This window comes from Streptomyces sp. NPDC059832 (genome assembly GCF_042731715.1).
GTDB lineage: Bacteria > Actinomycetota > Actinomycetes > Streptomycetales > Streptomycetaceae > Streptomyces.
Window position 1 is genome coordinate 1 of sequence record NZ_JBHWIY010000038.1, and the last position, 56,902, is coordinate 56,902.

The following is a 56,902-nucleotide window of genomic DNA, read 5'->3' on the forward strand; positions in this document are numbered from 1 at the left end:
CTAAGGGCTGTCCCGTAATCCCTGGCGGGCGTGCGACGACAGCTACGGCACCTCGCCGCGTTGTCGGAACGCCCGAATACATCCAGTATTCGGGCATCCCTCCGCCTTGCGATGCACCGCATCTGACGCCGCACGCTGATCCACCAGGGATTACGGGACAGCCCTTAGCCCTGCCGTTCCAGCCATTCCGAAATCACCTGGTTGGTTTCTTCTGGCATTTCCTCCTGGATCCAGTGACCGCAGTCCAGGCCGACCACTTCCACGTTGGGCACGAACTCTGCCAGTCTTTCGAACCTCGGGATCGCGAAGTCCTGGTCGCCGTAGATCATGAGGGCGGGCTGCTTGATGATCGGGTCCGCGTCCGCCAGCTGGTGCCAGTTGTGGTCGAGGTTCCTGTACCAGTTGATGCCGCCCGTGAATCCCGACGTCTCGAACGCGGAGACGTAGACGGCCAGGTCGCTGTCGCTCATGATGGGCTCACCGAGTGGTGTTTCCGCCTTGGCGAGGTTGATAAATGCCATGCCCGGCTCAGGGGGTGCGGGGGGCACGTTCTTCCGGTAGAGGTTGCGGAGGAACTGGGAGGTGTTGGCATCAAATGCGGCGTCCGCGACGCCCGGCTGCCGGTTGAAGTGGACGAAGTAGAAGTCGCCGCCGAGGAAGGTTTCCATGACCTCGATCCACGGCGTTTCTCCGCGTTCCTGGTAAGGCAGGCTCAGGTTGATCAGCTTGTTCACCCGGTCGGGGTGCAACAGGGTCAGTCCCCAGACGACGAACGCACCCCAGTCATGGCCGACGAAGGTGGCGTCCTCGTAGCCATAGTGGTCCAGGAGCGCGACGAGGTCACCCGTCAGGTGTTCGATGTCGTAGTCCGTCACCTCGGTCGGGCGGGATGAGTTGCCATAACCCCGCTGGTTCGGTGCGATGACGTGGTAGCCAGCCGCTGCGAGGACGGGCATCAGGTGACGCCAGGAGAAGGCGTGCTCCGGCCAGCCGTGGCAGAGCACGATGGGCTTGCCCTTGTTTTCTCGGCCTGCCTCGAAGACTTCGAGCTCCACACCGTTGACCTGGATGAGGGTGGGCTCGGGAAATTCTGCTTGATTGAACACTGCATTTCCTCTCTGGGGGCGTTCGCTGGCGGTCGACCTCCTCGATGAGGTCATGTCGCCATCTTGGTCACCAAACCGGTCACCCCATGACCGGTTTTTATGAGAGTTTTGTCAGTATGCGATCCGATCGGCTGGTGGCCATACTCCTCTTGCTCCAACGGCGCGAGCAGGTGACAGCCGCGGAGGTCTCCCGAGAGCTGGACGTCTCCGAGCGCACCGCCCGCCGTGACCTCGACGCCCTGGCCATGGCCGGGGTGCCCGTGTACTCCGTACAGGGCCGAGGTGGCGGCTGGCGCCTGGTGGGCGGTGCTCGTACCGACCTGTCCGGGTTGACCGCCAGTGAGGCACGCGCCCTGTTCCTGGCTGTCGGTCCGGCCTCGGATGCGACGCCGGCGATGAAGGCAGCTCTGCGCAAGCTCGTCCATGCTCTACCGAAGCCCTTCCAGGTGCAGGCCGAGGCAGCGGCGGCGTCGCTGGTCGTAGACCCGCAGCGATGGGGGGCGAGCCGGATCGAGCACCGGCCGCCTCGCTTCCTCGACGAACTCCAGGACGCGGTGATCAGCGGCGTCCAGGTGTCGCTCGGCTACGTCGACAGCAAAGGCGTCGAAACCCGGAGAACCGTCCACCCGCTGGGCATCGTCGCCAAAGGTCCTGTGTGGTACCTCGTCTCCAACACCGAGACCGGCCGACGGGTCTTCCGGATCGACCGCGTGTCGTCCGCCGACCCGACCGGCGACCCTGTGCACCGGCCCGGGGACTTCGACCTTGCCGAGAGCTGGAATGAGATCGCCAAAGAGGTCGATCGCAAACGAACGCCGCTGGAGGTCCAGGCGGTATGCACACCTGACGGGATAGGCATACTCCGGATGGCGCTCGGCGACCGGCTCGACGTGGGAGGTTCCACGACCGATGGCCGCATCGAGGTCGTGATCCGCGGCCCCAATGAGTACATCCTCGCCGGCGAGCTCTCCGGGCTGGTCGAATGGGTCGAGGTGACCGGCCCTCCGGGGGTCCGAGACCACCTGGCCTCGATCGGCAACGCCCTCGTCGAACGATACGGCCGGCCGCGCACCAGCGGAGACCTTCACCCGTCTTGAAGCGGACGAGGCAGGGCTTCGAGAACAGTTCCGCTCAATAGGGTGGGTTTGTCCGTTCCGGCAGTCGCCTGGTCACGAGTCGGCGGGTCTGCCGGCCTGGCTCGCTGAGGGTGGACCGTCTCGTGCCGGGCCAGCATCGCCACGCACTCGGCGCGCTTCCGGGGTCGAGGTCGCGACGGGCGGTGCAGGTTGTGGCGGCGGCTGGCGCCTCGTAGGCGGCGCTGTCGATCACGGGCTGTGGGCCATGGGCGGCTAAGGCCAGCCCGAGGGTTCCCGGAGCGGCAGGTCCCGCGCTGGACGGCCGAGCTGGAGGACTACGCGATCACGCTCGGCCTGTTGCAGCGGGCCCTCAGGTTCCAGGTCGCCGGAACGGCTTGAGCCGCACCCCCTCCAGGCTGTCGGCGATCAGCTGGTCCAACCGCCGCTCCCGAGTCTCGTCCCGCTTGGCACTGATCACATGGTGGATGGCCGACTTGCGGTAGGACGGCGCCTGCCCGCTGAACCACTCCCACGCCCGCGGTTCCGCTTGGAAGCGAGCCAGCTGCGCCGCCTCGAACTCCCAGAACGGCTTCTCCTCGCGGTCCCGGTCACGGGCTTCGAACACCGCGATGCCGGCCGGCCGCATGAGCCCTTGCGCGGTCAGCTCCTCGATCTTGCGGAGGTTGACCTGGCTCCAGTTGCTGCGCGGCCTGCGCGGGGTGAACCGGATCGTCCAGGAGAAGTCGTCGATCGGGCTCTGCCGGCCGTCGATCCAGCCGTAGCACAGGGCCTGGTCGACCGCCTCCGACCAGCTCAGGGTGGGCTTGCCCGTTCCCTTCTTCCACATGCCCACCCGGCATTCGGAGGCAGTCGCGTGGTGCTCCTCCAGCCAGTCCCGGAACTCCTCAGGACTTGAGAAGAAGGTTGACTCCATGCGCGGTGCTCCCGTCGGTCGTCTCGTCGGTTCCATTGAACCTGTCGGGTACGACAATCCGAGAGTTTCACCGCGCCGCCCGGGATCTGCGCCGGGGTGTCATCACCATGACGGGCAGGCAGCCACAGGAGCCGAGCGGGGACGGATCGGCCGCAGGCCCCTCGTTCGAGGGAGCGGAAGAGACGCGGGCCTCGCCAACGCGAGTGGACAGCTCAGCTCAAAGTGCGCTGACGATATCTTCCTCGTCCTCCGGGATCGGCGCGTTCGGATCGCGAGACGGGCTGTTGATCAACTTAGCCGAATTGTTCTTCGACGCCGCCTCGACACGCCTCGTCTCCTAGGCCAGAGCCCTGGCCGCTGGAGCGGACCTGGTACCGCTCACGCACCCACGACCGCTACTGCTCGACCGTCCGACCCGACGCGTGCGCCGACATCACGCCCCCCGGCAGCTCCACCGCCGCCATCGCCCTGGTTCTCGTCAGCTGTCGGATCTGGGCCGGCCAGGCAGCCGTGTGACCTGCTGGGCTGCGGCGAGTTCCTCGCGCGCCTGCTCCAGTTCTAGCGACAGCTCTGCAGCGGCTCGTATCAGGGCACGGACTCGTTCCCTCTCCGTGGCGAGGTCCGTCTTGGTCTTCGCCAAGGCTTCTCGGAGCCCGGCATTGTCCTCGGCCATGTTCTGCACGACCTGCGGAGTGAAATTCCGGGCCCGGGCCCGCGCTCGGAAGTCATCTACGAGGTCCTTGTGATCTCCATAGACGACGTCTCGCCGCAGCCCGCACTCGGCAATCAGCTCGGTTCCCGTGAGCGTGCCGACCCTGGAGCGCAGTGGTGTGCCGGCCAAAAGGCGCTCCGCAGCGGCTCGGATCTCCTCGCGCTCGGTATCCCTGTCTCTGTTCCTTCGTGTCATGCGAGTGGGCCGCCTTCGTCGAGCGCACGGGGTCGGGATGCTTCATGTCGTCCGATCACCGCTCGTATCCGCTCTGCCTGGGCGGCGGCTCGGTCACGGCGCGGGCCTGGAGTCATCGGATCGGATGCTTCTCGTTCCAGGACAGACAGCCGCGAGCGGTGTCCAGTGATGTCCCGGTCCGTGTAGGCGAGGTTGGCGCAGGTACTCCGGCAGAAGGCTTCGTCTGGTCCGTCGTCGGCGGGCAGTTCGAGCAGTAGCTTCTCGGTGCGGCACGCCGCCGTCTCGGCGCGGTGGACGCAGGTCATGGCGTCTCCGTGGTGGATGTCGGTGTCGGTTTGGGCGATGAGACGCCGGACGCTGGCCTGGGCTCGGACGGTGCGCCCGAGGAACGCGGCCGCACTGGCGGTGCGGCGTCGGTACTCGGTGGCAGCGGGCCCGCTGACGTGTTCGTTGGCCTCTTCCAGGCGAGTCCAGTCGTCCTCGTACTGCTCGAGGAGCATCTCCAGCCGCTCCACGGCGACGTCGTCCAGCCAGGAATCGTCGCCATGGGCTGATGGTGGAGTCGGGTATTGGAACTCTCCGAATGCCTGCTGGATGAGGTCGGCGTTGCTCGCGGCGGGGGTGCCGTCCGCTTTCGGAGCTCACTGAGGTCAACAGCGTTGGCCGCGAGGGTCCTTGGTATGTGGCGTGCCGCTTTGCCGATCAACGGCGGCCGATAGAGGCGGCGCGAAGATCCGAGCCACGGTCCACCTCCTTGAACAGTGCCGCAGCTCGCACTGCGGTGCCCAAGGCCCAGCCCCCGGTGCTGAACAGTCCCAAGACCACAATGCCCAGGCCCAACCCGACCACCATCCACCACACTCCGCGCTCCGTGCTGCTGAACGTTGTCCCACCGCGAGGCAAGGCCGACCCCACGATCGTTCCGGAGATCGCGACGCCCAGGGTGGTGCCGGTCTGCCGGCCAGCGGAGGCCAACGAGGTAGCCACTCCGGCCATCGAGCGGGGCATTCCGGAAACCGCTGTGTTGGTGATCGGCGGGTTGACGGTGCCCAGGAAGATGCCGAACAGTAGGTAGATCGAGAGCACGGTCGGCAGAGGGGTGGCCGGTCCGAGCCAGACCGACGCGCCGCCGCCCAGCGCCAGCGCACCCCCGGCGAGCACCAGCGGCAGCCTGGGACCGTGTGTGACGACCAGCCGTCCTGTGAACGGGGAGAGCACAATGACCAGCGCCCCGACGGGGAGCAGGCATAGCCCGGTCGTCAGCGCCGACATGCCGCGCACGTCCTGCAGGTACTGGGTGGTCACGAACAGAAACGCGCCGAACCCACACAGTGCGAAGAGCGCCATCAGGATCGCCGAGCTGAACGGCACGCTGCGAAACAGGCGTAGCTCCAGCAGCGGGTCGACGCGGCGTGGTTCGTAGCCCAGGACGCCGAGCACGCCGAGCACAGCCACAGCGAGCAGGCCCAGGATGACTGGTGAGGACCAGCCCAACTCCTTGGATTCGGTGATCGCAAAGATGACGCTGCCGAGGACCAGGACCGTCAAGATCTGGCCCACCGGGTCGAATCGGCGCGCCCGGGGGGCGCGGGACTCGGGTACGAACAGTGTGGTGAACACGATCGCGGCGGCCACGATCGGTACGTTGATCCAGAAGACGGAGTGCCAGCCGAGGCCATCGACCAGGGCACCGCCGATGATCGGACCGAGCGCCAGAGACAGGCCGGTCATCGACCCGAACACGCCGATCGCCCGGGCCCGTTCAGCCGGGTCGGCAAACGTGTTGGCGACGATCGCCATCGCCACCGGGTTGAGCATCGTGCCACCGACGGCTTGCAGCGTACGCGCCACGATCAGCCAACTGATGCTCGGCGCCAGGCCGCACAGCAACGAGCCGAGCCCGAAGGCGGCTAGGCCGATCTGGAACACGCGCCGACGGCCGACGCGGTCCGCGGTGGACCCGGCCAGCACCAGGAAGCTGGCCAGCGCCAGGGTGTAGGCGTCGACCGTCCACTGCAGGCCGGACACTGAGGCGTGCAGATCACGACGAATCGACGGTAGCGCGACGTTGACGATGGAGATGTCCATCACCACGACGATCACGCTGGCGCAGCAGATCGCGAGCACCAGGAGTCGACGGCGAGGACTGAGTACAGGTATGGGTTCGGGCATGTCCGGGACGCTAAGTTTTAGAGCGTGGTCGAAGTCAACCAACAACTTCCCGAGCCCGTGCCCGAGACGGGGCTGAGTATCGCCGAGGCTGCTCGCCGTACCGGAGTGAGCACGCACACCCTGCGCTACTACGAACGCGCCGGCCTGGTCGTCACCCCCGTCGACCGCACCCACGGCGGCCGGCGCCGCTACCGCGAGTTCGACCTGGAGTGGATCACCATCTGCACCAGGCTCCGGGCGACCGGCATGCCCATCAAGGGCATCCGCCGCTACGCCGAACTCGTCGCGGCGGGCCGAGGCAACGAAGACGAGCGATTGGACTTGCTTGAATCGCATCATGACCAGGTGCTCGCCAAGATTGCCGAACTCCAGGAGAACCTGAAACTCATCGCTCGCAAGGTCGACGTCTACCGAGGCCGACTCGCCGCCGGCGACGCCGACCAGCTATGGGCGCCCAACCGCACACCGACTGCCCGCTGAGTAGCCCCTCCGAGCGGGCCCGAAATCACCGGTCATCGCCTGGTTCCGCGGAAGCACGCCTTGGCGTGCCGCCGCCGTCAACAACGTGCTGTCCCGTGGTACCTAGATCTGACAAGCAGAGGTCCCGTCGTAGATAATCGCAGATAGCTATTCCGTTTCCGTGACGCCGTTGCGACGGCTGACGTCGGCGGCGTAGGCGGCCCAGTCCCCGCCTGATGCCTGTTGCCACTGGACGGCGACTTTGATGTGGACCCCGAGCATCCGGGCGAGGATCGCGGCGGGCACTTCGGTGGCGAGGGTGAACAGCGCGGTAGAGCGGTCCTGCTTGGGCCGGATCCCGATCTTGTGGAGGCGCTGGCCGATCCGGTCGTCGCCGAGGGGGCGGCCCGGCTGGCCTCCGGGGAAGAGCCAGGGAGCGTCCTCCGGGGTGCCGATCTTGGCCTTGCCGCGGCGGGTCGCGACGAGTTCGCGGACCAGGCTGGCCAGCGGTGCGGGGAGGACGACCGGCGAGGTGCCAAACGTGATGGAGACGGTGTCGCCGTCGAAGTCGACGTCATCGACGGTGAGTTGGCTGATGGTGGCGATCTTCTGTGCGTAGAGGATCAGCAGCGGTCCCGCGACGCGGTCCGGGGTCGGCAGCGTGTCGTCGTTGAGGAGGCGCCGGGCGTCTGCTCATCGTTTCTCGCTGTCGATGGTACTGAGCGGGCCTGTCCAGCGGACGGTGCCGTAGGTCAGGTCGCGGGCGTGCCGGTGCTGTACCGACCAGCGGACGAAGTGGCCGGTCTCGTCGGGGTAGCTGACCGTGGGGTCGGCCATCCAGCGTTCCAGGTCCGTCTGAGTGCAGGTCTTCAGTGTGAGCCCTTCGTCGCCGAGCCAGTCGAGGAAGTTGTTTGCCGCGGTGACGTGGCAGCGCACGTTCAGGTCCTGGAGCCGGGTGGTGTGGTCTTCACCGAGGCGGCGCCGGAGCCGGCGCATGTGGTGCCAGACCGCGTAGCCGTGCAGGATTCGCCGTTCGGCGAGATCGGTGCGGGCCTGGACCGTCGCGGTGATCCATTTCTCCAGGGCGACCAGCCGTTCGTCGCGGGGCGGCAGGGCGCCGGTCGCGACCAGGACACTGCGCAGGTGGGCCAGCACCTTGCCCGGGGGCAGTTCGTCGAGGACCTCGTGTGTAACGGGCCGCTCGTCGCGGCCTATGCGTTCCAGGGGGTCACGGGCCTTGGAGCGGGAGACCCAGGCGAAGGCGACGTCGGGGCGCTCGGCGCTCGTCAACGCCTCGTGGAACGGGGCGAACGTCGGCCAGTACAGCATGATCGGCTCGATGTGCTGGCCGGGGTGGGCCTCGGTCAGGGACCAGGCGGGGTCCGCGAACCGCGACAGCGCCGCAGGATCGATCCCCTGTCGCAGAGGCCGGGCATGGAGCACGATCCTGCTAGCGAGATCTTCGGGTGCGGCCGGAGCGGTGGTTGACGTGGTCATCGCAGTTCCATCCGTCCGCCTATCAGGTCATTGATCATTTGTGCCTGCCGGTCGGTGAGGTTCTGCCGTGCCTGCGCCTGTTCTGACTGGTGGTAGTGGTTCACCAGATCCGCCAGTCGCTCGTGATGCACCGAGTGGAGGACTTTCCAGGACGCCGGATCGGTGTGCGCCCGCAGGATGGTCAGCTGGTCCAGAGCAGCGATCTGCAGAGGAAGCTGGTGGGGCAGGGCACGTGCGTTCTCGCACCCCAGGCAGGCCAGGAATGATTCCGCGCAGGGCTCGCCCGGGGTGGTGCTCGGGCTGTTGAGGTGGTCAGTGCACCCGGCGAGCACGGTGTCCTGTGCACCGGAGAGAAGGCGTTGAAGAACCGCGGGCTCTACGTCTGCTTCGTGGGCGGCGCCCTCCAGATCGGTCTGTCAATCGATTTACGGTCCCCATCAGCGCGGCGGAATCATCCAACAGTCCTCCAGCAGGGGAGCGGGGAGGCGAGGAGGCCCCACTCAAGCACGGACTGGACCCGGTCTGCCCGAGAGCCATGTCCGTAAAAGAGCTGTCCGTTCAGGGCTGAGTGAAAGGGAGTGGCCCGGCACCGCAGGGTGCCGGGCCGGGGATCTGCCGTTGGGGGCCCTGGTTCCTGCACCACACAGGAGCGGGAGTTTCACAGGTCACCCGGTGTGCTGGAGGCGGGTTACCACTGGCAGTGGACGTGGGTGTCGTGGTTCTTGTCACCCGGCCCGAGGACCAGCTTGGCGCCGAGCTTCCGGCAGGCATTCATGAGCCCGCGGTGATCGGCCCTCTTGCCCACGTGGCGGCCGTTGATCCAGGTCACGTCGACCGCGCGGCCCGCGTAGTGCTTGGAGGTACGGCTGTGCCTTCCGCCGACGAACTCGGAGATCTCGAACTTGTAGTGGTACTGGGTGCCGAGCTTCAGGACACCGTTGAGCATCCGTGTGTCGAGCGCGACCCGCGCACCCTTCTTGTGGCCCCACGGGCTGGTCTTGGCCAGGCGCCCGTTGGAGACGTCGACCAGATTTTGCTGCGGGAGAGACACCTTGTCGGTACCGCTCACGTGCGCCTTGGCGTAGGTGATGCCCTTCGCGTTCAGGACGGAACGGGCCAGCCGGGCCGACTCGCTTGTCGGCTTCGCGGGTGCGTGATGCCGGGCTGCTTGCCCGTGCCGCCCGGGAGAGGGATCCGCCGTCGCGGCCTGCCCAGCAGAAAGAGCGATGGCTGAGACCGCCACAGCGGCGCAGACAGCGAGACGATTCATGGATGGGTCCTCATTCCTCTGTGGGCGGTAGAACTGATCAAGAGGAAAGCAGGCGACCAGGCGGTCTCTGGTCGGCCAGCGGGATTCCCACCTGATCGGGGTACATCTGCGTCAACATCCCGTCGCACACGGGAGGCCACCGCGCGTGAGCTGCTCGCCCAGGACGGCCAGAGCGCGCCGATGCTGTCGGCGGCCGATCTGGATTCGAACAACGGGGCGGGCTGCCTCAGTGTCAGGTTCGTGCGCCAGTAGGCCGCGACCAGCAGTGCCCGGTCCTCCAGCGGCAGGCTCCATGGCCGGCCCTTGCGGACGGCGTCCGTGCCCTGCGCCGCAGAACGGTCACCAGCTTCCCGAACTGCCTCGGGCTCAGCCGCTGAACGGGGCTGTCCAGGACGGCTCCGCCGCCGTGATCACACCAGCCACGGTGAGATCGCCCCATCTTGATCACGCTGCGGGGGCGCCGGCCTCTGACGGGAGACATCTCGGTCGTCCGGACGGATTCGGTATGAGAGCCTCACGCCCGTGGCTACTGAAACTGAGGTGGGAGAGCTGTTGCACCAGCGCGGCTGGCGGACGGCATTCACGGTCACTGAAATGGTGAACGCATGGGCTGCCCTGGTGAGCGTCATCGAGCGCGGCTACGGCGACGACATCTACGAGTACACCAACGACCTCTACTGCCGAAACTGGCTGCACGAGGCATGGCTCCTGCTGGACGAACACGTCGTCCAGCTCTGGACCCCGCGGATCAACGCTCTGGACGACCAGTACAAAGCCGTGACCATCGACGACGACGGTCAAGCACTCGATCAGTTCCACAGGCTGCCCGGCCCCGACCTGTGGTGGTGGCGGCGTCACCCCCGCATCCTCACCGGAGACCTCGGGCGTTCGCTTCGCTCGGCCGGTGCCATTGGCGCCGACCCTGATACGGCATGACCCTCGGCCTCGTGGGATTACGGGACAGCCCTCAGGAAAGTGATATGTCCGGTGGCACAGTCGACGCATTCAAGATGAGCATTCGTTCTGATTCGTTGAATCATCTGGTGCGGTTACTGACACGGGTTTTCCGTGGTGGATTCTCCAGGCGCCGGACCGAGGTATTCAGCGTTCGGCCTTCCCCTGTTGGATCTCATCCAAGGTCTCGTTCAGCATCTGAAGGATTCGTAGCGTGAACTCAGGGGCTCGAACCAAACAAGTGGGTCAGGGAAACGCTCTTGCCGCCGCGCATTATTCAGGATTGCCTCATCCCTGTCATGCTTGGATGTCTTCCACCGCTTGGAATCAAAGAGAATCAGCCGAGGCTGGGCGAGAAGATCAACGAGAAATGGTCCGGATCTTATATCGAGGTTGCGAAAGATTAGGGCGGCATCCGATTCTATGGCGACCAAGATCTTTTCGCAGGGTGCCCGAGGACACGGGGACTTCGCGACATCATCACCTGTCTGCGGCCGAAAGTGAGAGAAATCTCCGCCAGGAGAAACGATTTCCCCTGTGGTCGATGCCGCCCGTCCGCTGGCCCGCGGCTGGCACATGACGGGTGATCAGGCGGCTGTGGTGTGAGGGTGCTTCGCTCGCGCGGCGGTCTTCTTCGCCGCATCGGTGTCGTCCGACCCGGCGGCGCCCGACGGCGCCCGGCGCGCGCTCGAAGAAAACCCGTGCCGGGCGGAGCGGGGCTCCGTCCGGCGCGGGCATCAGGACATCGTTTCCCTCACCCGGGTTGGGTCCCGACGACGGCGTCCCGGGCCGTTCGGCCGGCTCGCAGGTCGGTGAGGTTGTCCTGGAACACCTGGCCCACGGCGGCGGGTTCGCCGGGGAAGGCGAAGGCGCAGTGCGGGGAGATCACCAGGCCCGGTGTCCGCCATCGGGGGTCGTCCGCGGGGAGGGGCTCGATGTCGTGGACGTCGAGCAGCGCTCCGCGCAGTGCTCCGGTCCCCAACGCCTCGTGCAGGGCCTTGTCGTCCACCGTGGTGGCCCGGCCGACGTTGACCAGCGCCGCTCCGGCCGGCAGTGCGGCGAGTACGTCGCCGTCGACGAGGTGGTGGGTTCCGGCGGTGGCCGGCAGGCAGCAGATCATGTGGTCGGCGGTGGCGGCGGCCTCGGCCAGGCGGTCGGTGCCCACGGTGCGGTCCGCCCCCGGCACGCTCCGTTCCCCGGTGCGGGTGACGGCGACGCACCGGGCGCCCAGCGCGGTGACCTTGCGGATCACGGACCGGCCGATCCTTCCGGCTCCCACGACCAGGACGGTCGATCCGCACAGCATCGTGGCGGTGGACGTGTGCCAGGCACGTCGTTGGGGGCGTGCCGACAGGGTCGGGAACTCCTTGAGCAGCATGAGCAGTGCGGACAGCGCGTACTCCGCGACGGATTCGACGGGGACGCGCGCCGAGTTGGTCACCAGCGTCCCGGGGGCGAGTCCGGCGGCGGGGAGGTGGTCGGTTCCGGTGCCGGTGAGGTGCAGCCATCGAAGGCCGGGGAGCAGGGCGAGGGAGCGTTCGGGGAAGTGGTGGCCGATCAGCACCTCGACCTCGGCGAGTTCCCTCCGTGACAGGTCGAGGAGGGAGGAGGCCCGCACTGCCGTGACCAGCGGTTCCAGGTGAGGCAGCAGCTCTTCGGCCATCGCCGTGTGTGCGACGAGGGCACGCGGGTCGTGCCAGGTGGACGTCTTCACCGGTGCACCGCCCGGTGTGCGAGGAGCTCCGCGACGGGGTCGGGGCTGCCGTGGCCGGTCAGCTCGGTCACGAGGGCGCAGTTGCGTCTGATCTTGTTCGCGATCCAGGCGCGCAGCCAGTCCGCGAGGCGGGGCGCGGACAGTCCGGACGGGGCCACCCCGGTCAGGATCGCCCCGGTCAGGGCTGCTCCGCCGACGTTCACCACCACGTCCGGCAGCACCGTGTGGCCCGCCTCGCGCAGGAGGCGGCGCGCGACGGGGCCGCAGCTGAGGTTGCCGCCCTCGACGACGACGCGGGCGCGCACGTCCGGGACCGAGCCGGGGTCGATCGCGTCGGCCGCGGCCGCGAGGACGAGGACATCCGCGTCGACGGTCAGCCAGGCCCGGTCCGGGCCCAGGGACCGCACCCGGGCCGGGAGCAGCGAACGGTCGACGGTGCCGTCGGCGGAGGTCGCCTTGATCAGTCCTTCCGTGCTCAGGCCGGCCGGGTCGGTCAGTGTGCCCAGGACGTCGGCGACGGCCACGACGCGGTGGCCCGCGCGTTCGAGGTGCAGGGCCGCGGCCCGGCCCACCGCTCCGAAGCCCTGCACCACCACGCGTTGGGGTGCGGTGACCTGCTGTGCCTCCAGTGTGCTCAGGGCCGCCGTCGCGACGCCGAAGCCTGTGATGTCGGACATGGTCCCGTAGAACTGCTCCCAGGGCACGTCCAGCCGGGTGGCCCCGGGTACTTCGGCGAGGTCGTAGTCGGCCGCGGCGAAGAACGCGTCGCGGTCCGCCGGTGTCGTGCCCTGGTCGCAGCCCAGGTACACACCGCCGTGCAGGAGCGGGCGGCCGACCCGGCCGAAGGTGCGCATCAGCCGGTCGCGGTCCGTGATGGCGGAGCGGGGGCGGATGCCCGCCTTGGCTCCGCCGATCGGCAGGTCGACGAGTGCGAGTTTGTGGGTCATCGCCCTTGCCAGGGCTGCCAGTTCGAGTTCGTCGACGGTCTCGGTGAGGCGGGTTCCGCCCATGGCGAGGCCCCGTACGGTGCTGTCCACGACGACCCAGGCGTCGGCCTCGCAGCCGGGCATCGAGAGTGTGGTGGTGAAGAGCGGCGACGCGACCAGGGTGTCGTCGCTGTGAAGGAGTTGGTTCATGTCCACGTCTTTCTGGTTCCGGTGGGTACGTCGTGGCGAGGGCGCGGGCCGGGTACGTGTCCGGGCGCCGGGTGGCGGCGCGACCTGAGCGGCGTCAGGCGGCGCTCCGGCGCAGCAAGGCGTCCGCCTCGTCCTGGAGTGTGTCGAGGTCGTCCGCCACGACCTCCGCCGTCGAGATGTCGGGGAGCCGGCTCTCGATGTGGCGCAAGGGGCGGTATCGCAGGCCGAGGACGCCCCATCCCGCGAGCAGGAGTCCGCCGGTGATCATGAGCAGTCCCATGCCCCGGCCCGGCCCCGTGCCGCCCGTGATCTGGAGGAAAGGGGTCTGTCCGACGAGGGGGTCGAAGAGGTGGTTCAGCAGGAGGGGGGTGAGCAGGAAGCCGAGCGGCATCAGCCCGGTGGCGAGCATCTGGTTGGTGGCCACGACCCTGCCCTGCAGTTCCAGGCCCACCTTGGCCTGGAGGATGGCGAGCCAGTGTGCGTTGAGGAGGGCGTTGCACACCCACCACAGGAACAGGCCCACGCCCATGAGGACGGGTTCCGGCCGCAGCCCGATCAGCGCGGTGGCCAGTCCCATCCCGATCGTCATGCCGATCATGCCGTCGGCCCGGCGCCGGGTGCCGCCCCAGAAGGCCATGGCCAGGCCGCCGACCGCGGCGCCGAGGCCGCCCGCCGCGGTGACCGTGCCGAGGACGGCCGGGCTGCTCGTGGAGAGGACGAGCGGAGCCGTCAGGACCGTGGTGGTGGCGATGATGTAGTTGACGACGATGAAGAAGAGCACCATCGCCACCATGGGCGGCCGTCGGGCCAGGAAGCGCCAGCCTCCGGTGATCGAGGACAGGAAGCCCTCCTGGCGTCTGCGGAAGAGGCGGTCCGGGAAGCGGATGACGAGAAGGACGGCCCCGCCCGCGAGGACGGCGACGAGGTCGAGGCAGACCACCCCGGCCAGTCCGGTGAGGCTGATCAACGCCCCGCCGAGCACCGGCGCGATCAGTGTGCTGAGGGCGGTGCCCAGTTGCACCACGCCGTTGGCCTGGGCGAGGTAGGGCTTGGGCACCAGTTGGGCGACCGAGGCGAGGTAGGCGGGGCGCTGGAACGCCGCGGTGAGGGAGGTGAGCGCGGCGAACACCGCGACCTGCCACACCTGCAGCGTCCCGGTGGCCGCGGCGGCGACGAGGCCGGACAGGGTGACGCCGTAGACGGCGGCGCAGCCCAGCAGGACCTTGCGGCGGTCCCAGCGGTCGGTGGCGGCGCCGCCCAGTGGCGCGGCGAGGAAGGCCGGGAGCATGGCCAGCATGGTGACCAGGGAGTAGGCGGACACCTGGTGGGTCTTCTGGAAGACCCATACCCCGAGGCCGAAGGAGGTGAGCGCGGAACCGGTCATCGAGGCTGTCTGGCCGAGTGCGAAGAGTCCGAACCGGCGCAGATCCCGTCGTTGCGACGAGTTGTCCGGTGCCGTCGACGCGGGCGCGGAGGCGGTCGGCGAGGAGAGCCGTTCCTCGATGATCCCGGCGAGTTCGAGGGCCTGGTGTTTGAGGAAGTAGTGCCCTGCGTGCGGGATGCGGGAGAGGGAGACGTCGTCGGCGACGGCGGTCCACTCGCGGTACCGCTCCTCGAAGAGTTCGGTGGTGCGGTCGCGGTCGCCGACGACGCACAGTACGGGCGCCCGCAGCCGCCGGGGGTCGTGGGTCTCAAAGCGGGCGCTGAACCAGTCGACCGCTTGGCGCGCGTCGTGCCGGACGGCACGGATCACCGAGCCCCGGATGTCCTCCTCCATCTGCCCGCCGAGTGCCCGCAGCACGTCGTGGTAGGTCCGGTCGGAGGTGCGCCGGTCGTCGGGGAACCAGCGGTGGACGAGGGCGGACAGCCTGCCGGGGAGCCGTGCGCTGGGGAAGGCGGCGCCGAGGACGACACCGGCGAGTTCCTCGCCCGCCTCCTCCAGCGCGAGGGCGAGTGCGACCGCAGGTGCCGTGCCGACGCAGTGCCCGTAGACCAGGACCCTGCCGGTGTCGATGCTGGCGAGTTCGTCCCGGCAGCGTGTCACGACCTCGGTGAGGGAGCTCAGCTCCTCGTCGGCGCGTGCGGGGTCGTGGCCGGGCAGTTCCACGGCGAGCACCTGCATGTCCGGCCGTCGCACGGCGAGTTCGTGTGCGAGAGGTCGGTACGAGGCCGCGGATCCGCCGCCGTAGGGCAGGCAGACGAGGGTCACTTCCGGGGACATGCCCGGGGGCGGCCCGGCCAGTCGTTGGAGGAGCCCGGTGCCGGCGGACGCGGGATCGTCGAGCAGGGTCGCCAGTTCCCGCACCGTGGGGTGGGTGAAGAGGGACACCACCCGCAGGTCGGGGCCGATCAGCCGGGCGGCGCGCAGTGCGCTGAAGGAGTCCCCGCCCAGTGCGAAGAAGTCGTCGTCGATGTCGAGGTCCTGGTCGGGGAGTTCCAGTACCTCCTGCCAGGCCGCCGCGATGCGCCGTTCGGCGGCGCTGCGCGGGGCCGTGCCGTTGTGTTTCCCGGAGGCTTGCGAGACGGGCAGGGCTGCGCGGTCCACCTTGCCGTTCGGGGTGAGCGGGATCCCGGGCAGGGGTACCAGGGCCGATGGGACCATGTGGTCGGGCAGTTGGGAACGCAGGGCGGAGCGCACGGCCGTGGTGTCGAGCGGGGTGCTGTCGTCCGCCGGGACGACCCAGGCGACGAGGCGGCGCCGGTGCGCCTCCCCGACGGCGAGCACGACCGCTTCGCGTACGGAGGGCAGTGCCCGGCAGGCCGCGGCGACCTCGCCGGGCTCGACCCGGTATCCGCGTACCTTGACCTGGTCGTCGAGGCGGCCGAGGAACTCCACGAGTCCGTCCGGGCGTACGCGTACCCGGTCGCCCGTGCGGTAGCAGCGCCGGGTTCCTTCGACCGGGTCCGGGACGAAGGCCCGCGCGGTGGCTTCGGTGTTCCCGGCGTAGCCGCGTGCGACTCCGGGGCCGGCGATCCACAGTTCCCCGGGGGCTCCCGGAGGTGCGAGCCGTCCGCCGCGGTCGACGACGTAGCACAGTGCGTTCGGGAAGGGTGTGCCGAGAGGGACGGAGACGGCGGTCGTGTTCGTGGGGTCGTCGGTGTCGGTGGGTTCGCATCCGAGGACGGACACGGTTGTCTCGGTGGGGCCGTAGTGGTTGTGCACCCGCAGGCCGGGGCGGGCCGCGCGGATGCGGGCGACGAGTTGCGGCGGGCATGCCTCCCCGGCGAGCACGAGGAGGTGTTTCGGCAGTACGGCTGCCAGGTCGCCGTGTGCGGCGAGGAGTTCGAGGTGGCTGGGCACCATCTTGACGACGTCCACCGGGTGGGTGGCGAAGTACGCGGCCAGCCCCTCGGGGTCGGTGGCCCGCTCGCGTTCCACCAGGTGCAGCGTGCCGCCGCTCACCAGCGCCCCGAACAGTGAGAGGTATCCGAGGTCGGCCGCCGCCGTGGAGAGCAGGGCGAACGACCGCCCGTGCCCGTCGATCCGTTCCAGTGCGGCGTGCAGGTAGTGCGTGAGGGAGCGGTGCTCCACGCCGACGCCCTTGGGCGTGCCGGTCGTTCCGGAGGTGTAGATCAGGTAGGCGAGCCGGTCCTCCGCCACCTCCACCCGTGCTCCGGGCCGGTCCGCGGGGGCGGTGCCGGGGGCGGACAGGTCCTCCGTCACCAGGACGTGCGCCGCCCGCACCCGGTCGGCCAGGGAGCGCCGGGCCAGTACGAAGCGTGCGCCGGACGCCGTCACGGTGCGGGCGAGCCGATCGTCGGGGTGGGCGGGTTCCAGCGGGACGAAAGCCGCTCCGGCCCCGAGTACGCCCAGCAGGGCCACGGGCAGGAGGACGTCCCGCTCGGCCAGTACCGCCACCGGCTCGCCGGCGCGTACCCCGGCCGCGAGCAGGCCCTCGGCGACCCGGGCGGCCCGCTCTTCCAGTTCCGCGTAGGTGAGAGTGCCGTCCTTCGCGACGACGGCGGTCCGTTCGGGCGCGGAGCGGGCCCGGCGCCGCACCAGTTCGGGAACGGAGTCGCCCGGGTAGGTGCGTACCGGCCCGCGCAGCACTGCCTCCGCCGGGTCCGTCAGGAGCAGTTCGCCCACGGGGCGGTCGGGGTCGTCGACCAGGCCGGTCAGCAGCCGCAGGTAGGACTCGCCCAGCCGTTGCGCGGTCGCCGGGTCGAAGCGTTCGCGACGGTACTGGAGCACTCCGCTCAGCGGCCCCTCGGCACCCGCCAGGAAGCAGTGCAGAGCCAGTTCGCTCTTGACGGCGCCGGTCGCGATCTCGGTGAACCGGGTCGTCAGTCCCGGGAAGAGGCTGGTGAGGTCGGGCCGGACGTACAGGTTCGCCATCGTCTCGAAGAGGGGCCCGGTGCCGGAGGCGCGCTCGGGGCGCACCTGGTGCACGACGCGGTCGAACGGGACGTCCGCCTGGGCCAGTGCGTCGAGCACGACGTCGCGCACCTCGGCCAGCAGGCGCCGCCCCGACCACGCCGGGGACAGGACCGTCCGCATCACGACCGTGTTGACGAACGGGCCGACGGCCCGCCCGCCGCGTGCCGTGTGCCGTCCCCCGTCCGGTACCCCGACGGAGATGTCCTCGCTGTCGGACACTCGTGCCAGCAGCGCCTGCCAGCAGGCGAGAAGCACCATGAACGGCGTGACACCGTTGTCAGCTGCCAGGGAGTCGAGCCGTGCCTTGAGTCCGGTGGGGAAGACGAGGGGGACGCCGCCGCCCGCGTCGGAGGGGAACGGCTGGGCAGGGCGGTCGGCGGGCAGGTCCAGTGCGGTGGGCGCGTCGCGCAGCCGCTCCTGCCACCAGTGCAGATGGCGGGCGGTCAGGTCCTCGGGGACGGGTGTGACCACCTCGGAGTACTGCGGGGGTTGTGGTGGCGGCGGCCCCTGCCCCAGTTCGTGGGCGTAGAGCGCGGCCAGGTCGGTGAGCAGGAGGCCGTTGGACCAGGCGTCGGTCGCCATGTGGTGGAGAACCAGCAGGAGGGCGTGCTCCTGCTCGTCGAGGCGGAAGCAGGTGACGCGGAGCGGGCATTCGCGTTCGGGGGCGATCGGCCGCCGTACGTGCTCGTGGACCCGCCGGTCGAGCTCGGCCCCCGGGTCCGCGGCAGCGCCGAGGTCGACGACGTCCAGGGGTACGTCCGAGGCCGGGCGCAGGGCCAGGACGGGGACGGGGCCCGAGGCGTCGACGACGCCGCGCAGTACGTCGTGCCGTTCGACGAGCCGACGCAGTGCGGTCAGGAGGGCCGGGCAGTCCAGCGGGCCGCTCAGCCGCAGCAGGACGGGGACCAGGTAGGCGGGGCTGTCCGACTGGAGCTGGGAGGCGAGCCACATGGCGTGCTGCGCGGAACTGAGCGGCAGGGGCTCGTCCCCCCGTCGCGCAGCGGCCTGCGGGCGCTGTGCCCTGCGGGCGGACAGCAGGGCGCGCAGCCGGTCCTGGTCGGCCTGTGAGGTCGTGGTTGTCCTATCGCTCATGCTGTCTCCTCCTTCCGGTCCGGGTCCGCCGCGTCCAGGGCGGCCAGCGCCCGCTGTTCGACCTCGGCGGCCAGATCACGCAGCACCGGCAGGGCGAAGACCGCGCGTACCGAGACATCGACGCCGAGCGCGTCCCAGATCTCGGCCGCGACTCGCATCGCGGTGAGCGAGGTCCCTCCGAGGTCGAGGAACGAGTCGGAGGCGGACACGTCCTTCACCGGCAGCAGCTGTTCCCATACCGTCGCCAGGAATTCCTCGACGACGGTGGACGGTGCGATCCGTTGTCTGCCTTCCGGGGCCGGGAGTTCGGCCGACGGGGCCGGAGGTTCGGCCGGTGGGGGCGGGAGGGGAAGGCCGATGGCCGAGCAGGAACGGTCGGGTGCCGCGGTGCCCCGGGCGAGGACGTGGAGGAGCCCGTCCAGCAGGGCCCCGGCGGCCTGTTCGTCGAAGCATTCGAGATCGTGGACGAGATGGATCTCGGTGCCCGACACCGTTGTGTTGACGAGGAAGGTGGCGTCGTCCCGCGCGCTGCCGGTGTCGCGTTCGCCAAGGACCCGCAGGGTCACCGCGCCGGCGGCGACCCGGACCGGTGCCCCCGACGGCCGCATGGAGAGCGAGACCGGGGTCAGGGGTGCGCCGGGGCGTCTCGGGAGCCCCGCTGCCGTGGCCGCCTCGGCGAGTGCGGAGGCGGGGAGCATCGTGTGTGCGAGCGCCCGGTTGCGTGCCAGGGCAGCCCGCGCGGCCACGGTGCGGAAGGTCTCCTCGGGCCTGAAGCCGACCCGGACCGGGGGGACGAAGAGCAGGGGCCCCACGACCCGGCCGAGTTCCGGTACGGGGCGCCGTGCCACCGGCACGGCGACGAGGACGTCGTGCCGTCCGGTCCAGTGTGCGATGAGCACGTCGAGCGCCGCCAGGTACACCGAGAATTCCGAGACGCCCGAGGAGGTCGCCAGGTCCCGTACGGCTTCGGCGGTGCCGGGCGGCAGCCGGCGCACCAGCCGGGCGCCCCGGTGCGCGGGGGTCCCCGCACGCGCGCGGCGTGCGAGGTCCCACGGGGGCAGTGCCCCCTTGAGTTCCTCGCGCCAGAAGTCGTGGTCGGACCGGGAGGAGAGCGCGAGGGCGTGTTTCTCCCAGCGCGCCACGTCCCCGAGTTGCACGTCCGGTTCCGGCACGGGTCGGCCGTCGAGGGCGGCGGCGAGTTCGTCCAGGACGAGGCCCCCCGACCATCCGTCGAAGGCCAGGTGGTCGACGGCGATCACCAGCCGGGCGCGGTCGGGGGCGGTGCGGACGAGCACGGTGCGCAGCAGCGGGGTGTCCTCGGGCGTGAAGACCTGCCGGGCCGCCGCGTCGACGAGCGCGTCGGCCTCTTCCGCCGTCCGCCGCGTCATGTCGTGTTCGGTGAGGGGGACCGGTGCAGGAGGCAGCACCCCTGCCACCGGGCCGTGCGGGGTTTGCGCCACGACGGTGCGCAGCGCCTCGTGCCTCACCACGAGTGCGTCGAGGGCGGAGCGGAGCGCGTCGGTGGTGACGGCGCCGTCGATGCCGAGGACGAACGCCTCCGTGGTGACGCCGGGTACCGGGCTGATCTGGCGGGTCGTCCACAGTTCGTGCTGCATGTCGCTCAGCGGTGACTCGGTGGCGTCCGGCAGCCGGGTCGGCGCGGGCACCGGAGGAGCGTCGTCGATGAGTCCGGCCAGTGCCGCCACGGTCGGCTCGGTGAGGAAGTCCCCCAGGGGGACCACCGCACCCCATTCGGCGCGGACCCTGGCGAGGACCCGGGCGGCGGCCAGGGAGTGTCCTCCGAGAAGGTCGAAGCGATCGGTGCGGCCCACCGGCCGGTCCGTGCCGAGCACCTCACCGACGATCGCCGCGAGTCGGGCCTCCGCTCCCGGCCGGGGGCTCTCGCCCGGTTCCGTCGTGCTGACGGGAGGGGTCACGGCGGACAGGGCCTTGCGGTCCACCTTGCCGTTGCTGCTCCGCGGCAGCCGGTCCGTCACCAGGACGCGGGCCGGCACGAGGTAGTGCGGGAGGCGGGTGCGCAGCAGCCGGAGGATTTCCTCCTCGGTGGGCGCGGGAGCGCTCTCCGGAGCGGCCTCCACATGCGCGTGCAGAGTCCGTGTTCCCCCTTGGTCCACGGGGGTGAGGACAACGGCGTGCCGCACGCCCGGGAGCGTCGCGAGGACCGCCTCGATGTCACCGGGTTCGACGCGGAAGCCGCGTACCTTGACCTGCTCGTCGAGGCGTCCGAGGTAGTGCAGCACACCGTTCGTGCGGCGCACGAGGTCGCCCGTGCGGTACCGCCTGCCGCCGGGTGCGTCGGGGTCGGTGACGAAGCTCGCGGCCGTCGCCTCCGGCGATCCCAGGTAGCCGAGGCCGACCAGCGGGCCGGCGACCCACAGTTCGCCTGCGGTGCCGTCCGGCACCGGGTGCTGCTGGGGGTCGCGCACCGAGAGCTCGCAGCCGGCGACGGCCGTGCCTATGGGCGGCGTGCCCGTTTCGTCACGGCCTATCGGGTGGGTGGCGCAGAAGACGGTGCATTCGGTGGGCCCGTAGAGGTTGACGACGGTTTCGACCCCCGGTTGTGCGTAGAGCTGGTCGACGAGAGGGCGGGGCACCGGTTCCGCTCCGGCGTTGACCCGTCGTACGCCCGGCGGCAACGGGCGTTCCAGCAGCACCGCGAGGCCGGAGGGAGGGGCGCTGATCATGGTGACCTCGTCCCGTGCGGGGAGGTCGGGGAGCGCCAGGATGTCGTCGGCGAGGACGACGCTGCCTCCCGCGCACAACGGGCCGAAGATCTGGTGGATGGAGGCGTCGAAGGAGAGTGACGCGGTCGCCAGGCCCACCCGCAGGTGCGCGGGGTCGATCGTCCGGGTCATCCATTCCATCAGGGCGAGCACGGAGGAGTGTCCGATGACCACGCCCTTGGGGGTGCCGGTGGAGCCGGAGGTGAACAGGACGTACGCCTCCTCGCCCGCGGTTCGTGCCGGGGGCGGTGCGGGGTTGTCGTGGACGTCCTGGTGCGGGGTGGTGTCGACGATGAGGGGGCGTGCGCCCGCTGCCGCGACGACGGGGGCGAGTTCGGGTGTGGTGAGGACCTCGCCGATCCCGGCGGCGTCGACCATGTGTGCCAGCCGGGACGGCGGGAGCGCGGGGTCGAGGGCCACGCAGGAGCGGCCGGCCCGCCACACTCCCAGGAAGGCGGCGACCGTGCGTTCGTCGCGCCCGAGGCAGATTCCGGTTCTGCCCCATGGAGCGGTCGGGAGGAGTGCGCTGATCCGTGCGGCGAGGGCGAGCAGTTCCCGGTAACTCGTTCTGCGCTCGCCCGCGATCACGGCTGTGGCTTCGGGGTGGTGGGCGGCCCGGCGGGCCACCAGGTCGTGGACCGTCCGGGGAGGGAAATGCTCCTCGGTCCGTGGTTGCTGCGGAGAATCGACCTGCATGGGATGGCTCCAGATCTTCGAGAGCGCCGCCGGGATGGGGGCGCCGTGACGCGTGGGAATACGCCCCATGGGTACGGGGATGCCTCGGACGGGCGGAGAAGGAAGAAGAAGGAGGGGGGAGAGCGGGGTGCGTGGCACTCCGGTGAGGGCCGACCGTCCGGTCAGCGGGTCCCTTCGCGGGACTCGGTCGCGGCGGCGCGGGCGTTGTGTTCCCGCAGCAGGGCCGCGAGCAGGGGCCGGTCACCCGGCGTGGCGGAGGGCGCGGCGGGCGCGGTCCGCCCGGCACCGAGCTGCTGTTCGGCGCGTGCGCGCAGTCCCGCCCGGTCCAGCTTGCCGCTGCCGGTCTTGGGAATCTCGTCGAGCGTCAGGTAGTGCCCAGGCACGTACGCGGAGGGGAGGGCGGAGGCGATGTGCGTGCGCAGGGCGGCGGAGAGTTCGCGGGAGGAGGTGCCGGCCTCGGCCGGCAGGATCCACGCCACGAGTTCGGTGTCCTCCCCGAGCCGGACCGCCACCACCGCGGCCTCGTTCACCGAGGGGTGGGAGCGCAGCCGGTGCTCGACTTCCTGCGGCTCGATGCGCTGCCCCCGGATCTTCACCTGGTCGTCGGTCCGTCCCAGGTACTCCAGGCTCCCGTCGATCAGGCGTACCCGGTCGCCGGTCCGGTAGATCCGATCCACGGACGATCCCGGTGGTGCGGGCACGAAGGCGCGGGCGGTCCGTACGGGATCGTTGAGATAGCCCAGGGCCAGGGGTGTGCCCCCGATGCACAGCTCCCCTTCGTCGCCGTCGAGGACCGGCCCGTCGTCCTGGCCGACCACGAGCAGCACGCAGTTGTCGATCGGGCGGCCGATGAGGACGCGGTCGATCTCCCGTGCCGGGGCCGGGACGGTCCAGTGGCTGACCTCGATGGCGGCCTCGGTGGGGCCGTAGAGGTTGTGCAGGGCGGCGGGGATGGTGTCCACGCACGCACGCGCCACTTCGGCCGGCAGTGCTTCGCCGCTGCAGAAGACGTGCCGGAGAGAGGTGCACCGTGCCGCATCGCGGTGGCGGAGGAACTCGCGGAGCATGGTGGGGACGAAGTGGCAAAATGTGATGCCCTGCTCGCGGATGGCGCGTGCCACGAGTCCGGGCTCGCGGTGCTCCCCGGGCGGCAGCAGGACGCAGGTGCCGCCGGATATGAGGGGGAGCCACAGCTCCCAGCCGGAAACGTCGAAGGTGATGGGGGTCTTCTGCAGGACGCGGTCGTCCGGGCCGGCCCCGTAGGCGTCGCGCATCCACACCAGCCGGTTGGTGAGGGCGGCGCTCGGCAGCACGACTCCCTTGGGCGTGCCGGTGGATCCCGATGTGAACAGCACGTAGACGGGCTGCGCGTCGGGGACCGGCGGCAAGGGGTCCCATTCCGTCTCCCCCGCCGCAGGGCCCTCGAAGCGCGCGGGCAGCACGAGCGTGCGCAGCCCCTGTGCCGCCGGCCGGTCCCGTGTCGTGTCGGTGACAAGGGCAAGAGTGCTGCCCGATACGTCGAGTACGCGTCGCAGCCGGTCCGGGGGGTCGTCCGCGTCCAGGGGGAGGTAGGGAAGCCCTGCCTTCAGGATGCCGAGCAGGGCCACGAGCAATTGGACGCTCCGCGGAATGGCCACCGCCACGGGCGGCCCCGGCGGTGTCGTGGCCCGTAACGTACGGGCTGTCTCGTCGGACCACGCTTCGAGTTGCGCGTACGTCAGCCTCTCGCCGCCGCACTCGACGGCGACGGCCGTGGGCCTCGTCCGGGACACTTCCCTGATCAGCCCCGGGAGCCCTGCAGGGATGGAACACACTGTCCGCCGGCCGGATAACTCGGCTATTGACGGGCCCTGTTGGGGGCGCACATCCGTTCCACTCATTCTTGTGACCGTTTCAGCGCGAACTTATAGAGATGGTGAAGCACAACACAAGGTTCCTTGATGCCATGCTGACGCTTCCTGCCCGTCCGGGGAGGAACGCGCGGGTGGGCGCGGGTGAGCGCCGGTCTCCCCGGCGCCGGCCGGGTGGCTGTCCGGCTCGTACCGGGGCGCTCCGGGCCGAAGTGTCCGCAGGTGCGGCACCGACCGCACCTGCTGCGTTGTCGTACGTCCCGCTTCCGAGCGATGTTGCGGTGCTTCGTCAACAGTCTTCTTCTGTCTCGAATTCTCGAGATCCTCGGGGTTCCCGGATCTCTCGGATGGTTCGAATCACGAGCTGCGGTGGCACCAGAGCCTTTGCGTGAGAGGAGACGGAGGCATCCGCGGTCAGGTTGCACAACCATCCGAAAAAAACTTCCTGGAGCACAGCGCAACCTCATGGCGTGATCCCCCGTCCGGAGAGCGGGCAGGAAGGCATGCCGACTTCGTGGTCGCCGTCCGGACGTACGACCATCTGCTCGTGGGAGCAGGGCAGTTGGAGCTGGGCAGTCGGAGCCACCCGTCGCGAAGCCGGCCCGGAGCCGCCGCTCGGTCGTCTTCTAGGGTTGTCCGCATGACGATCGACACGGGAGCCGCGGATCAGCATCGGGTCGAGCAGCCTGACGGCGGACAGGGTTGGCGGACCGCTGAGGCGGGCGCCCGTGATGCCCCCGAACCGTGGACCGTGCCACCACCATGACCCAGGCAAGCGGAGGACTTGCCACCACTTTCGCGACGGCGGGCGTAGGGGACGGCAGATCGGTAGAGGGAGACCTCGAGCCATGGCACCCGTGCCCTGCCCAGAGACTGCGGAGACGCACGCTCAGACCGTGTTTGAGGTCTCGCGTTGTGGTCGGGTAGCCGGAGACGAGCAATGGTCTCCGGCTACCCGACCACACGCATTCACGAGAGAATCGTCTGGTGACTGTATCCATCGACCGTAGTCGGTCCCTTGAGGAGCTTGAACGTGATCGCTGGCAGGCGCCCCCGGCTGACGCCACCCGTCTCATTGCGACGGCGCATGCCCTGCGGAGTCGGCCGGTCGGGACTCTGACCGTTGAGGACCTGCGCCTGCTGATCGGGCAGGACATTGGGCTGCCGGTGCTTCTTCCGCTCGCGGTGGAGGTGCTTCGTGACAACCCGCTGGCCGAAGGCGACATGTACGAGGGCGACCTGCTGCGCGCGGTCCTGACCAGGAACTCAGCTGTCTGGAGCGTTTATCCGGAACTTGCGAGGCAACTGACCTTCATCGTCGGCGGCCTCTCCGACCTCTCGCCAGACCTGCGGAGCAAGGTCGAGCGGTTCGTGGGCGCCGTCCAGAATTCCTGACGCGTCGCAGGTGCCTGTCGTCTACTGCGGGGCTGTCCATCGAAGACGCCGTGGTCCTGGCCGTTTGGCAGGGCAACCTCGGGTGAGCCGACGGACCATAATGCCGATCACCGCCCACCGGATCATGGTTGCGGACCGGGCAGGATCGGCCTCGTAGTCACGGGCAAGCCGCCGGTGCGCGGTCATCCGGGCGAACGTCCGCTCAAGGCCCAGCGCTTGGGCTGGACCTGAAAGCCTCGCTGGTCAGGCGCTTTGCGGACGATTTCCAGCTCGCGGCCGAGGATCGAAGCGCTCCAATCGACCAGCCGTCCGGAGAAGCCCTGGTCCGCCCAGACCTTCTGGATGCTCGGATGGTCGAGGTGGGTCCGAAGCAGAGGGCGTTTCGCGCCGTCACGATCCTGGACGCTCGCGGCAACCATGTGTACCGCCAGCAGGAGGCCGAGCGTGTCGGTGACGATGAACCGCTTGCGGCCTTTGACCTTCTTGCCTGCGTCAAACCCTCTGGTGGAAACGGGGACGGTGCCGGCCGTGCGCACGGACTGCGAGTCGATGAGCCCCGCGCTAGGTTCGACGCTGCGGCCGTCGGCCACTCGGACCTGGTCGCGCAGCGCGTCGTGCAGCCGCTCCACGATCCCATCATCGCGCCACCACGTGAGTGAAGTAGGCCGCCGACGAGGTGCCCGTGGTGCGGGTCCTTTTCCGACGGCCCCTTCCCGAACGGTGCGGGCCAGTTTCCCGGCACACCGCTCTCCAGTGGTCATTTTCGGGTGGAAGAGGTGGCCCGACCTGCGTGGATGTCCTGGTGACAGGGCTGGCAGACCACGAGGGTCTTGCGGCGCCGCATCGCCATGAGCGTGATCCACACCGGCGTTTCGGGTCGGCTGGGAGTTCTCGCTTTCGTGTCAGGGATGGTCCTCAGTTCGATGTCCGGCCTTGGGCGCTGTGGGGTGGGCAGATTCGGGTGTTTCTATGGGGCGTTGAGAAGTGGTGGCCGGGCGCTGTTGCTGGACAAGCAATGAGGATTGGCTGGTCACTGGGTGAGGATTACCTGGTCAGGGGAGTGAGAGCTCCCAAGTGGCCGCACGCTGGTGATCACCGGCTTCTCTGTCGAATTCAAGGTACTGAGCCGAGATTGATGCTGGCGCTGCGACAATCTCGTGGCCCGCATCACCGAGGCGGAACAGGAAGGCTGGCTCAGCGAGATCGAAGGGCTCCGTGTCAGCCCGGCCGGCGCCCAATCCAAGATCGGTCAGATCGAAGCCGCGTCGCCACGCGGACCGGTGAACCTGGGGCTGCCCACCCGGCGAGAGGGGGCGTGAGGCGAGACGAGTTGCCGTGCGCCCTTCCTGTGCGACAGCGGGCGGGGCCTCGGGGCAGGACTCGCCAGCAGGGACAGCAGTTGGTTGCCGAGCTGGTGTCGGTTCCAGACCGAGCCCTGCTGAGCATGAGCGAGTACGGTCACGGACCGTCCAGTCCGTCCGAACCGTGCGTCGGAGAAGCGGCGCTCATCGCCAGAGCGGGAACAACTAAGCTCTAGTCCGTCGGAGTTGATGGGCCATCGAGGCGGGACGAATTATCATGACAGCACAGGGGCGCCACGAGCAGGAGATTCCTCGTGTCTCGATGACCGACGAGGAGATCGAAGCGGCCAATCTGGAAACGGCTCCTCGGCTCAACAGCGGTATCAAGCTGATGGAGTACACCCCCGAATGGGCTGCGGTGTTCGAGGAGGAAGCCGCCCGGATGAGCGACAAGCTGGGTGCGATGCCCCACCGGGTCGAACACACGGGATCCACCTCGGTACCCGGATTGCCCGCCAAACCAATCATCGACATCCTGTTGATCGTTCCCGACTCCGCCGACGAGTCCGCCTACCTGCCCGCCCTGGAGTCCATCGGCTACACGCTCGCGATCCGGGAGCCCGACTGGTACGAGCACCGCGTCCTGCGCAAGCCCTCCCTCGCCCCCAGCGCCGAGTCGGCCAATTTGCACGTACTCTCCACCGGCTGCCCCGAGATCGACCGCATGCTCCTGTTCCGCGACTGGCTGCGCGCCAACACCGGCGACCGCAACCTCTACGCCCGGACCAAGCGGGACCTCGCGCAGCGGACGTGGACGTACATGCAGCACTACGCCGACGCGAAGAGCGAAGTCATCGCCGGCATCCTCAAACGCGCGGGTCAGGGCACACGAGCACACCATGAAAACTGAACCCCCTGTCCCCGCCACCGGCAGCCCTGAAGGCTCATGAAGGGCGACCTCTGCCTGCTGCGGGAGCGGAACTTCCTCCTGTTCTTCCTCGCCCGCACCTCGTCCCTGACCGGTAACGTCATTGCCCCGCTGGGCCTCGCCTTCGCCGTACTGGCCATGCCCGACGGCTCCCCGTCCGAGCTCGGGCTGCTGCTGGGGACCCGCACAGTCGCCCAGCTCGGTCTGATCCTGCTGGGCGGAGTCATCGCGGACCGCTTCTCCCGCCAGCGTCTGATCATCGCGGGGGAAGCCACCGCCGGGTGCTCCCAAGTCCTGACCGCCGCCCTCTTTCTGCACGGCAGCGTGTCGATGAACGTCCTGATCGCCCTCGCGGCCGTCAACGGCGCGTCCTCCGCCGTCAGCCAGCCAGCCGCCACCGCGCTCGTGCCCTACCTCGTCGACACCGACCGCATCCAGCCGGCGAACGCATTGCTGCGCCTGGCGGCCAACATCTCCCGTATCGCAGGCGTGTTCGTCGGCGGAGTACTCATCGCGGCCGTCGCACCGGGCTGGGCCCTGGCCGCCGACGCCGCCACCTACTTCCTTTCCGCCGTGCTCCTGATATTCGCCCGCCCGCGCACGACAACGGCGGCGCTCGCGGCGTCGGAGGCGCCGACCGGTTTCCTGACCGAACTGCGCGCCGGCTGGACGGAGTTCTCCTCCCTGCGCTGGATGTGGCCGATCGTCGGCCAGTTCGCTGTCGTCAACGCCTGCTTCGGAGGGGCCATCATGGTCCTGGGGCCGGCGGTTGCTGAGCAGGAGCTGGGCGGCGCAATCGCCTGGTCGATCATTCTCGCCGCCCACTCGACGGGTTTCGTCCTCGGCAGCCTGATCGCGATCCGCATCCGGCCCCGCTACCCCCTTCGCACGGGCGTCCTCATCACCTTCGGCTTCTTCCCTCCCTACCTGCTCCTCGCCGCGGGCGCCCCGACATGGCTCATCGCCGCCGGCATGCTCACGGCCGGCGTCTGCATCGACGTGTTCGAAGTCCTGTGGAGGACCGCGGTCCACACCCATGTCCCCGCGCACGCCATGTCCCGGGTCAGCTCGTACGACTCCCTGGCATCTTTCATCTGCGCCCCCCTAGGTCTCGCGATGGCAGGCCCGGTGGCCGCTCACATCGGCATAGCCGAAACGCTTCTGATCAGCGGCGTGCTTGTCACGGCGACCAGCACCTTCCCCCTCTTCTTCACGGCCGTCCGCCACCTCCCATCCCGCGCCCCTGTCCCGGACCGCCGCTCGTGACAGCGGTGTCCCTGCACACCGGCCTGCCCGCCGCCTACATACGGGCCGCGCCGAAGAAGCACTGCATGTGGCAGCAGATCGAGGGCGCCGCCCTGGACAGCCGCCGCATCGTCCTGATCGACGACACGGCCCGCCGCGGGGCCCTCGACCACGTCCTGATCCTGGGCGAGAGCCACGCCAGGAAGGTCCTGACTGACTACCAGGACCACTACAACGGTCACCGGCTGCACCGATCCCGGCAGCAGCTACCGCTCAGCGCGACCGAGCAGCCCGCAATCGTGTACGACCTCGACGACCTCGACGACCGAAGCATGCTCCGCACCAGGGTCCTCGGTGGCCTCATCAACGAGTATCGATACGCTGCGTGACCTGCAACGACGACTTTTCGAGCCCCACAGGAGGCGCCTGCGGGCGGACGCGGCTGCGGACCACTGGGCAACGCCATCACGCACAGCGGCTCGGACAAGCAGATCACTGCCTGACGCAGTAGTTCTGCAGACAGTGGGGAACGGGGCTTCGTCCCTTTCTCGCTTCGTCCCCCACTCCGTCGCGCGAGTGCATCGGCTGCCGCGATGGCAGGGGACTGCCCGTTTCATCCCAGCCGATCCCGTGGGACCAGTGGCCGCAGAGTTCGCATGGTCACCTCCGGGTCGGGGACGGAGATCGCCAGCCGGCTGAAGGGCGCACTCCGGCGCAGTTCCACACACAACACTGGCGTGCCGGCCCGCACCAACGTGAAGTCCTGTCCCTCCTGGAGACGCCGGACACCTGCGCACAGCTGTCCGGGAATGCATGTTCCCCGATCACGTTCACCGCGAAGCGCACGCCACCAGTCGGGCTCGATATGGAGCCGGCGCAGCGCCGACACCGGAACCCGCACATTGCGGTGGTGTGCCGCCGCCTTCTCCAGCCAGGACAGGCGTACGACGATATCGGTGCCCTCCACTACGACTCGCGCCATGGCCTCTCCTTTGTGACAGTGGGAACTTGCGGCTTCGCGATGCTTCGGATCCCGTGCGAGGCTCTCTATCGCGCCATTGGATCTTCCTCGGTTTGACACTCCTGAGACAGCTATCTCGATTTCTGAAGACTGACCCGGCAGACAGCCGGAGCGCCCGGTCGGGCTCGGCCATACACGGTCAGGAGAAGCATCGGATGCCGGCTCTCGAAAAGACCACGCCGGTCGTCGGCGCACCCTGCTGGGTGAGCCTGATCGCACACGATCTGCACGCAGTCCCGTTCGCTTCACCACCCCACGGGCGGCTACCTCGGGTTCAGCCGACAGTCTCTCAACCACCCGCACCACGATCCTGGCCGCCGCGCCGACGCCCGGTGGTATGGGAGCCCGGCGGCCGGGTCGGCCGGTGATGCGCTGCGCGTACGATGACCGGCGTGACCGCCCGCCGCGCTCTTGGTGCCGGCCCCGAGGCTCCCGCGCCCAGCATCCGTGCCGCCCAGGCCGACCTGCTCGGCGCTCTTCCCGGAGAGCGTCTGTCCGACCTCGATGAACTGCGAGCCCGAGGTGCACTGCGGGAGAAGACGCTGTGGCGGATGCTCTACGAGACCGCTGCCCGTGCGGAGGAGACCCTGGGTGTCAACATCGAGGAGCTGGACCTTGCCGGGCGCCGGGCCCCGGTGAAAGCCAAAGGCGCCCGTCCTCGTACACGTCGCCGCGGCGCTGTCCGCAAGGACTTCGTCCTGGAGACGGTCTACTGGGACGTTGGTACTGCCCGGCTGTTGCCCAGGCTGCTCAAGGGACGTACGCGTGGCCCGGTGTTCGTCACCCAGCGCAAGCCCGGCCCGGCAAGGTCGTCAACCCGCGCGACATCTGCCCGGACACCGGGCTCGTGTGTCTCTCGTACGGGCAGGCCCGGATGCTGCCGGACGAGCACACTGCCCTCGGCGGTGAGCCGGGCACGGGCTGGGATCTGCATGAGTGGTGGCACTCCGGTCTGACCCGTCCTGGTGAGGGCGGGGCGGGTCTGCTCATGCTGATGGCGAAGTCCCGGCGCAAAAAGGCGGAGAACGTAAGGAAGTACTTCCGCCCTTCCCCGGAGGCGATCGCCGAAGTCACCAGCCTGCTCGCGCCGGGCTGAGGCGGGGGACCGGTACGGGTTACGACGTCATCTGTGACGGCCGTGCAGGTCAATGGTTGTACGCGTGGCTGTTCGCCGGGCAGATCCCGGTTCGGACGCGGCGGGATGAGGCGGGCGTCTCGCCGCAGTGCCGGGTCTGCTGGGCGGCCGTCACTGACTCGGTACGGCGATGCCGGCTGCGCGCAGGTTCGCCTCGACCAGCGTGTTCAACCGGGCGATGGACGGTGACTGGTCTTCCCGGTGGTGGTTGACCATTGCGTACCGGGAGGCGGCGTCGGACTGGTCTTGAAACCCGGTCGGCATCGCCAGCAGCGCCCGTTGGGTCAGCAGCTTGTCGGCCAGCGTGGACGCCAACTCCTCGATCCGCGGGTCGTCCGGATCCCAGGCCCTCGCATCCCAACCGCGCTTGGTCAGCTCGACGGACTCGGGGTCGTCCAGGGAGTGTTCGAGCCGGGTCAGGAAGCTGTCGAAGATCTCCGGGACCAGTGCCCGGGCCAGCACCAGAGCCTCCCGTTGACCAGCCACGTAGTCGGGACCGAAGCCGAGTTCGGCGAGCCGCTCCAAGACCGCGCAGGCCCGGTCGGGCAGCAGGGCCCGGTCGCCGTGGTCGAGACGGTGCAGCCTGTCGCGGCGCGCGATCAGGTCTTCGATCCGTTCGGTGAGCTGGTGGTGGACGTCGTCCAGGGTGGCGGCGAACGTCGTTGGATCGGCGTCGAGCAGGTCACCGATCTCGGCCAGCGGCACGCCGGCCGCGGCCAGGGTCCGGACCTGGACCAGCCGGTACAGCTCGTCCGATCGGTAACGGCGGTAGCCGGAGCCGTCGCGTTCCGGCTCGGCGACCAGGCCGAGCCGGTGATAGTGCCGCACGGTCTTGATCGTGACACCAACGAACGCCGCCGCGAGCGGGCGGTGTCGACGGCTGGAAACGCTCAGTCACCAGGCAAGGTGGCTGACGTGTGGGAACGCCGTATCGCCTATGTGAGGGGGTGTCCGGGGCCGGGTGCTCGGCGTGTCTGGTTCAGCCCTGGAGGGCGGTGAGCCAGTCGGTCAGCAGGCGGTTGACCTCAGCGGGCCGTTCCTGCTGGACCCAGTGGCCGCAGCCTTCCAGCAGGTGGGAGGCGAACAGGGCGGGGAGGGTGGTGGGGTAGGCGTTGATGGCGTCGGCCATCCAGGTGGTGGAGGCGTCCAGGGTGCCGCCGATGAACAGGGATGGCTGCTTGATCGGGGCTCCGCGGTGGGGGGCGAGGTCTTCCCAGTCGCGGTCCATGTTGCGGTAGCGGTTGAGAGCGCCGGTCAGGCCGGTGCGCTCGAACTCCACGGCGTAGATGTCAAGGTCGTCCTCGCTCAACCAGGCGGGGAACTTGCCTGCGGGGAAGCGGTCGCGCAGCCGGCCGCCGTGGGTGACGAAGTGCGGGTCGGGCTCGCCCTGGGCGGGCATGGTGTCGGCGGACAGTGCCGCGTAGAAGCCGGCGAGCCAGCCCCGGACATCGGGCTCGATCTCCGCCTCGGCGCGGCCGGGCTCCTGGAAGTAGGAGACATAGAACTCCTGCTCAGGGCCGCCGATCTGGCCGAAGATGTCGGTGGGGCGGGGACCGCCCGGCGGCGCGTAGGGGACGCTCAGCAGGCCGACCGCGCGGAAGACTTCGGGGTGGAGCAGGGCGGAGGAGGCAGCGATGTTGGATCCCCAGTCGTGGCCGATGACCACCGCGCTCTCCTCGCCGAGGGCGCGCACCGCGGCGACGTTGTCCTGCACCAGGTCGAGCATCCGGTAGGCGTCGGTCGCGGCGGGCTTGGAGGAGCGGCCGTAGCCGCGCACGTCGATCGCCACCGCCCGGTAGCCGGCGGCGGCGAGGGCCGGGAGCTGGCGGCGCCAGGAGTACCAGGACTCGGGGAAGCCGTGCACGAGCAGGACCAGCGGGCCGGTGCCCTGCTCGACGAGGTGCAGGCGCCCGGCCGGGGTCTCGATGGTGCGGTGGCGGAACTCGGCGGTCGGTTCGGGCTGCATGGGCTTCTCCTCGGTTCGCGAGCGGACGCGGTTACCTGTCGATCATGCGGCGCGGCGGCCTCCCGGCGCGATCAGCATTGCCATTCTGGCAAGATCGCAGCACAGGGCGGTTTGAGCGGTGCGGCTGGAAGGAGCGGGAACGGTGGCAGGCGACGACCTGGACGGCACACTGGCGGCGATGGGACCCAGACTGCGAGCCGCGCGCGAGCAGCACGGCGCTACGCTCGCCGGCATCAGCTGTGCGACCGGCATCTCGCCGAGCACGCTGTCGCGGATCGAGACCGGCCGGCGCAAGCCCACCCTGGAGGTCGTGCTGCAGCTGGCGAGGGAGTACGGCGTCTCCCTGGACGAGCTGGCCGGTACCGCTCCCGCCCCCGCGGTCGCGCGCCACAGCACGGCGCTGCACAGCTTCGGGGACGACAAAACAGTGCTGCTGCTCACCCGGTACGTCGGCGGCTTGCACGCCCACAAGCATGTGCTGTCCGCCGTCGAGGATCTACCCGCGCGGCCCCGGCAGGTCTCCCACGAGGGCTACGAGTGGCTGTGCGTTCTGTACGGGCGACTGTGGCTCGCGCTCGGCAACAAGGATCTTGTCCTGGCCGCCGGGGACGTCGCCGAGTTCGATACCCACACCCTGCACGGGGTGGCGAACGCTGGCCCCGGCGGGCCGGTCGAGTACCTGATCTTGTTCGGGCCGCAGGGCGAACGACTGCGGCCGCGGACCCCGCCGGTCCCCGGCCGCGGGGCCCGGTAGCCCGCAGCCCCCGTGACGATCCAGACCCGGTGCCGCTCAGCGTCGCGCAGCGGTCGCAGGTCTGAACGACCTTCAGTACTGCAGGACTGAGTACCTGACGCTGTCGGGGATCTTGAGATCCGGAGCTGCTGATCACGGCAAGCGCGCCGAGCAGGCGCTTCGTTTCCCCTGTTCAGCGCGTCGGCGTGCGGGTTGGTTGCCTGGCGAGGTCTCGCAGTCGGCCTGGTGACCGTTGGGCGAACGCATCGTTCGTGCTCTGTGATGCCTGTGATGCCTGTGCGGCTGGGGTGGCTGGTGTGTCGATAGGCGTTCACTCGTTCGTGGTGACCGCCCGGAGAATCACGGATCTGGCGGTCGGCGCGGGTGGCACGGTTGGGGCCCGCGACTTCGGAGGTCCGAGATGTGTGTTCGCTCCCGCACCGGCAGTGTGGTTCCCGAGCTGACGGTGCGGGTGGCGCGGGCGTGCAACCCGCACGGCACCACGGCCATGGCCATCCGCGACCACCTCAATGGTCTGTGGAGCGATGAGGACTTCGAGGAGTGGTATCCCAGGGACGGCAAGCCGGGCCTGTCACCTGCCCAGTTGGCCACGGTGTCCGTCCTTCAGTTCCTGCTGGAGCTGTCCGACCGACAGGCCGCCGAGTCCGTTCGTAACCGCATTGACTTCAAATACGCGATGGGCATGGAGCTGGAGGACCCCGGCTCCGAAGCTCAGGACCTGCCGGAGCAGGTCACCCCCGAGGACTCTCACGGGGCGATCGGGATGTCCCGGTTCAGACGATCGCTCGGCTGGCATATCGCCCGCCGCCTGTGCGGGCTGGTCGCTCTTGCGCTCCAGTACGGCCATATGTGCACCGTCTTGGACGCCTGGACCTCCAGTGCTAAGGCTCTCGCAGCTGCACCGGCATGCACTCTGTCCTCGACGTCGAGACCGCTCTCGTGGCGGCCGATACTGCGGCGAGACTCCGGGACCGGGCCGCGGCAGGCGAGAAGATCTTCGGCCCCGCCGCCCGGAGGGCTCTGACCAGTGCAGCCACGACCCCACGGTTCGAGGGCCGCATCGTCCCCGCGAGGTTCGCGAAGAAGGCCGCTGCCTCCCTCGCCCGGGACGGCGTCGTGCTCTATGACAACCCGGATGCGTTCTTGATTTGCGCGTTCAAGCACGGCAATGCGCTCTGCGAACCCGAGCCGGGCGCCACCGCGCCGAGGCAGTACGCCTGCCAGACAGGCTGCGGGAACACGGTCCGCACTGACGTTCACGCCCGCCAGATACGGGAGCGGCTCACAGAGGCCGCGGCCGCCGCCGATTCCGGCTACCCGGAGAATGAGGGCCTGGTCATCGACCCGAAGACCGGCGTGTCGACGCTGGAGAGGTACCGGGCGGACGAGCGGCGCCCCAGCGCGGTGAAGCTGGAGCAGGTGCTCAAGGCTCGGCTGCCCGAGCGGCCCACGAGCTTGACCTGGCGCCGAAGGCGTACGAGCCCTACCTGGATGTCGACTTCACCAATCTGGACCCTCAGGACCTGGCTGCGGCAAGGGCCGCCTTCGAAGACGGTTCGGCCCGGAGTGCGTCGTGAGCAGTGCTGCCGTCTCGCCTCCTGTTCACGGGTTCAGGCTCTCGGTGGCAGTAGCCGTGACAATCCGTAGTGGAAGCGGTTGTCGAAGGAGTCCGTGACCATGAGGTGCTCGCCGATCCGGGCGAGGGCGGGGTAGCTGCCGGTGGCGACGAGGTCGTGGAACGAGCCGCGGGGGTTGTCGGAGGGGGTCTGCTGTTCCTGGGTGAGGCCGAGGGTGAAGTAGACGATCGACCAGCACAGGCGGGCGGCGTCCGGTTCGGAGTGTCCGGCGTCCAGCAGGGCGCCGGCGATGGTGTCGGCTACGCGCAGGGTCTTGCCCGTGCCGGTGAAGGTGCCGCCGACCAGGCGGCCGCCGTCGCGGTGGGCGAGCAGGGAGTCCCGGTAGCGGGTGGCGACGGTTCGGGCCCGTTCGACGGGTTCGTCGGGCAGGTGGGTGACGTTGACGGAGCCGACGATGTGGTCGGCCATCGTCTCGATGAGTGTCTGCTTCGTCTTCACGTACGAGCTCACCGAGTTGAGGTGGGAGCCGAGGGTGCGGGCGACCCCGCGCAGCGTCAGCTTGTCGAGGCCGTCGGCTTCGAGCGTGGTGAACGCAGCCTCGATCACGTCGTCCAGCGTCCAGCGCATCCTCGTGTCCCGTTCCGTTCTCCGTCACCCACCGGCGATTTACCGGCTCATGGTACAAGCGGCCTGTTCAGGGCCCTGTTCGGGCGCCGAACGCCGCCTGGGACACCGCGTCCCAGCGCTCCCACTCCTCGATGCGGGAGGCGTACTCGGCCCGGATCACGTCGAGGGGCCCCTTGCCGAAGAAGATTCGCAGGGGCGGCTCGTCGGCGTCGACGATGGTGAGGATCGCCGCACGGGTGGCGGTCGGCTCGCCGCGCACTCCGGCCGGGCGCTGCATGGCGGCGCGGAAATCGTCGTAGGCGGGCAGGGGTTCGGCGTGGACGGCGGAGGGCCCGGCCCAGTCGGTGGAGTATCCGGCGGGTTCGACCAGGGTGACCTTGATGCCGAAGTCCTTGACCTCCTTGGCGAGGCTGGCGGTGAATCCCTCCAGGCCGAACTTCGAGGCGTGGTAGACGCCCAGGCCCGGCAGCGAGAAGACGCCCGCGATCGAGGAGACCTGGATGATGTGCCCGCCGCCCTGGGCGCGCAGGTGCGGCAGCGCGGCCTGCGTGACCCACAGCGGGGCGAGGAGGTTCACGTCGATCTGTGCGCGGGCCTGCTCTTCGCTGATCTCCTCGACCATGCCGAACAGGCCGTAGCCGGCGTTGTTGACGACGACGTCGAGGCGGCCGAAGCGGTCGGCCGCCTGGCGCACGGCGGCGTGGACGGCCGCGCGGTCGGTGACGTCCATCTGGATCGGGAGCAGGTTGCCGCCGTGGGAGGCGACCAGGTCGTCGAACGCGCCGGGGGTGCGGCTCGTCGCGGCGACGCGGTCGCCCCGTTCCAGGGCGGCTTCGGCCCACTGCCTGCCGAAGCCCTTGGAGGCGCCGGTGATGAACCAGGTCTTCGTCTTCGTGGTCATGTCGTGCTCCGGTGTTCCTCGTTGCCGGTCGGTTCCTGCCGACCGTGCGGAGTGAGCTGGGAGTGCGCGGGGACGACGGCCAGGCCGTCGACCTCGATGAGCCATTCGGGTTGGCCAAGGACCTGGACGCCGATGAGCGTGCTCGCCGTGCGGGGCCAGTGGCCGCCGAAGGCCCGCTGGCCGGCCGCGAAGATCGGCTCGACCAGTTCGGGACGGTGCCCCACGACGTGGATGGTGTTCTTCAACAGGTCGCGCGGACCGCAGCCGACCGCGGCCAGCGCGGCGGCGACGTTGCGGAACGCCTGCTCGGCCTGGGCCGCGTGATCGCCCTCGCCAACGAGACGGCCCTCGGCGTCCAGGGCGATCTGTCCCGCGATCGCGACGACGGATCCCGAGCGGACGATCGCGAGATGGTGGTAGAGGCCGCCGATCGGAGGGGCCAACGCGGGCGGGTCGACATGCTCGATCACGGCCGTGTCCTTTCGTAGGAGGTGTAGTCGGGCAGCGCGAAGCCGTTCGACAGGCGGATCTGGTCGCGTAACAGCAGACCGCCGAGCGGCAGCCGCTCCTGGAGCGCCACCACGGCGCGCCGGAACGCTATGCCGGCCGGGGTCCGCGGCGTCATCGTCTTGCCGCTGCCCTGCCCGAACCGCTGGACGCGGCTGATCCACGGCCGCAGCCGCTCCTCGTACGCCCGCAGCCCGGCGACGACGTCCCCCTGCGCCCGAGCCAACTCACCGGCGAGCACGTAGGCCCCGACGAGCGCGATGGTCGTACCGTGCCCGGACAACGGCGAGGCGCAGAACGCGGCGTCGCCCACGAGGGCGATCCGGCCCGACGACCAGTGCGGCAGTGCCACCTGGCTGCACGCGTCGAAGTAGAAGTCCGCAGTGTCCTCCAGCTGGGCGATCAGCTCGTCGGCGTGCCAGCGCATCCCGGCGGCGCGCGAGCGCACGACGGTCTTCAGCGCGGTGCTGTCGCGAGGGTCGTACCGGAACGGGGCCGACCGGAAAGAGAGGAACGCCATCAGCTGCGTGTTGCCGTTCACGGCGCGGGCTCCGATGGTGCGGCCCGGTTCGGAGTACACCTCGGTCCAGTCGCACAGCCCCAGCGTGTTCCGCGCGGTCCAGAACGACAGATAGTGGCCGAGGTGGCACAGCGACCCGCCGCCCGGGCCGAACGCCAGGTCGCGCACGCCCGAATGCAGGCCGTCGGCCCCGACCACGACATCGAAGCGGCGCGGTGCGGACTTCTCGAAGTCGACGTGCACGCCGTCACGCCGGTCGTCGAGTGCGCTGATGCGGTCACCGAAGACGTACTCGGCCGAGCCGCCGGTCGCCTCGTGAAGGATCTCCACCAACGCGCCCCGCAGAATCTCGGTCTCGGTCACCGGCCCGTCCCCGCCGAAGCCGTCCGCCCGCACCGATGCCTGCCGCCGACCGTGCGCATCCACGAACGACAGCCCGTCCGCGCGTGTGCGGGCGGCACGGACCGCCTCGGCCAGGCCCGCCCGGGCGATCACGCCGCGTCCGCAGCCACGGATGTCGATCAGCTGCCCGCCGGTGCGGCGCGCCGTCGCGGACTCGACCACCGTGACCTGTGCCCCGTACCGCGCCAGCCAGTAGGCGAGCGCCGGGCCCGCGATGCCGGCGCCGGAGACCAGCGCCTTGATTTCGGGCATCGTTCACCACCTCCAATTTTGGTCATTGACCAACTTCTGCAACCAGTGAAGTTGGTCAATGACCAAAAATCAACCGCTGCGAGTCGACGGCGAGCACGGGGATCTCACAAACGACAGGATTACGCCGTGGTTGACGCCTCCACCCGGGCCGATTCGCTAACCATCGCGAGTTCGCATCCGATGCAATGGGCGGCGGTTGGAGCATCGGACCGGGTTTTGGCGGTAGTGGTCAGTCTGCGGTGACCTGCCGGGGAACGCGGCCGCTGGCGATGAGTTCGTGCAGATCGGGGATGTGGTTGTAGAGGGTGCCGGGGCTCACTCCGAGGAGTTTGGCGATCGAGGTGATCGAGTTCTCGGGGTTGGGGAGCATGTCGTGGGCGGCCCGGATGATCTCCGGGGTGGCGACGGCGGGCCGGCCGCCGACTTGGCCTCGTGCGCGTGCGGCGTCCAGTCCCTCGCGAGTCCCGGAGACGATCGGCCCGCGGATGAACTCGGCGAGCGCGGCGAAGACGTGGAAGACGAGTCGCCCGCCGGGGGTGGTCATGTCCAGGCGCTCGTGCAGTGAGGAGAAGCCGATCCCCCGCCGCCGGAGCTCGCCGACCATGTTCACCAGGTCCTTGAGCGAGCGGCCGTACCGGTCGAGCCCGGGGACCACCAGACCTTCTACCGGCCTTCCAAGCAGAGCGAGTACGTACACATCGACGCCCTGTTCGGCGAGCCGGGCAAGCACGTCATCGACTTCGACCTGATCGAGTCCCAGTTCCGTCACCTGATGCGGGTGGCCGTCTCCGTACGCGAGGGCACCATCTCCTCCTCCACACTGCTCAAGCGCCTGCGCTCGGGGTCGAGGAAGAACGCCACCTACGCCGCCTTCCGCGAGGTCGGCCGCGTGATCCGCACCGTCCAGCTCCTGCGCTACCTCTCGGACGCGCCGCTTCGCCGGCGGGTGACCGCGGCGACTAACAAGGATGTCGACTTCACCCCGCTGCGCGAGCAGGACCTGACCGCCGCCGGTCTCGGCCAGGCTGCCTGAGCCGTGAGGGAACTAGCTGGTGACGCCCTTCACGGGAGCGGGCCGGTATACCCCAGAATCCTGCTGCGAGGGTCAGCCTCCAACACCGTGGCCCGGGTAGGTGATCCGATAGCGCTGCCGTGGGGGCGGGGTTTGTGACGGTTCTTGTGAGCCCTCGCCGTATTTCAGAGAGATACCCGCGCTGTTCTGCCAGCGGCAGAACACCGGCCGGACCGGGCTCGACGATCACTACAGTCCAGCCTCATGACGACGATTACGACGCGTACGGTCGAGTATCCGGCCGACGGTTTGACGATGATCGGGCACCTCGCGCTCCCCACCGGTGCCGACCGCCGGCCCGCGGTGCTGCTCGGACCAGAGGGCACGGGGCTCAGCGACGTCGAGCGCCGCAGGGCCGATGCTCTCGCCGAGCTGGGATACGTAGCGCTGGCCTTCGACCTTCACGGCGGGCGCTATTTGGGGGACCCCGAGGAGATGCTGGCCCGTTGCATGCCGCTGCTCGCCGACCCCGACCGGATGCGGGGCATCGGCCATGCGGCGCTCGACGTGTTGCGCACCGAACCGCGGACCGACCCCGACCGGATAGCCGCCGTCGGCTACGGCACCGGGGGCGCCATCGCGCTGGAACTCGGACGCGATGGCGTCGACCTGCGCGCGATCGGGACGGTCAACGCACTGACCACGGGCCGGCCGGGCGAGGCGGCGCGCATCCACTGCCCGGTGTGGGCCGGGGTCGGGTCGGAAGACCCGATCATGCCGCCCGCGCAACGGGACGCGTTCACCGCCGAGATGCAGGCCGCGGGCGTCGACTGGCGCCTCGCGGTCTACGGCGGAGCCCTGCACGCCTTCCACCACCCACCGGTCGGCCACCCCGTGCGCCCCGGCGTCGGCCACCACCCACAGCACGCGCAGCGAGCCTGGCGCGACGTCGTCGACCTGCTCGCCGAGTGCCTGCCCGTGACGGAGGATCTGGGGCATGACCCAGGTAGGCATGCTGGCCCCGGGCACTGACAGTCCACTCCCCTCAAGTCCGCACAGCAGAAACGCATTCGGGCGGTTACTCGATCGCGGAGACGTATTCACAACTACCGCAGTAAATACCGGATTTACTGCGGCAGGGTCCCTACCCTGATCATCGCGACCTGTGGCGGACGATTCCGGCCGCCGGGGCGAGGTGTACGCATTTACTGCGGCAGCACGTAGGGGGCTGGGCGTGACGATCGAACCAGTGACCGAACTTGGGGGCAGGGGCGCGTCCGGGCTGCCGCTCGCCCGGGTAGTGCCCCTGACCGCCCCGCCGTCGTCGTACACCGCGGCGGTCGAGCGGTACCTCACGGTGCGGGCATCGCGAAGTCCTCGGCGCGGATCTACCGGATCTCGCTGACGACGTGGGGGTGGATGCTCGCCGGCGAACCGGCGCCGACTGGACCCGCCCGCCGGGGCGCGAAGCCGCCCCTCTTTCCCGTCACCGCGATCGACGACCCGGCGCTTCCGGAGGCCCTGGCCGAACTGGCGGCGGCACGGGCGGACGAGATGGACGCCGACACCGTCATCCGGGAGCTGTCCATCGCACGCAAGGCGATCGGCTGGTGGCAGCGCCAGGGCTGGATCGACGGCGACCCGACGATCGGCATCGAGCGGCGGCCGGCGCCACCGGACCGCACCAAGGCTCTCGCGGAGAACCAGATCGCCGCCCTGTGGCGCCTCGACGTCGCGCTGCGGGAGAAGACGCAGTGGAAGATGCTCTACGAGTCCGCCGCACGGGCCGACGAGGTGCTGTGCCTCAACGTGGAAGACCTCTACCCGCAGGACAAGCGCGGCAGGATCACCGCCAAGGGCGGGGCGACCGAGTGGATCCACTGGCAGTCCGGCACCGCCCAGCTCCTGCCCCGCCTCATCGCCCGCCGTACCCGCGGCCCGCTGTTCCTCACCGACCGCAAGGCCCCGGCCGGAACACCCACGCTCGACGTGTGCCCGGACTCCTACCGCCGCGCTGAGGAGATCTTCGAGGAGAACACCCGGCTGCTGGCAAACCCCCTCGCCTCGCCCGACGACATCGAGGCCCTGGACGGCTGGACGCTTCACCGGCTACGTCACAGTGCCCTGACGCACGACGCGGAGGACGGCACCTCCACCCCGATGCTGCTGGCCCGCTCCCGCCACGCCTCCGTCCGCTCCCTGGAGTGCTACGCCCGCCCCGGCGTCGACTCGGTCGCCCCGCACGTCGCCGAACGCGACCCCGCTGCACGTCGCCGCAGGTAAATCCGAGCGGATCAGTGCTTCAAGATCATCCCGTTGTCCCTTTGGCGCGTATCTCGGTCACACCCCGATCACGGCCTTGGGGACCAACGGAACAGTCAGTATCGGTGAGATTGATCTCGAACAGTCAGAGGACCCGGCGGCATCCCCCGGGTTCTCTGTAGTGGTGGGGCAATCGCAGGTCAGCCTTGCAGTGCGAAGTGCGCGAGGAGACGTTCCTACTGGTTCTGGTCCGCAGCTCGATGGCATCCCACCTGGCAGTCCTTGGCATCATGCGATGCCCGCCCATGCTTCAGCTCCGAAGGTGCCTTTCACGTCGGAGGCGATGGTGGTGGCGTCCACCCTGGCTTGCAGGGCGTAGACGGTGGTTTTCCGTGTGCCACGGACGCTGAGACGGACTGGGCTGTCGCCCGGGTGGGCCGCGAGGATTCTCTTCAGTTCGCTCACGGACCGCTCCGTGACCCGGTGGGCGGGGAGTTCAAGTCGTACGGGAGGTTTCCCGCCGTGCTCGGCCGAGAACACGTCCAGCATCGTCAGTTCTCTGCCGAAGATGTTCACCGTACCGTCGCGGTCTTCGATCTTGCCTCTAACGGAGATGACGTTGTCCTCGGCCAGCGCGTGCTGCACGAGCTGGTAGGAGGCAGGGAAGAAGAGGACCTCGATGCTGGCATCGCGGTCTGCGAGGTTCACGATGGCCCACGCGTTGCCCTGTTTGGTCATCTTGAGCTGGATGCCGGTGATCAGCCCGGAGAGTTGGATGTCTCCGGTGGTGCGGCCGGAGGTGAGAAGTTCGGCGATGGAGCAGTCCCGGGCTCCGGTGAGGATGTGCTCGGCGCCGTCCAGTGGGTGGGCAGAGACGTACAGGCCCAGCATCTCGCGTTCGGTCGCCAGGAGCTGGCGGCGGGGCCACTCGACGTCGTCGATGGGGAAGTCCAGGCCGAAGGCCGGTCCGTCGCTGCCTTCGCCGCTGAGATCGGCGAAGAGGTCGTCTTGACCGAAGCTGGCCGCCTTCTTCACGGGAATGATGGCGTCGATGGCGTCTTCGTGGATGGCGGTCAGGCCCTTACGCGCATGTCCCAGGGAGTCGAAGGTGCCGGCTTTGATCAGGGATTCGACGGCCCTCTTGTTCAGTGCGGGCAGGTCGGCCTTGTCCAGGAAGTCGGGGAAGGAAGTGAACTTCCCCTTACTGCGGCGGGCACCGACGATGGCCTCGATGACATTGTCGCCGACGTTGCGTACGGACCGCAGTCCGAACCGCACGTCGTCGCCGACGGCGGTGAACTCTGCGACGGACTCGTTCACGTCGGGCTGGAGAACTCGGACGCCGTTCTTGCGGGCGTCGGCGAGGTAGATCGCGGCCTTGTCCTTGTCGTCGCCCACCGAGGTGAGCAGGGCGGCCATGTATTCGGCCGGGTAGTTCGCCTTGAGGTAGGCGGTCCAGCAGGAGACGAGGCCGTAGCCGGCGGTGTGGGATTTGTTGAACGCATAGCCGGAAAACGGGAGCATGACGTCCCACAGCGCCTTGATGGCTTCCTCGCTGAATCCGTTGCCCTGCATGCCGTTGTGGAACTTGTCCCACTCGGCGGCCAGCACCTCCGGCTTCTTCTTGCCCATCGCACGGCGCAACAGGTCGGCGCCGCCGAGGGTGTACCCGGCCAGTTCCCGGGCGATGGCCATGATCTGCTCCTGGTAGACGAGCAGATGAAAGGTGTTGCCGAGGATCGGCTCCAGGGCGTCGCGCAGCTCGGGGTGGATCGGGGTGATCTCCTGGCGGCCGGTCTTACGGTGCGCGTAATTGGTGTGTGCGTTCGCCGCCATGGGGCCGGGGCGGTAGAGGGCGTTAACCGCGGCGATGTCTTCGAACCGGGTGGGTTCCATCTGTTTCAGCAGGACCCGCATGCCGCCGCCGTCGAGCTGGAACACACCAAACGTATTGCCTTCGGCCAGCAGCTGGTACGTCTTGGCGTCGTCCAACGGGATCACCACGGTGCAGGGGTCGTCGTCCAGGGGGTCCACGGTGGCCAGGTTGATGCCACGGTTCTCGCGGATGTTCTCGATGGCCTGATCGATGACGCCCAGGTTCCTCAGCCCCAGGAAATCCATCTTGATCAAGCCCATCGCCTCGCACGACGGGTAGTCGAACCCGGTGATCTTCACGCCGTCCGAAGCACGCATGTGCAGCGGGATGCGGTCGGTCAGCTTCGTCTTAGAAAGGATCACCGCAGCGGCGTGCACACCGGTACCGCGAGTCAGGCCCTCCACCCCGCGCGCCGTGTCCATGACCCGCTTCACGTCCGGCTCGTTGTCATACATCTGCCGGAGCTCGCCGGCCTCGCCATACCGCTCGTGAGAGGGGTCGAAGACGGCCGCCAGCGGGGCTGACTTGCCGTTCTGGTCCGGCGGGAGCACCTTGGTGATCCGCTCACCGTGGGAGTAGGGGTAGCCCAGGATGCGCGAGGAGTCCTTGGTCGCGTTCTTGGCCTTGATCTTGCCGAACGTGTTCACCATGGCGGTGTACTCGTCGCCGTACTTCTCGGTGACGTAGCGGACCATTCTGTCGCGCTGGCGGTCGTCGAAGTCGAGGTCCACATCCGGAGGGTTGATGCGCTCGGGGTTGAGGAACCGTTCGAACAGCAGGCCGTGCTCCAGAGGGCACAGTTCGGTGATGCGAGTGGCGTAGGCCACGATGGAGCCGGTGGCAGAGCCTCGGCCCGGGCCGAGGGGGATCTTGTTCTCCCGGGCGTGGCGGCAAATGTCCGCCACGACGAGGAAGTAGGAGCTGAAGCCCATGGGGCCGATGACCGTCATCTCGGTCTCGAAGCGGTCCAGGACGTGCTGGGGAACCGGGTTCCCGTAGCGCATCGCCAGGCCCGCGAGGACTTCCTTCCGCAGCCACGACTCCTGGGTTTCACCCTCGGGAACGTCCGGGAACTGCGGCATCTCGTCGACGTAGTCGAAGACCTCGTCATAGGACTCGATGCGCTCGGCGATCAGCAGGGTGTTGTCGCAGGCTTCGGGAAGATCCGAGAAGAGCCTGCGCATCTCGGCGGCGGTCTTGAGGTAGTAGCCGGAGCCGTTGAAGCGGAAGCGCTTCGGGTCATCTTTGTTCTTGCCGACACCGATGCACAGCAGGCTGTCGTGGGCGTCGGCCTGGTCCTCGGTGACGTAGTGCGCGTCGTTGGTGGCCAGGAGAGGGATGCTCAGCTCCTTGGCCAGCCGCAACAGGCCGTCGCGGGCGTTGCGTTCGATGTCCAGGCCGTGGTCCATCAGTTCCAGGAAGTAGTTCTCGCGGCCGAAGACCTCCTGGTAAGCCGCAGCGGCGGCCTTCGCCTCGCCGTATTGGTTCAGCCGCAGCCGGGTCTGGATCTCGCCGGAGGGACAACCGGTGGTGGCGATGATGCCGTCCGGCCGCTCAGCGATCAGCTCGCGGTCCATGCGCGGCTTGCCGACCGGGAACTGTCCCTCGTAGCTGGCCTGCGTGCTGAGCCAGAACAGGTTCCGCAGGCCCTGGACGTTCCGCGCCCACATGGTCATATGGGTGAAACGGCCGCCACCCGAGACGTCTTTCGATCCCTCACCGTCATCGCTCACGGCGCGGCGGCCTCCCGGCCCCCAGAACTCCTGCTTCCGGCCGAAACGGGAGGAAGGCGCTACGTACGCCTCGATACCGATGATCGGGGTGATGCCCTCGAAGCCCTTCGCGACCTGCGCGAATTCATAGGCGCCGAACATGTTGCCGTGATCGCTCATGGCAATCGCAGGCATCTGCTGCCGGGCCACCTCGCCGAACATCGGCTTCAGCTTCTGCGCACCGTCCAGCATCGAATATTCGGTGTGATTGTGCAGGTGAACGAAAGAATCCGGCACGGGTGAGTTGCCTCCGCGGCGAGTAGGAAGCCCCACCCCGACCAGAGCCGCGATGGTGACCTTGCCAGCGACCGACCGCACCGGCATCGGCAGATGGGCGGGCTACTCGGTCCGTCGCGGTGTGATCGCGTGGACGGGGTGACCAGCAGCATCGAACCTGCCTGGGCAATCGCCCCTGTCGCACCGCCCCGCAACACCACACGTTGACCAGAGACATCAAAGCGGCCAGTACGCAAGGGAATCAAACAACCATTTCACCCCTATGACTCAACCATTGGTTGATCGCCTAGGATGGCCGGCGTGGACCTCACTGCCGTGTACACCTTCGTCACCGCCGTAGACGAGGGACAGTTCCAAGAAGCCGCCACCAGCCTGTCGATCACCCCGCAGGCCGTCTCCAAGCGCATCGCCGTGCTGGAGAAGGACCTCGGCGTGCAACTGTTCAGCCGCACAGCGCGCGGGGCCCGGCTGACGATCGACGGCCAGGCGTTCCTGCCCCACGCCCGGGCTCTCCTCCAAGCCGAGGAGCGGGCAGCCGCTTCCGTACGGCCAGGCACCCGCCCGCTACGCGTCGACGTGATCGGCCGACAGCTCTCTCTGGCAGGACTGCTGCGTGACTTCCATCGCGCGCACCCCGACATCGACCTCGACGTGGTGACCCTCTTGGACTCCGCGGCGGCCATAGCCGCCATCCGGTCCGGAACGATCGACGCGACCTTCCGCGCCGTCACGATGCCGGGGCGCCAACTCCCCGACGACATCGAGGCCACCCCGGTCTTCGACGAGCCCCTCCATCTGTTCACCGGACCAGCCCATGAGTTCGCTGCCGCTCGCAAGGTCACCCCCGCCCAGCTCGCCGGGCGTCGGATCTGGATGCCCGGCAACGTCCCCGGAACCGAGTGGGCCGCCTACTACGACGAACTCGCCACCGCGTTCGGGCTCACCATCGACTCGATCGGCCCCGACTTCGGCATTGAGCCCCTCCTCGACACGATCGCGAGCTCCTCGACTCTGGCGACCTTCGTCAGCGAGCAGACCCCTCTCGTCTGGCCCGCCGGCCATGACCTGAGGCGCATCCCCCTACACAGCCCGATCCCGGTCTACCCGCACTCACTGCTCTGGCGCACCGACAATCCGCACCCTGCCCTCACCGCGCTCCGCACCCACCTCAGCTCCGCATACCCCGGTCGCCCCGAAGGCGATATCTGGACACCGAAGTGGGCTCAGCACCCTCCAAGTTAGGCTGGCAAAAACAACGCCACGAGCCGACGGCCGGAGGAGACGTTGGGCGCCTCGCTTCCCTACTCATCGTCGTCCTCGTCCAGACCGACGGCGTCCGGGTCGCGCAGCGGCCGCAGCCCGTCGCCCGGCTGGGAGGCGGTGAAGCTGTAGCGGCCCAGAACGTTCAGATTCTTGTGCTTGAGCGGCGACACCCGCGCGACATCCTCGCCCCTGATCTTGGTTCCCTCCGCACGGAGCTGGGCGACGGCGGCGTCGATGTACCTGGTCGTCCAGAGCACCACGGCGTTCAAAACGAGACCCAGCGGGCCCAACTGATCCTCCATCCCGTCCCGGTACGCCTGGTGGATGGTGCCCTTCTTGCCGTGGCAGATGTTCCGGGCGAGGTTGTGGCGGGACTCCTGGGGTTGGTGCGGTGTCCAGGTCACGGGCGAGGACGCGGAAGTCGTTGCGCGCCTTGGAGAGGGTGGCAAGGTATTCGCCGTAGAGGACACGGCAAGCGTCGGTGAGGCGCTGCGCTTGCTCTCGGCGCCAGCGGTGGCGGTCGAGGAACGCGCTTGACGCGGTAGCGATGACGGCTGCGACGATGGCGCTTGCCAGCGATATCCATTGCATGGCCCGCACGGTAGGGGAGTCGAGCTGTGGTGGCGATGGGGCATCCGTTCGCGATCACCCTCGTATAATTTCCCTTTTGTACGAGGGTGGTTCACCAGGAGCGATCCTGTGGGGGAGGGGCACATGAGCGACACCGTCCTACAGCGATCTGGAGGCGGGGTACCGAAGGCACTCCTTGGGGACAACCGGCGGTGGGCGAATCGGCGAGCGCTCCTCTGCGGCCTGGCCAAGAAAGGCCGCGCCGCCCATGTCGATCGCTCCGGCTGCGGCTCGGTGACACCATGACCACGGCGAACGAGCTCGACCCCGCCGAAGTCGTCGACGCCGAACTTGTCGAGTACGGCGAGCTGCTGCCGGATGTCGCCGGCCCGGCCCCCGCCACGAAGCCACTGGTGGACCAGCACACCGTCCTGATGCCCGGTGAAACGCTCCCCACGGCCGCCGACCAGCCGACGTACACCGAACGGGATCTGTACCTTTCGCCGGAGACCGCCGAACGGCTGAAGGCGTACGCCGACGGGCATGACACCAACAAGAATTACCGGTCCCAGCGCGGCATCTTCGAGCGCTGGTGCGACGACATGGGCCGTGTCGCCCGTCCCTGCACCACCGCCACGTACATCGAGTACGTCGCCTCGATGATCGCCCGGGAGGCCTCCCCGAACACGATCGCCACGCACGTGTCCGCGATCCGCACCTGGATGCCCGACGACAAGAAGCCCGGCACCGCGGTCGCCCGACGTCTGCTCAACGACTATCGCAAGGACTGGCGCAAGCGGAATCGGGTGAAGAAGGCACCACCCATCACGGCCGAGATGAGCCGGGCGATGGTCGACACCTGCGACCGGCGGCATCCCATCGGGCTGCGGGACCGGTTCGTTCTCCTCGTCGGCCGCAAGGCCCTCAACCGGCGCATCGAGCTCGCCGACCTCCTCATCGAGGACCTTGCGGTCGAGGACGGCGGCGTGGCCGAGTGGGTCGCGTACTCCAAGACCGACCAGGCCGCCAGAGGCGAGGAGACCTGGGTCCCCGCCGACTCGGACAACCCGCTGTACGACCCGGTGCAGGCCACCCGGGACTGGCTGAACTGCCTGCACAGCCTCGGCGTGCGCTCCGGGCCGGTACTGCGCGCCCTGACGGTGGCTGGCACCCTGCAGAACCGGTCCACCGCGACCAGGCGGGGTGACCACCTGACCGGGGACGCGGTCAACGACATCGTCCGAGGGCGCGCGCACAAGGCCGGGTTCAAGAACTGGCAGGACGTCACCGCGCACGGGCTGCGCCGCGGCGGTGCCCAGGAGATCGCGGACGCCGGCGGGGACCCGACGAAGCAGGGCCGATGGGAGCCCGGCTCGGCCGTGGTGAAGCGGGAGTATCTGGACCGGGCCCAGTCGAGGGCGGAGAATCCGTGGCTCAAGGTACAGGCGAAGCAGCGCGAGCAGCCAGAATGACGCTGACTCGGCGCGAGGGCCGGGCGGATGTCGGAGGGCCGGATGCGGCAACTACGTGTGGTGGCCGGGATGTCGAACCGGGCAGTTGGCCGGAACGAGATCCCTGGCCGCGGCCCAGTCGTTCACGTGCCCACCGTCCCGGCCCCGGGCTCCTACCTCGGACACCAGGCGCAAAGTAGGTACGTCTTCGCTGGTCAGCGGTTCGGCCGACTGCGAGGGAAGAACGCCGTCACCAGCCGCAATGGACAAGTACCGGGAAACAAGGGTCTGTCGACACTCAGCCAACCAGAGGGTTTCCGCAGGTCGGCAGTGTCGGCAACCCGTGTCAGGGATCAACGTCGGCAAATGGCGGGCGCCAACAGTCCTACTCGCGGGTTACTTGTCCCCTGGTGTCCGAGGTGGGAGTCCGGGGCGAAAACCGCCGCTGCCTTTCGCTCTCCTGCCGTAACCGCAGCGAGGTGGGCGGGCGGGCGCTGAATTGCAGGGCCGACCGGGCGCGCGTCACCCTGATAGTTGAGGGCAGGTGCTGACGTGCATACCAGCGACGAAATCTACCACCGGGTGCTCTGGGACCCGCGCTTCGACCCCGAGCGGTTCGTGATGGGGATCGCCGAGCGCGGGGCCCCGCCGAAACGGGTCCTGCTCGGCGACTTCGTACCGGGCGGGGAGATCCCCTGGCACCGGGTGGTGTTCTTCGAGGCGGACGGCCAGGTCGTCTGGGACCGCGCCTGCGGCATCGACCGACTTGACGAGACCCTCGTCGGGCAGGTCGGTCCCGTGCCGGCCCCGGCCCCCGGCGACGTCCTCGCCGTCCCGTCGACGAACCGCACCGCCGTCGCCTGGCTGCCGCCGGCGGAGTTGTGGCCGCCGATCCAACACATTCGCCGCGAACACGACCGGCAGATCCGCCGCTGGCCGCCGCACGTCAACGTACTCTTCGGATTCGTCCCCGAGGCCGAGTTCGCCCAGGCCCTGCCGCTGGTCGCCGCGGCGCTCGCCGAGACGCCGCCGTTCACCGCCCGCCTGACGGGCGTCCACTGGTTCGGACACCGTGAGGACGCCACCGTCTGGCTCGACCCGGCCGCCGCCGACCACGAGCCCTGGGCGCGGCTGCGGGAGTCCCTGGAGCTCCGCTTCCCGCTCTGCGGATCGCACTCGCACGGTTACACCCCGCACCTGTCCCTCGGCCGTACCCCGGAACCGCACCCCCTCGCCCGCAAGGCAGAGGCCCTCCTCGGCCCCATGACGGCCCTGGTCGACGAGCTGGTCCTGCTCTCCCGGCGCGGCGACGAGCCGATGCGGGTCCGGGCCCGCGTCCTGCTCGGCAGCGGCGACGTACGTCACCCGGAGAATCCGGCCCTTCCGGGCAACCCTCCGCCGCCACCACCCGTCTAGGCATTGTCCGGCGGATCATGCGACTTTCCGATCGGTCGCTCGTTGGTTCGGTCATGGGGCGGGGAGATCTAACGAATCGCGAGTGGTCGCTTGTGGAGCCGCATCTGCCGCTTTCCGGCAGGCGGGGAGGCCGGTGGAACGATCACCGCACCGTGCTCGACGGGATCCTGTTCCGGATCCGTACCGGCGTCCCGTGGCGGGACCTGCCGGAACGATACGGCTCCTGGAAATCCGTCTACGAGAGGCATCGCCGCTGGTCGGCGGACGGCACCTGGGGCCGGATCCCGCAGGCGGTCCAGGCCGACGCCGACCGGGCCGGCCGGATCGACTGGTGCATGGTCGGTGTCGACTCGACCTCCTGCAGGGCCCACCAGCACGCGGTCGGCGCCCGCAAGGCCACACCGCGTGTTCCGAAAAAAGGACGACGCCCCGGCATCACCGCCCCGACGAGGGACTCGGACGGTCCCAGGCGAGCTGACCTGCAAGATCCACCTCCCCGGGGAAGGCGGATGCCGCCCGATGGCTCTCCTGATCACTGCGGGCCAGTGGGGCGACGCCCCGCAGATGATCGAGGTCCTGGACCGGATCCGGGTCCCCGCCCGCTGGGCGGACGGCCCCGGACCCGGCCCGACCACGTCAGCGGCGACAAGGCATACAGCTCCCGCCGAAACCGCCGCTACCTGCGGCGACGCGACATCAAGCACACCATCCCGGAACCGTAGGACCAACGCGCCAATCGTCGACGCAAAGGCAGTGCGGGCGGTAGACCAACCGGCTTCGACTCAGACCGATACAGGCGCCGCAACGAGGTCGAGCGGACCATCAACCGCCTCAAGAACTCTCACGCTGTCGCAACCCGTTACGACAAACGAGCCTACGTCTTCCACGGCACCGTCACCGCAGCAGCAGCAGTCCGTCTCTGGCTCAGGCCGTGAAATACCGGGCCCAAGCTCTCAAAATCCCGGGGCAGGGATGAAGCTCGGCCACCACTGGGGCACGCCGCTGGGGCACGGAGGAGTGGCGGTGCCCTCCCAGAAGATCGAGATGACACACCAGACAACACCGAGGAGTGTCACCGCGAGGGCAATGGCATGGAGAAGGGGACGGTTCCCAAGAAGGGCGCCCACCCCAACCCAGACCAGCAGCAGGACCGTCCAGAGGCCCGGGATGAACAGCCAAAGCAGGAAGCCGCTGTTGGCCGCGTTGTTCACTCCCACGTCACAGGCGGTCCACGACCTGCCCAGAAGCATCGCAGCGGATACCGCGAGAAGCAGAGCCACCGCCACCCCGAGACACCCATGCAGCCGTCGACTCGCCACAGGCCCCCCGTTCGCCGTCCGCTGCGGGAAGCACCGGATCCACACCGCTCATCACTGCCGCATCCACCCAGTCCCCCGGCACCGACCAACAGGAAACGGACACCCCTGATCCTAGTAATCACATGATCCGCCGGACAGTACCTAACCGCTGCCTGATCGATCCCCGACGCCGGAGCCCGGCAGTGGCCGGCTGGTCGTGATGCCCGCCCCGGAGCCGGGGCATCGCCGTTCCCCGCCGGTGCTGTACCTCATCAAGATCGCATGCGTTATAGTTGATCTTGAAAGTTCGCCGCAACTCGCGGTGACTGGCACTGCGTTGGTGGTCCAAGGAAAGACGCCCCGCTTCCCGTGGGGAAATGCAGGTGCAAGGCCTGCCCAGCGCTCATTCACGAAGCCCTTCCCTCCGCCAGGGAAGGGCTTCGTCATGTTCCCCTGGTACAACTTTCAGAGAGCGTCACCTGGGCCCCGCCGCCGACTTCGCCGCCGAAGACGCCGCCCGCAACGAGCGAGACGAACTCGTTCCGCAAGACCGGTGTTGCCGAGCCCATGCACTGTCCTCAGGGGTCCGGGATCCGGTGTGTCGAGGCTGCCTTCGCCGAAGCGCGCGGCTGTCTCGACCAGGGCAGCGTCTTCAGACGGACGGGCACCTGGGACGCCGACGAGGGCATCGCCACCTTCCCCCTCGCTCTGCCGGCCGAGCCGGTCCAGGTATCCCCGTCGGACCCGACCCGGGAAGTGACCACACGCCTCGGCGAGGACTGCGAGCGGCTGGGGCGGGTGGCCTTTGAGACCCTGCACGACCGGTCCGGCCACCGGCTGAGCGGCTCGGACCTGCAGCAGATGTCCCGGTGGACCGCGATGGCGCGGCTGCTGTCGGGAAGAGTGCTGCTGCGGATCGCCGAGGGCCACGAGGACGTGGCTGTCGCCTCGGCCTTGAAGGAGACCGCAGGCGCATTACGGGGCTCGGCGCAGGCGTGGCAGCAGGCCGCAGCGGCGTGGCACCGGGTGGTCGACCTCGCGGACCCCCGGGCCCATCCCCGGCTTCCTCCTCCCAGCTACGAGATCGTCCGCCAGGGCAAGGTGGTCCGGCTGCCCCAGGTCTCACCGCACCCCGGCGCGGTCGTCTCCCACGCGGTGGCCGTACGGGTGGGGCAGTTGCTGTTCGGTGCCCACTGGAAGCCGGAGGAGCGGCCCGGTGAGCCCCGGCCCCGTACCGCGATTCTCGCCGACGCCGGGGGAGAAGGCCGGCTGGCGGCAGCGCTGTACCGTCTGCCGGCATCGGGGTGGCAGCTCGCCATGGCCGCCCCTCTGGCCGTGCGCCGGGCCCAGGGCGCTCTGGTCACCGACTCCGTCGACCACCGTCCGCAGCGGCTGCCGGGAGAGATGCGCTTCCACTCCGTGCACCCGCGGCAGGTCGAGAACCTGATCGGCGCGTACACGCAGGTGATGACAGCCGAACAGGCCGCGGCCGGCGCCCTGCTGAACCTCGCGAAGCACGCACGTACCAATGTTCCGCGCGCACTGCTGGACGTCGGCGCGCACCGCCTCCTCGCCCGACCAGCAGGGATGGGCACGGCAGCGGCAGGAGAACGGCCCCACGGCCCGTCAGAGACGGGTCGAGGCACAGCGCGTGCAGCCGCCTGTCCGACGGCCGCGCGGCACCCGCTGGTGAGCGAACTTCTTCTTCCTGTGCTTTGGGGCGGACATAATCCGGAGACAGAACCTCGGAGCTCGCCTCATTGTTCCGTGACAATGCGGACCACCCCTGGCGGCCGCCGGTCGGCGGGATCGAGACGGCCATGGGCCGCGACATGATCCACGGCCCGGACATCACGGTCGCGCTCGGCCTCGACCGCAGGGTTCCCGAAGACCGCGTACGCGTCCTCCTGGAGAGCGCCGACGCCAGGACCCTCAAGTTCTTCGGAGCCGACCTGAGTGAGCCTTTTCCAACCTCAGTTTGAGCAGGTCAGGTGCAAGGTGAGGACGGCCTGAACGAGGCCAGCAGGGCCTGACGGCCCGCGCTCAGACGATCGGAGAGGAAGCGCAGGGCGGAACTGGTCACGTCGATCCCGGACGGGTAGACAAGCATGCGAAGCCCCTGGTGGAGACGGTTCTCTTGGTCGAAAACCCATCTATCAGGGGCTTCACCACACTGTCAGCTCAACTGGGCATCTTGGCTGCCGGTTTGAAAGACTTCGACGTTCCGAGTTGCAAGTGCTGCGCCGAGTCAGGCACCGTTCATCAGTGCAATCAGCTCGGCGTCAGTGGCCTCGGGCCTGAGCCGGACGTTGAAGTTGTAGCCCTCGTCGCAGAAGATCAGATCGAGGTCCGCCGGAGCGAGCCTGCGGAAGACGACCGCCAACCACGCAGCATCCTCGTGCCAGACGTCCAGGTACAGGCAGGTCCCATCCTGATGCAGATATGCCTCGCCCGGACCGCTCTTCGTCTCGAAGTACCAGCAGCTGCTTCGCACCTCGCCTCGGTGCGTCGAGTCGACCTCGACATCCGACCACCGAGCCCGGATCGCCGCAGTTAGCGCCTCGCGGTCGACCCGCCATCCGCCCGCCTCACCGTCAACCAGTACCAAGAACTGCGCCATGGCAGGTGTCTATCACCCGGCTCCGACGCTCGGCCCGGCATCGTCAGACTGAGGTTGGAAAAGGCTCAGTGGCATCGAACTCCGCGCCGACGACCTCGACTGGTCGTTCAGAACCCGAACACCTCTGTCCAGCGCCGCACAGGACCTCCTCCTGCTCGCATACGGCCGACCGATCCCCCAGGACACCTCCGCGGCGAACCGGGCGGCCGCTTCCTCGCTTTGCAGGTGTGACCGCAGCAGTCCCCGGATGGTCACCGGTATGCCTGCCGGCCAACGGCGACACTGCAGGTAGCAACCCGCTCCGCCTTACCCCGCCCCGGTCGTGACCGCCACCACCGACGGCAGCGCCGACGAGGCCCGCAGGTGTCGCAGTGGGTGACGCGCGGTGCGCTGGCCTTGAAGCACGCGGCCATCCGCTTCGGCACTCCAGAGCCCTTCTCCATCGCCCTGCGCCCGTCGCCTTGATGGCCGACGCCTCCGCAAGCTCAAGTCTTGCTCCGACAGTCCGATAAGTGCGCTAAGAAAACGCAGAAGTTGCATAGGTTGTGCACAGACATGACCAGTCGACTTGCCTCACATCACCGCCCTCGCATCGCCGTTTGTCCGTTGCCGGCCCGGCGGCCCGCAGGACGTCCGGTGTCTCCTGCAGCGGTGTGTGCTGCACTGAAAACACGGGCTCAGGCCGATACACGAGGCGTCCCTGGGCGGACCGCCGGTCCCGGGGTCGCCGCCGCGGGGCTCGGTGCACGCTGCTTGACTGCTGCGGTCTGGGTGGCGGGGCCGGTGAGGCCCGGTGGGAGGGTGGCCGCGAGCCGGCCGCCGTGGTGTTCGGCGAGATCGGCCACCGTCTGCAGGGCGGCCAGGTCGGAGGGCGTGAAGCGGCCCGGCTGGGCCTGGGCCTGGGCCACGATTCCCCGTGCGTGTTCGGCAACCGCGCTGTAGGGGCCGGCCGCCGGTCCTGGACCGGCGGGCAGATCCGAGGGTGGCAGCTGCTGCCAGGCCTCGCGGAGCTCCGCTACCCGGCGGTGCGTGGAGGAGGCCAGTTCCTTGCCCATGTCGGTGCCCGCCCAGGCCTGGAAGGCGCGGGCGATCTCGCGGGAGGCCTCCACGGCGTCGTCCCTCGTGGCGTACGGGAGTGGGGCGTTGGAGCGCAGGGTGCTGTGCAGTCGGCGGATCTCTGTGAGGTTCTGGTTCTGGGCGGCGGCCACGGTGTCGGCATCGGGGCGCTCGCGGAGTGAACTGCTGTAGGCCAGGGCCGTGCCGGAGAGCTTGAGCAGCGCCTCGGCGGTCGGCAGGTCCGGGCGTGTGGCACCGTTGCGCAGCCGGTCGGCCCCGGCCTGCGCCCAGTGGGCGATGGTCTCGCAGGAGCGGGCGGAGACGGTCCGCCAGAACCCCTGGACGCGTACGTCGTCGGCCAGCTGCTCGAAGTACGGGCCGGCCTTCTCCTTGATGACGTCCCACAGATGGGCAGCGGCGCCGCGGACGGTCTGCAGCTGCTGCCACTGTCGTACGGCCTCCGTCGCGCCAGTCCTGCAGCGCCGCTCTCTCGACGACGTCGCGCTGGCGCCGGTTCTCCGTCAGTTGCAGCCCGTCGACGAGCCGGTGGATCCGGGCGAAGCCGCCGCCGATGCCGACGGCGCGCAGCTGCAACGGATCGCCGACACCGGCGATCTTCGTGCCGGTCCGGGCGGCATGGCGGAGCAACGTGGCGAGGGCGCGGTCGTCGACCATGGCTGCCTCGTCGATGACCATGACGCCAACGCCGTCGAGACCGCGGCCGCCGCTGATCTCACGCGTCCAGGCGGCGATCGTCCGGGACTCGATGCCTGCCTCGGCGGCAAGGTTGGCGGCCGCCACGGCCGCCGTGCTGGCTCCGGCAACGGTCAGGCCGGCGGCCTCCCACCCGGCCCTGGCGGCACTCATCAAGGTGGTCTTGCCCGCACCCGCGACGCCGATCACGGCATCGGTCCCGTGCCCGGCGGTGAGCAGACGCATCACGACGGCGCGCTGCTGGGGGGAGAACCGGAAGGCGCGGCCGGACGTGGACTGGGCGACTTCGACGGTGGCGATCGCCGGCTCGGCGGCCTCGGGCGTCAGCTGCGCCAGGCCGCGCCCAGACCGGCCGTCGTGCACTCGACGATGGTCTGCTCGGCGGCGACGACGCCGCTGTGCGTGTAGCGCTGACGGTGTGTGCGGTGGTGCCGGTTGGAGTCCGCGAGACGTACGGCATGCCCGTCGACGGACAGGGTCTCGTCGGTCAGCGCGACCTGCTGGTTCTTGCTCAGCAGGTAGGGCAACGTCCGTGTGACGGCGGCCATGACGTGGGTGTGGGTGACAGCCTTCAGGGCTGCGGTCAGCCCGTGTGCGGGATCCCAGATCTGCGAGGCGATCTCCTGCGGACCCGGCATCAGCGGCCAGTCACCACCGGGCCACGACGGTGCGGGCCCGTCCGGCCCGGCAAGCGCGGCCGCGACCATCGCGTCAACGGCAGCCTCGCCGCCCAGCACCGCCGCGGCGCGCGTCCGTCAGTTGTGGCGCGGCGCCTCTGCCGCCGCCTCGTCCTTGGACTGAGCCGTACGTCTCGCGGCGGCCCTCATCCGATCACGGCC

Annotated in this window: 48 protein-coding genes and 6 pseudogenes (1 of these 54 cut by a window edge); 21 read left to right on the forward strand and 33 right to left on the reverse strand. The window is 69.1% G+C overall.

Annotated features, from left to right (window positions below):
* Positions 1 to 164 precede the first annotated feature (164 nt).
* A complete protein-coding gene (locus ACFV8T_RS38520; protein ID WP_385336629.1) occupies positions 165 to 1,106 on the reverse strand; it encodes an alpha/beta fold hydrolase in 942 nt (313 codons plus the stop codon).
* A gap of 116 nt (positions 1,107 to 1,222) precedes the next feature.
* Here ACFV8T_RS38520 and ACFV8T_RS38525 point away from each other — a divergent pair, with 116 nt between their 5' ends.
* A complete protein-coding gene (locus tag ACFV8T_RS38525; protein ID WP_385336632.1) occupies positions 1,223 to 2,203 on the forward strand; it encodes a helix-turn-helix transcriptional regulator in 981 nt (326 codons plus the stop codon).
* A 349-nt stretch (positions 2,204 to 2,552) separates the two neighbouring features.
* Here the strand turns inward: ACFV8T_RS38525 and ACFV8T_RS38530 are convergent, their stop codons facing one another.
* The 4 genes from ACFV8T_RS38530 to ACFV8T_RS38545 all read right to left on the reverse strand — a co-directional run bounded on the left by ACFV8T_RS38530 (position 2,553) and on the right by ACFV8T_RS38545 (position 6,195).
* Positions 2,553 to 3,116 carry a YdeI family protein gene (locus ACFV8T_RS38530; RefSeq protein ID WP_385336635.1) on the reverse strand — a complete coding sequence of 188 codons (564 nt, stop codon included), beginning with the start codon at positions 3,114 to 3,116 and terminating at the stop codon, positions 2,553 to 2,555.
* A 478-nt stretch (positions 3,117 to 3,594) separates the two neighbouring features.
* Positions 3,595 to 4,023, reverse strand: coding sequence for a hypothetical protein (locus ACFV8T_RS38535; RefSeq protein ID WP_385336637.1), 429 nt, complete (start codon positions 4,021 to 4,023; stop codon positions 3,595 to 3,597).
* On the reverse strand, positions 4,020 to 4,523 hold the full coding sequence (locus tag ACFV8T_RS38540; RefSeq protein ID WP_385336640.1) for a hypothetical protein: 504 nt from the start codon (positions 4,521 to 4,523) through the stop codon (positions 4,020 to 4,022). The genes ACFV8T_RS38535 and ACFV8T_RS38540 overlap by 4 nt, the downstream gene beginning before the upstream one ends.
* A gap of 202 nt (positions 4,524 to 4,725) precedes the next feature.
* Positions 4,726 to 6,195 carry an MFS transporter gene (locus ACFV8T_RS38545; protein ID WP_385336643.1) on the reverse strand — a complete coding sequence of 490 codons (1,470 nt, stop codon included), beginning with the start codon at positions 6,193 to 6,195 and terminating at the stop codon, positions 4,726 to 4,728.
* Positions 6,196 to 6,219: 24 nt separating this feature from the next.
* On the opposite strand from ACFV8T_RS38545, the gene ACFV8T_RS38550 reads away from it, so the two are divergent.
* On the forward strand, positions 6,220 to 6,675 hold the full coding sequence (locus tag ACFV8T_RS38550) for a MerR family transcriptional regulator (RefSeq protein ID WP_385336646.1): 456 nt from the start codon (positions 6,220 to 6,222) through the stop codon (positions 6,673 to 6,675).
* Positions 6,676 to 6,822: 147 nt separating this feature from the next.
* On the opposite strand, the gene ACFV8T_RS38555 is transcribed toward ACFV8T_RS38550, so the two are convergent.
* The 5 genes and pseudogenes from ACFV8T_RS38555 to ACFV8T_RS38575 form a co-directional block, all read right to left on the reverse strand.
* A complete protein-coding gene (locus ACFV8T_RS38555) occupies positions 6,823 to 6,960 on the reverse strand; it encodes a hypothetical protein (RefSeq protein ID WP_229846117.1) in 138 nt (45 codons plus the stop codon).
* 387 nt (positions 6,961 to 7,347) lie between these two features.
* A complete protein-coding gene (locus ACFV8T_RS38560) occupies positions 7,348 to 8,151 on the reverse strand; it encodes a hypothetical protein (RefSeq protein WP_385336649.1) in 804 nt (267 codons plus the stop codon).
* Entirely contained in the window at positions 8,148 to 8,483 is a 336-nt protein-coding gene (locus ACFV8T_RS38565; protein ID WP_385336652.1) for a hypothetical protein, read from the reverse strand. Before ACFV8T_RS38565 ends, ACFV8T_RS38560 begins: the two co-directional genes overlap by 4 nt.
* Before the next feature lie 356 nt (positions 8,484 to 8,839).
* Positions 8,840 to 9,421, reverse strand: coding sequence for a hypothetical protein (locus tag ACFV8T_RS38570; protein WP_385336654.1), 582 nt, complete (start codon positions 9,419 to 9,421; stop codon positions 8,840 to 8,842).
* 179 nt (positions 9,422 to 9,600) lie between these two features.
* Positions 9,601 to 9,844 (reverse strand): annotated as a pseudogene (locus ACFV8T_RS38575) (transposase family protein); the annotation flags it as partial.
* Positions 9,845 to 9,943: 99 nt separating this feature from the next.
* On the opposite strand from ACFV8T_RS38575, the gene ACFV8T_RS38580 reads away from it, so the two are divergent.
* Complete coding sequence (locus ACFV8T_RS38580; protein WP_385336656.1) at positions 9,944 to 10,357, forward strand: hypothetical protein; 414 nt, start codon at positions 9,944 to 9,946, stop codon at positions 10,355 to 10,357.
* Between the two features lie 772 nt (positions 10,358 to 11,129).
* Here ACFV8T_RS38580 and ACFV8T_RS38585 read toward each other — a convergent pair.
* The 5 genes from ACFV8T_RS38585 to ACFV8T_RS38605 all read right to left on the reverse strand — a co-directional run bounded on the left by ACFV8T_RS38585 (position 11,130) and on the right by ACFV8T_RS38605 (position 23,907).
* Positions 11,130 to 12,089 carry an NAD(P)-dependent oxidoreductase gene (locus ACFV8T_RS38585; RefSeq protein WP_385336658.1) on the reverse strand — a complete coding sequence of 320 codons (960 nt, stop codon included), beginning with the start codon at positions 12,087 to 12,089 and terminating at the stop codon, positions 11,130 to 11,132.
* Positions 12,086 to 13,225 (reverse strand): Glu/Leu/Phe/Val dehydrogenase dimerization domain-containing protein, encoded by a 1,140-nt coding sequence (locus ACFV8T_RS38590; protein WP_385336661.1) that lies wholly within the window; start codon positions 13,223 to 13,225, stop codon positions 12,086 to 12,088. The genes ACFV8T_RS38585 and ACFV8T_RS38590 overlap by 4 nt, the downstream gene beginning before the upstream one ends.
* 94 nt (positions 13,226 to 13,319) lie before the next feature.
* Positions 13,320 to 18,695, reverse strand: a complete 5,376-nt coding sequence (locus ACFV8T_RS38595; RefSeq protein ID WP_385336663.1) for an amino acid adenylation domain-containing protein — start codon at positions 18,693 to 18,695, stop codon at positions 13,320 to 13,322.
* Entirely contained in the window at positions 18,692 to 22,135 is a 3,444-nt protein-coding gene (locus ACFV8T_RS38600) for an amino acid adenylation domain-containing protein (RefSeq protein WP_385336665.1), read from the reverse strand. Before ACFV8T_RS38600 ends, ACFV8T_RS38595 begins: the two co-directional genes overlap by 4 nt.
* A gap of 161 nt (positions 22,136 to 22,296) precedes the next feature.
* Entirely contained in the window at positions 22,297 to 23,907 is a 1,611-nt protein-coding gene (locus ACFV8T_RS38605; RefSeq protein WP_385336668.1) for an amino acid adenylation domain-containing protein, read from the reverse strand.
* 1,065 nt (positions 23,908 to 24,972) lie between these two features.
* Here ACFV8T_RS38605 and ACFV8T_RS38610 point away from each other — a divergent pair.
* Complete coding sequence (locus tag ACFV8T_RS38610; protein WP_385336670.1) at positions 24,973 to 25,380, forward strand: contact-dependent growth inhibition system immunity protein; 408 nt, start codon at positions 24,973 to 24,975, stop codon at positions 25,378 to 25,380.
* Positions 25,381 to 25,562: 182 nt separating this feature from the next.
* On the opposite strand, the gene ACFV8T_RS38615 is transcribed toward ACFV8T_RS38610, so the two are convergent.
* Together ACFV8T_RS38615 and ACFV8T_RS38620 are read right to left on the reverse strand one after the other, a co-directional pair.
* On the reverse strand, positions 25,563 to 26,009 hold the full coding sequence (locus ACFV8T_RS38615) for a transposase (RefSeq protein ID WP_385336672.1): 447 nt from the start codon (positions 26,007 to 26,009) through the stop codon (positions 25,563 to 25,565).
* Positions 26,010 to 26,137: 128 nt separating this feature from the next.
* On the reverse strand, positions 26,138 to 26,245 hold the full coding sequence (locus tag ACFV8T_RS38620) for a hypothetical protein (protein WP_385336675.1): 108 nt from the start codon (positions 26,243 to 26,245) through the stop codon (positions 26,138 to 26,140).
* 292 nt (positions 26,246 to 26,537) lie between these two features.
* Between ACFV8T_RS38620 and ACFV8T_RS38625 the strand changes: the two genes are divergently transcribed.
* From ACFV8T_RS38625 to ACFV8T_RS38640, 4 genes are all read left to right on the forward strand, one after another.
* Positions 26,538 to 26,699 carry a hypothetical protein gene (locus tag ACFV8T_RS38625; RefSeq protein WP_385336678.1) on the forward strand — a complete coding sequence of 54 codons (162 nt, stop codon included), beginning with the start codon at positions 26,538 to 26,540 and terminating at the stop codon, positions 26,697 to 26,699.
* A 259-nt stretch (positions 26,700 to 26,958) separates the two neighbouring features.
* A complete protein-coding gene (locus tag ACFV8T_RS38630; protein ID WP_385336681.1) occupies positions 26,959 to 27,591 on the forward strand; it encodes a GrpB family protein in 633 nt (210 codons plus the stop codon).
* A gap of 36 nt (positions 27,592 to 27,627) precedes the next feature.
* Positions 27,628 to 28,875, forward strand: a complete 1,248-nt coding sequence (locus ACFV8T_RS38635) for an MFS transporter (protein WP_385336684.1) — start codon at positions 27,628 to 27,630, stop codon at positions 28,873 to 28,875.
* Positions 28,872 to 29,243: a hypothetical protein gene (locus ACFV8T_RS38640; RefSeq protein WP_385336687.1), complete on the forward strand. Its 372-nt coding sequence runs from the start codon at positions 28,872 to 28,874 to the stop codon at positions 29,241 to 29,243. Before ACFV8T_RS38635 ends, ACFV8T_RS38640 begins: the two co-directional genes overlap by 4 nt.
* Before the next feature lie 224 nt (positions 29,244 to 29,467).
* Here ACFV8T_RS38640 and ACFV8T_RS38645 read toward each other — a convergent pair whose 3' ends face one another.
* A complete protein-coding gene (locus tag ACFV8T_RS38645; RefSeq protein WP_385336690.1) occupies positions 29,468 to 29,836 on the reverse strand; it encodes a hypothetical protein in 369 nt (122 codons plus the stop codon).
* A gap of 458 nt (positions 29,837 to 30,294) precedes the next feature.
* Between ACFV8T_RS38645 and ACFV8T_RS38650 the strand changes: the two are divergent.
* Positions 30,295 to 30,971 (forward strand): annotated as a pseudogene (locus ACFV8T_RS38650) (site-specific integrase); the annotation flags it as partial.
* 150 nt (positions 30,972 to 31,121) lie between these two features.
* Here the strand turns inward: ACFV8T_RS38650 and ACFV8T_RS38655 are convergent.
* Entirely contained in the window at positions 31,122 to 31,904 is a 783-nt protein-coding gene (locus tag ACFV8T_RS38655; protein ID WP_385336786.1) for a MerR family transcriptional regulator, read from the reverse strand.
* Positions 31,905 to 31,989: 85 nt separating this feature from the next.
* On the reverse strand, positions 31,990 to 32,976 hold the full coding sequence (locus ACFV8T_RS38660) for an alpha/beta fold hydrolase (RefSeq protein WP_385336693.1): 987 nt from the start codon (positions 32,974 to 32,976) through the stop codon (positions 31,990 to 31,992).
* Positions 32,977 to 33,118: 142 nt separating this feature from the next.
* Between ACFV8T_RS38660 and ACFV8T_RS38665 the strand changes: the two genes are divergently transcribed.
* The 3 genes from ACFV8T_RS38665 to ACFV8T_RS38675 all read left to right on the forward strand — a co-directional run bounded on the left by ACFV8T_RS38665 (position 33,119) and on the right by ACFV8T_RS38675 (position 35,377).
* A complete protein-coding gene (locus tag ACFV8T_RS38665) occupies positions 33,119 to 33,730 on the forward strand; it encodes a helix-turn-helix domain-containing protein (RefSeq protein WP_385336696.1) in 612 nt (203 codons plus the stop codon).
* A 400-nt stretch (positions 33,731 to 34,130) separates the two neighbouring features.
* A complete protein-coding gene (locus ACFV8T_RS38670) occupies positions 34,131 to 34,754 on the forward strand; it encodes a transposase (protein WP_385336698.1) in 624 nt (207 codons plus the stop codon).
* 92 nt (positions 34,755 to 34,846) lie between these two features.
* A complete protein-coding gene (locus tag ACFV8T_RS38675) occupies positions 34,847 to 35,377 on the forward strand; it encodes a hypothetical protein (protein WP_385336701.1) in 531 nt (176 codons plus the stop codon).
* On the opposite strand, the gene ACFV8T_RS38680 is transcribed toward ACFV8T_RS38675, so the two are convergent.
* The 5 genes from ACFV8T_RS38680 to ACFV8T_RS38700 all read right to left on the reverse strand — a co-directional run bounded on the left by ACFV8T_RS38680 (position 35,341) and on the right by ACFV8T_RS38700 (position 39,285).
* A complete protein-coding gene (locus tag ACFV8T_RS38680) occupies positions 35,341 to 35,934 on the reverse strand; it encodes a TetR/AcrR family transcriptional regulator C-terminal domain-containing protein (protein ID WP_385336704.1) in 594 nt (197 codons plus the stop codon). The genes ACFV8T_RS38675 and ACFV8T_RS38680 overlap by 37 nt on opposite strands.
* A 67-nt stretch (positions 35,935 to 36,001) precedes the next feature.
* Complete coding sequence (locus tag ACFV8T_RS38685) at positions 36,002 to 36,835, reverse strand: SDR family oxidoreductase (protein ID WP_385336707.1); 834 nt, start codon at positions 36,833 to 36,835, stop codon at positions 36,002 to 36,004.
* Positions 36,832 to 37,305 carry a RidA family protein gene (locus tag ACFV8T_RS38690; RefSeq protein ID WP_385336709.1) on the reverse strand — a complete coding sequence of 158 codons (474 nt, stop codon included), beginning with the start codon at positions 37,303 to 37,305 and terminating at the stop codon, positions 36,832 to 36,834. Before ACFV8T_RS38690 ends, ACFV8T_RS38685 begins: the two co-directional genes overlap by 4 nt.
* The gene (locus ACFV8T_RS38695; protein WP_385336712.1) at positions 37,302 to 38,516 is read right to left on the reverse strand and encodes an FAD-dependent monooxygenase; all 1,215 of its coding nucleotides are present in this window, start codon (positions 38,514 to 38,516) and stop codon (positions 37,302 to 37,304) included. Before ACFV8T_RS38695 ends, ACFV8T_RS38690 begins: the two co-directional genes overlap by 4 nt.
* Positions 38,517 to 38,745: 229 nt before the next feature.
* Positions 38,746 to 39,285 carry a recombinase family protein gene (locus ACFV8T_RS38700; RefSeq protein ID WP_385336714.1) on the reverse strand — a complete coding sequence of 180 codons (540 nt, stop codon included), beginning with the start codon at positions 39,283 to 39,285 and terminating at the stop codon, positions 38,746 to 38,748.
* Between ACFV8T_RS38700 and ACFV8T_RS38705 the strand changes: the two genes are divergently transcribed.
* The 3 genes from ACFV8T_RS38705 to ACFV8T_RS38715 all read left to right on the forward strand — a co-directional run bounded on the left by ACFV8T_RS38705 (position 39,223) and on the right by ACFV8T_RS38715 (position 41,811).
* Entirely contained in the window at positions 39,223 to 39,549 is a 327-nt protein-coding gene (locus ACFV8T_RS38705) for a Tn3 family transposase (RefSeq protein WP_385336789.1), read from the forward strand. The genes ACFV8T_RS38700 and ACFV8T_RS38705 overlap by 63 nt on opposite strands.
* A 243-nt stretch (positions 39,550 to 39,792) precedes the next feature.
* Positions 39,793 to 40,560 (forward strand): dienelactone hydrolase family protein, encoded by a 768-nt coding sequence (locus ACFV8T_RS38710; protein ID WP_385336717.1) that lies wholly within the window; start codon positions 39,793 to 39,795, stop codon positions 40,558 to 40,560.
* Between the two features lie 387 nt (positions 40,561 to 40,947).
* Positions 40,948 to 41,811, forward strand: a complete 864-nt coding sequence (locus tag ACFV8T_RS38715; protein ID WP_385336720.1) for a tyrosine-type recombinase/integrase — start codon at positions 40,948 to 40,950, stop codon at positions 41,809 to 41,811.
* A gap of 267 nt (positions 41,812 to 42,078) precedes the next feature.
* Here the strand turns inward: ACFV8T_RS38715 and dnaE are convergent, their stop codons facing one another.
* A complete protein-coding gene (gene dnaE, locus ACFV8T_RS38720) occupies positions 42,079 to 45,675 on the reverse strand; it encodes a DNA polymerase III subunit alpha (protein ID WP_385336722.1) in 3,597 nt (1,198 codons plus the stop codon).
* A 300-nt stretch (positions 45,676 to 45,975) separates the two neighbouring features.
* Here dnaE and ACFV8T_RS38725 point away from each other — a divergent pair, with 300 nt between their 5' ends.
* Complete coding sequence (locus ACFV8T_RS38725; RefSeq protein WP_385336725.1) at positions 45,976 to 46,917, forward strand: LysR family transcriptional regulator; 942 nt, start codon at positions 45,976 to 45,978, stop codon at positions 46,915 to 46,917.
* 59 nt (positions 46,918 to 46,976) lie between these two features.
* Here the strand turns inward: ACFV8T_RS38725 and ACFV8T_RS38730 are convergent.
* Positions 46,977 to 47,318, reverse strand: a pseudogene (locus ACFV8T_RS38730) (Tn3 family transposase); the annotation flags it as partial.
* Positions 47,319 to 47,810: 492 nt separating this feature from the next.
* On the opposite strand from ACFV8T_RS38730, the gene ACFV8T_RS38735 reads away from it, so the two are divergent.
* The 5 genes and pseudogenes from ACFV8T_RS38735 (at position 47,811) to ACFV8T_RS38755 (ending at position 53,655) form a co-directional block, all read left to right on the forward strand.
* Complete coding sequence (locus ACFV8T_RS38735; RefSeq protein WP_385336728.1) at positions 47,811 to 48,980, forward strand: integrase; 1,170 nt, start codon at positions 47,811 to 47,813, stop codon at positions 48,978 to 48,980.
* A 531-nt stretch (positions 48,981 to 49,511) separates the two neighbouring features.
* On the forward strand, positions 49,512 to 50,375 hold the full coding sequence (locus ACFV8T_RS38740; RefSeq protein WP_385336731.1) for an RNA repair domain-containing protein: 864 nt from the start codon (positions 49,512 to 49,514) through the stop codon (positions 50,373 to 50,375).
* A 53-nt stretch (positions 50,376 to 50,428) separates the two neighbouring features.
* Positions 50,429 to 51,310 (forward strand): annotated as a pseudogene (locus ACFV8T_RS38745) (IS5 family transposase).
* A 930-nt stretch (positions 51,311 to 52,240) separates the two neighbouring features.
* A complete protein-coding gene (locus ACFV8T_RS38750) occupies positions 52,241 to 53,509 on the forward strand; it encodes a hypothetical protein (protein ID WP_385336734.1) in 1,269 nt (422 codons plus the stop codon).
* Entirely contained in the window at positions 53,494 to 53,655 is a 162-nt protein-coding gene (locus ACFV8T_RS38755; protein WP_385336737.1) for a hypothetical protein, read from the forward strand. The genes ACFV8T_RS38750 and ACFV8T_RS38755 overlap by 16 nt, the downstream gene beginning before the upstream one ends.
* 35 nt (positions 53,656 to 53,690) lie before the next feature.
* On the opposite strand, the pseudogene ACFV8T_RS38760 reads toward ACFV8T_RS38755, so the two are convergent.
* The 6 genes and pseudogenes from ACFV8T_RS38760 to ACFV8T_RS38785 form a co-directional block, all read right to left on the reverse strand.
* Positions 53,691 to 53,783 (reverse strand): annotated as a pseudogene (locus ACFV8T_RS38760) (IS5/IS1182 family transposase); the annotation flags it as partial.
* A 138-nt stretch (positions 53,784 to 53,921) separates the two neighbouring features.
* Positions 53,922 to 54,293: a hypothetical protein gene (locus ACFV8T_RS38765; RefSeq protein WP_385336740.1), complete on the reverse strand. Its 372-nt coding sequence runs from the start codon at positions 54,291 to 54,293 to the stop codon at positions 53,922 to 53,924.
* A gap of 677 nt (positions 54,294 to 54,970) precedes the next feature.
* Positions 54,971 to 55,501 (reverse strand): hypothetical protein, encoded by a 531-nt coding sequence (locus ACFV8T_RS38770; RefSeq protein WP_385336742.1) that lies wholly within the window; start codon positions 55,499 to 55,501, stop codon positions 54,971 to 54,973.
* Positions 55,502 to 55,835: 334 nt separating this feature from the next.
* Positions 55,836 to 56,288 (reverse strand): annotated as a pseudogene (locus tag ACFV8T_RS38775) (AAA family ATPase); the annotation flags it as partial.
* Between the two features lie 98 nt (positions 56,289 to 56,386).
* Entirely contained in the window at positions 56,387 to 56,770 is a 384-nt protein-coding gene (locus tag ACFV8T_RS38780) for a hypothetical protein (RefSeq protein WP_385336744.1), read from the reverse strand.
* A 48-nt stretch (positions 56,771 to 56,818) separates the two neighbouring features.
* Positions 56,819 to 56,902, reverse strand: the end of a protein-coding gene (locus ACFV8T_RS38785; protein ID WP_385336747.1) for a relaxase domain-containing protein. Its footprint extends 357 nt past the window's final position; only the last 84 of its 441 coding nucleotides appear in the window; the start codon falls outside the window, past its right edge; its stop codon occupies positions 56,819 to 56,821.

Bases quoted from the DNA above. Each gene is read 5' to 3' on its own strand.
- ACFV8T_RS38660 (WP_385336693.1), bottom strand. From the start codon at position 32,976: ATGCAGCCCGAACCGACCGCCGAGTTCCGCCACCGCACCATCGAGACC.
- ACFV8T_RS38595 (WP_385336663.1), bottom strand. From the start codon at position 18,695: ATGAGCGATAGGACAACCACGACCTCACAGGCCGACCAGGACCGGCTG.
- ACFV8T_RS38755 (WP_385336737.1), top strand. From the start codon at position 53,494: ATGGGCCGCGACATGATCCACGGCCCGGACATCACGGTCGCGCTCGGC.
- ACFV8T_RS38680 (WP_385336704.1), bottom strand. From the start codon at position 35,934: ATGCGCTGGACGCTGGACGACGTGATCGAGGCTGCGTTCACCACGCTC.
- ACFV8T_RS38685 (WP_385336707.1), bottom strand. From the start codon at position 36,835: ATGACCACGAAGACGAAGACCTGGTTCATCACCGGCGCCTCCAAGGGC.
- ACFV8T_RS38670 (WP_385336698.1), top strand. From the start codon at position 34,131: ATGTGTGTTCGCTCCCGCACCGGCAGTGTGGTTCCCGAGCTGACGGTG.
- ACFV8T_RS38545 (WP_385336643.1), bottom strand. From the start codon at position 6,195: ATGCCCGAACCCATACCTGTACTCAGTCCTCGCCGTCGACTCCTGGTG.
- ACFV8T_RS38540 (WP_385336640.1), bottom strand. From the start codon at position 4,523: ATGCTCCTCGAGCAGTACGAGGACGACTGGACTCGCCTGGAAGAGGCC.
- ACFV8T_RS38765 (WP_385336740.1), bottom strand. From the start codon at position 54,293: ATGGCGCAGTTCTTGGTACTGGTTGACGGTGAGGCGGGCGGATGGCGG.
- ACFV8T_RS38570 (WP_385336654.1), bottom strand. From the start codon at position 9,421: ATGAATCGTCTCGCTGTCTGCGCCGCTGTGGCGGTCTCAGCCATCGCT.
- ACFV8T_RS38780 (WP_385336744.1), bottom strand. From the start codon at position 56,770: ATGGTCGCGGCCGCGCTTGCCGGGCCGGACGGGCCCGCACCGTCGTGG.
- ACFV8T_RS38715 (WP_385336720.1), top strand. From the start codon at position 40,948: ATGCTCGCCGGCGAACCGGCGCCGACTGGACCCGCCCGCCGGGGCGCG.
- ACFV8T_RS38695 (WP_385336712.1), bottom strand. From the start codon at position 38,516: ATGCCCGAAATCAAGGCGCTGGTCTCCGGCGCCGGCATCGCGGGCCCG.
- ACFV8T_RS38710 (WP_385336717.1), top strand. From the start codon at position 39,793: ATGACGACGATTACGACGCGTACGGTCGAGTATCCGGCCGACGGTTTG.
- ACFV8T_RS38750 (WP_385336734.1), top strand. From the start codon at position 52,241: ATGCACTGTCCTCAGGGGTCCGGGATCCGGTGTGTCGAGGCTGCCTTC.
- ACFV8T_RS38535 (WP_385336637.1), bottom strand. From the start codon at position 4,023: ATGACACGAAGGAACAGAGACAGGGATACCGAGCGCGAGGAGATCCGA.
- ACFV8T_RS38590 (WP_385336661.1), bottom strand. From the start codon at position 13,225: ATGAACCAACTCCTTCACAGCGACGACACCCTGGTCGCGTCGCCGCTC.
- ACFV8T_RS38645 (WP_385336690.1), bottom strand. From the start codon at position 29,836: ATGGCGCGAGTCGTAGTGGAGGGCACCGATATCGTCGTACGCCTGTCC.
- ACFV8T_RS38630 (WP_385336681.1), top strand. From the start codon at position 26,959: ATGACAGCACAGGGGCGCCACGAGCAGGAGATTCCTCGTGTCTCGATG.
- ACFV8T_RS38600 (WP_385336665.1), bottom strand. From the start codon at position 22,135: ATGCAGGTCGATTCTCCGCAGCAACCACGGACCGAGGAGCATTTCCCT.
- ACFV8T_RS38735 (WP_385336728.1), top strand. From the start codon at position 47,811: ATGACCACGGCGAACGAGCTCGACCCCGCCGAAGTCGTCGACGCCGAA.
- ACFV8T_RS38530 (WP_385336635.1), bottom strand. From the start codon at position 3,116: ATGGAGTCAACCTTCTTCTCAAGTCCTGAGGAGTTCCGGGACTGGCTG.
- ACFV8T_RS38635 (WP_385336684.1), top strand. From the start codon at position 27,628: ATGAAGGGCGACCTCTGCCTGCTGCGGGAGCGGAACTTCCTCCTGTTC.
- ACFV8T_RS38560 (WP_385336649.1), bottom strand. From the start codon at position 8,151: ATGACCACGTCAACCACCGCTCCGGCCGCACCCGAAGATCTCGCTAGC.
- ACFV8T_RS38525 (WP_385336632.1), top strand. From the start codon at position 1,223: ATGCGATCCGATCGGCTGGTGGCCATACTCCTCTTGCTCCAACGGCGC.